This is a genomic window from Cryobacterium serini (assembly GCF_004404025.1).
Lineage (GTDB): Bacteria > Actinomycetota > Actinomycetes > Actinomycetales > Microbacteriaceae > Cryobacterium > Cryobacterium serini.
In genome coordinates this window covers 1-57274 of sequence record NZ_SOHN01000005.1, presented here as the reverse complement: position 1 = coordinate 57274, position 57274 = coordinate 1, and the positions used below count along the sequence as shown (strand labels likewise).

Below are 57274 nucleotides of genomic sequence, written 5' to 3'. Positions count from 1 at the left end.
AGCGAGCCCCGCGTACCGCGGGCTGTGCGGGCCTCGAGCACCTCGCGCACGATATCGCTCACGAGGGGAATGCAGCGGATGGTGAGCGCAACGAGCAATCCCACCCGGTCGGCGTCGATGAACCGGCGGAACGGGCGTAGCAGCTTCTGGAACGCTTCGAGCACGGCGGTGACCGTTGTTGTCATCGTGAACAGGGCCGCGAGAGCTACCGCCACGATCAGCCGGCCCGCCATGAGAGCGGCGATCATCCAGCCGGAAAGCAAGCCCTGGATCGGCACCGCGATCAGCAGAACCAGCACAATCGGGGCGATCTGGGCTGCGGCTGCCCGCACCGGAACGCGGGCAGCCAGAAACAGCAGCGTCACGCCGACCGCCGCGCCGCCAACGACCCACACATCGGGCGACGTTCCGATCAGAACGACGCAGAGCGAGAGTAGAAACAGCTTGAGCAGAGTGGGCGCACGGTGAATGAGCGAGGTGCCGGGGCTGTACAGGCCGATCATGTCCCGCTGCTCACTGCACTGCTCACTGCAGCAGGGCGCGGTAGGACGCCAGGGATTGCGCGGGCGCTCCGTCGGCAACGACCGCGCCCTCTTCGATCACGATCACCCGGTCGAATTCTTCGACCAGGTGCAGGTGGTGGGTGACGACGATGACCTGCTGGGGGAGTGTCTGCAACAGCTCGCCGATGCGTCGGGCATTGCGAGCGTCGAGCAGGGTGGTCGGCTCGTCGGCGACGATCGTGGCCGGCTCCGCCACGAGCACGGCGGCAAGGGCGAGCAGCTGCTTTTGCCCGCCGGAGAGGCGGTGCGCCGGGTGCTCGGCGTGCTCGCTCAGACCGAACTGGTCCAGGGCCGCTGCCGTGCGCTCAGCAATTTCGGCGGGAGATAAACCGCGCCGGCGCAGGGTGAACGCCACGTCTTCCTGCACGGTGGGCATCACGATCTGGTTGTCGGGATTCGTGAAAATAAACCCCACCTTGCGGCGCACCTCGCGGGCATGGCGGGCCACGTCGAGCCCGTCCACCGTCACGGTTCCGCTCGTCGGGGTGACGAGCCCATTGATCATGCGCACAAGCGTGGACTTGCCCGAACCGTTGGCGCCGACGATGCCGATGCGGTGCTCGGTCAGGCTGAGGTTCACGTCGCGCAGCACCCTGCGCTCACCGAACGACTGCCCGACCTGGTCGAAGCGGATGATGCTCACGCTAGCGGCCGGTGACCTTTCGCGATCAGACCAGGGTAAGCCTTGTGCACCTGGCGGGCGACGAGTACGGTCACGACGACCTTGATCAGGTCTCCGGGAATGAAGGCGACGTTCAGGCCGAGCGTGGTCCAGAGCGGCAGGCCGAGGTTCAAGGCCATGACCGGAATGCCGATCAGGTAGACCGCGACGATGCCGCCGAGGATCGTGGCGCCGAGGGCCAGCCAGAACGGATACTTCGGCAGCAGACGGGCGGTGAGATACCCGGTGACGAAGGCCCCGAGCAACCAACCGTAGAGGTAGCCGGCCGCCGGGCTCACCGTGAACACGCCGATCCCGCCGCGCGCTCCGGCGAGCAGGGGCAGACCGACCGCCGTCAGAACGAGAAACAACAGCACGGCGAGGGTTCCCTTGCGCGGGCCAAGAATCGCCCCGGCAATCATTACGCCGAGCGATTGCAGGGTGATCGGCACTGGCCCGATATTGAGCGGGCCGGCCAGTCCGAGCGCAGCAATAAGGGCGGCAAAAATGGCGATCTGGGCTAGGTCGCGGGCGGGCAGAAGGCGCTTGGGCGGGGCGCTCACACGGGTGGTATCGGTCATGGTTTCAAATCTAGAATTCGGTGCCCACCCGCCGCTGAAGAATACCTACAAGAAAACACCACGAACTGTAGAGGTCGTGATCGGGATCACGAACCGGCGGCCATAATTGCATCCGCTGCCCGAACCAGGGCCAGGTGTGAGAGGGCTTGCGGGGTGTTGCCCATCTGGTGTCCGTTGGTCACGTCGTACTCCTCCGACAGCAGCCCGACGTCGTTCACGAAGCCGAGCAGCCGGTTCATGAGCGCATTGGCATCGTCAAGTCGTCCCGACGTGGCGTATTGCTCAACCATCCAAAAGGAGCAGGCCAGAAACGGATGCTCGCCCGGCGGCAATCCGTCGACCGCGGCGTGGGTGCGGTACCGCAGCAGCAGCCCATCTCGCATGAGGTCGGCCTCGATCGCGGCCACGGTACCGAGCATGCGTGGATCGGTGGGTGCGCAGAACCCGACCTGTGGGAGTACGAGCAGCGAGGCATCCACTTCGGTGCTGCCGCAGTACTGCATATAGCTGTTTCGAGCCACGTCAAAAGCGCGGGTCTCGATGTCGGTACGCACCTCGTCGCGCAGGGTCTTCCAACGGTCGAGCGGACCATCGAGGCCGCACTCTTCAATGCCTCGCACCGCGCGGTCGAAGGCGGCCCAGACCATTACGCGCGAGTGGGTGAATTCCCGGGGCTGGCCGCGTACCTCCCAAATGCCCTGGTCTGCGCGGCGCCAGTTCTTCTCGAGAAAGCTCATCAGGGCCCGCTGCAGCGGCCAGGAGAACTCGTTCTCGCGCACGCCCGCAGCACGAGCGGCATGCAGGGCCACCATCACCTCGCCGATCACGTCGGATTGGAACTGGTCGACCGCGCCGTTTCCCACGCGCACGGGGGAGGAGCCCTTGTAGCCCGGCAGGCCGGTCAGTTCATGCTCGGGCAGGTAGCGCTCGCCGGAGAGGCCGTACATGATCTGCACGTCGCCCGGGTCGCCGGCAATGGCGCGCAGCAGCCAGGCTCGCCAGGCGTCGGCCTCCAACTCGTAACCGTGGCTGAGCAGAACCTCGAGTGTGAGCGAAGCGTCGCGGAGCCAGACGTAGCGGTAGTCCCAGTTGCGGGTGCCGCCGATCTGCTCGGGCAGTGAGGTCGTGGCAGCCGCCACAATGCCGCCGGTGCGCTCATGAGTCAGCGCACGCAGCACCAGCAGGGAACGCACCACCTGGGCGCGCAAGGGTCCCTGATGGCTGCAGCACGACGCCCATTTCTGCCACCAGGCGCAGGTCTCGGCGTGGGCAGCGTCGATGTCGATGGCGGGCGGAGTATCGCGGTGCGAGGGATACCAGGTCATGTGCGCGTCGATCGTGTCCCCGGTCGTGACGTCGAAATGGGACACGTGGCGGTGGTCGGCGGCGCGCAGCTCCGGGCCGCGCATCACGACGGCGTCGGGTCCGGCAATGGCAACGAGGCCCCACACCGCTTCGCCCTTGAGCTGGCGCACCCACGGCATGATCGTGGCATAGCCAAAGCGGATGCGCAGATCCTGCGTCATGTGCACCGTGCCGCTGATGCCGCGCACCCGGCGCACCAGATCGGCCCGGCCGTCACCGTGCGGCATGAAGTCGAGTACCTCGACCTGGCCGGTGGCCGTGGTCCACACCGTTGACAGCACGAAAGTATCGCCCTGATAGCTGCGGGTTGACGTGGCGGTTGAGTCGGCTGGGGCCAACAGCCACCGACCGTCATTCTCATGGCCGAGGAGCGCTGCGAACATCGAGGCGGAGTCGTAGCGCGGCAGGCACAGCCAGTCGATGCTGCCGTCCCGACCGACGAGCGCCGCCGAGTGACAATCACTGATGAGTGCGTAGTCCTCGATATTGAGTGCCATCAGGCCATACTGACAGCACCAGGGTGAGAATGGGCCGACGATCGAACGCCGAAATTGTCGCCGATTCGGTCAGGCGACGAGGCGGGCCGAGGCGAGCGTCGCGGAGGCTTTATCGATCCAGGCAGCGGATGCTGCAGTCAGGTCGTCATCGATGGTTTCGCTGCCCGTGGCTTCAAGGAGCGTGGCGTCGACGCGAGTTGCCGTGCGTGCCGGAGTCTCGCTCACGGCCGGGTCGCCCCAGGTCGTGATTGGCCTGGGGGACCAGGACAGGGCGGTCGGCTCACCACTGCTCTCGCCGCGCAGGGCGGCTTGTTCGGTGGTGATCGCCTCGGTCAGCTCGGTCGCGATCTCTCTGGCCTTCAACGCGTGAAAAATGACTTCGGTGTCGTCCGCGCTGCGGGCCACCAGCGTCCAGGTGCCGTGCTCACCGACCAACGCAGTGAGCTTGTCGTGCAGCAGCTCGAAAATTTGTTCGTCGCGCAGCACCGGGGCGGAGGCGACGCTCAGCGCCGCACTTGCGGCCAAACGTCGGCGTCGACGACCAAACATGACAAGCCCCTTTCCGGTGCGCGGGTGCAGCTGAAATGAGCCACTCTGTTTATTTTCGGTGACAAGTCGTCGACTGACCGGGGGACACGCCGCCGAACATGCCGATTGGGAGCTGAATTCAGCTCTCGACTTGACGTTTATTCGCGTCTTCGATGACCGTGCCGATGGCGACGGCGGCGCTCAGGCCCCAGCCGAGCCACAGCATTACGAGGCGCCAGTCGCGCGGACCGTGCCGCGTGGCCTGTACGGTGTTCCACCCACCGGCGATAACGCCGATCATTGCACTGCTGAACAAGAACTTTCGCATGTGTTCCTCCGGCATCAGGTTACCCGGGAATAGGCGTACCCCGACTGGTAACCTTGGAACCGCCACACAGGTGTGCACCTCGGGTGTGCCCGGAACGGATGATCCATTTCAACTTCAGCCGGACCCACACGGTCCGAGATCAACCCGCCACTCGTAGAGCCCGCGCCTGCCCCCGCCGGCACGTACACCTTCGTCGTCGTCTCGAACCGGCTGCCGGTCGATTACGAAGAAGCCGAGGACGGCGCCGTCACATGGCGCACGTCGCCCGGCGGGCTGGTCACCGCGCTCGAACCGCTGATGCGTTCCTCGCACGGAGCCTGGGTCGGCTGGCCGGGTGTCGCAGACCGCGATTTCGAACCGTTCGAAAATGACGGGATTTCGCTCGTGCCGGTGCGGCTCGATGAAGCCGATATCAAGGACTATTACGAGGGCTTCTCCAACGACACGCTCTGGCCGCTGTACCACGACGTTATCGCTCCGCCGAGCTTTCACCGCGAAACATGGGAAGCGTATATAGCCGTCAACCGCCGATTCGCCGCGGCGGCTGCCGCGGTCGCCGCCCCGGGGGCAACGGTCTGGGTGCACGATTACCAGCTGCAGCTCGTGCCGCGCATGCTGCGCGAAGCCCGCCCCGACCTCGTCATCGGGTTTTTCAACCACATCCCCTTTCCGCCCTATGGAATCTATGCGCAGCTGCCCTGGCGCAAACAAATTCTGCACGGGCTGCTCGGCGCTGACGTGATCGGCTTTCAGCGAAGTGCAGACGCCGGGAACTTCTCTCAAGCGGTACGTCGCCTCTACGGCTACCCCACCCGCGGCGTCGTCATCGACGTGCCGACCGGTGAGAACGAAGAGTCCCGCCGCGTCATCGCCAAACATTTTCCCATCTCGATCGACTCCGCCGGCTACGAAGAACTTGCTCGGCGACCCGACATTCAAGCCAGGGCTCGCCAAATTCGCGCAGACCTTGGCAACCCCAAAACACTGATGCTCGGCGTCGACCGGCTCGATTACACCAAGGGCATCGGCCACCGCATCAAGGCCTTTGGTGAGCTGCTGGCCGACGGTCGGTTGAGCGTCGAAGACGTTACCCTGGTGCAGGTCGCCAGCCCGTCCCGTGAACGAGTCAGTACTTATATGGCCCTGCGCGACGAGATCGAGCTCGCCGTCGGCCGGCTCAACGGGGATTTCTCCACGATCAGTCACACCGCCATCAGCTACCACCACCATAGCTATCCGCGCGAAGAGATGGTCGCGATGTACCTCGCCGCCGACGTTATGCTCGTCACCGCCCTGCGCGACGGCATGAACCTCGTCGCCAAAGAGTACGTGGCCGCGCGCTTCGACGTCGACGGAGTGCTCGTGTTGAGCGAGTTCGCCGGCGCCGCCGATGAACTGAAACAGGCAATTCTCATCAATCCGCACGACATTGACGGCACCAAGGACGCTATCGTGCGAGCGGTGGAGATGCCCAAGCGGGAGCGTTCGCGGCGCATGCGCTCGCTGCGACGCAAAGTCGCCGAAAACGATGTCGCCGTCTGGTCGGCGTCCTTCCTGAGAGCGCTCACCGGCGGAGCCGCCGTGCCAGCTGGAATCCCCGACGACCTCGACCTGGCCCTGCAAAGCATTGCTGGCGCCGAGAACCTGCTCATCGCCCTCGACTTCGACGGCACCCTGGCGCCCCACGTCGACCATCCCGAAGACGCCCGCGCCATCGCCGGCAGCCGGGAAGCGGTGCAGGCCCTGCTCGACCTGCCGGGCGTGCGAGTCGCCCTCGTTTCCGGACGCGCCCTGGTGAGCCTGCAACACGTCGCCCAGCCGCAGAGCTCGGTGCTGCTCACCGGTTCGCACGGCATCGAGGTGCAGCTGGATACCCCCGAGATTGAGCTCAACCTGCTTTCCACCGAACTCGAGCAGCTCGATACGCTCGCCCGGGTGCTCGAGAGCATTTCCGGCGAAATCGCCGGCACCACCATTGAGCGCAAGCCCGCGGGCCTGGCCCTGCACACTCGCCTCGCCACCGAGGAAGACGGCCAGAAGGCCGAGCGTCAAGCGCGTGAGCAACTCGGCGATCAGCTGCCCGCGTTGACCGTTCGAGAAGGTAAGAACGTACTCGAATTCTCGGTGCGCTCAAGCACCAAGGGTGACGCCGTCACTAAGTTGCGCGAATACACCGGTGCCGATCGCGTGTTTTACGCCGGTGACGACGTGACCGACGAGGATGCCTTCGGGGCTCTGCGCGACGACGACGTCGGGCTCAAAATCGGGCAGGGTGCCACCCTTGCCAGTCACCGGGTGCGCAGCCCGCACGAGGTCACCCAGGTTCTGGCGCGCATCGCCGAGCTGCGCTCGGCTCAGACGCGCTGACCCGGCTCGGCAAGGTTCTAGACTCAGAAGCATGTCTGAGATTGATGTGAAACCCCGTAGCCGCGACGTCACCGATGGGATCGAGGCCACGACATCCCGTGGCATGCTCCGTGCTGTCGGCATGGGCGACGCCGACTGGGACAAGCCACAGATCGGTATTGCGAGCTCGTGGAACGAGATCACACCGTGCAACTTGTCGCTCGACCGCCTGGCTCAGGCGGCCAAGGAGGGTGTGCACTCTGGCGGCGGCTATCCGCTGCAGTTCGGCACGATCTCCGTCTCCGATGGCATTTCGATGGGTCACGAGGGCATGCACTTCTCCCTCGTCTCCCGCGAGGTCATCGCTGACTCGGTCGAGGTCGTCATGCAGGCCGAGCGTCTCGACGGCAGCGTGCTGCTCGCCGGCTGCGACAAGTCCCTGCCGGGCATGCTCATGGCCGCCGCCCGCCTCGACCTCGCGAGCGTGTTCCTCTATGCCGGATCGATCGCGCCGGGCTGGGTCAAGCTCTCTGACGGCACCGAAAAAGACATCACTATCATCGACTCGTTTGAAGCCGTCGGCGCGGTCAAAGCCGGCCGCATGAGCGAAGCGGATGCCAAGCGTATCGAGTGCGCGTTTGCTCCCGGCGAGGGCGCCTGCGGCGGCATGTACACCGCAAACACCATGGCCAGCGTTGCGGAAGCCCTCGGAATGAGCCTGCCCGGCTCGGCGAGCCCGGCATCCGCTGATCGTCGCCGCGACTACTTCGCCCGCCGCTCGGGCGAAGCCGTCGTCAACATGCTGCGCCTCGGCATCACGGCCCGCGACATTCTCACCCGCAAGGCGTTCGAGAACGCCATTGCCGTGGCCATGGCCTTCGGCGGCTCGACCAACGTGGTGCTGCACCTGCTTGCCATCGCCCGTGAGGCCGAGGTCGAACTCACCCTCGACGACTTCAACCGCATCGGCGACCAGGTGCCGCATATCGGCGACCTCAAGCCCTTCGGCAAGTACGTCATGAACGACGTCGACCGTCAGGGCGGCGTTCCCGTCGTCATGCGCGCGCTGCTGGAAGCCGGCCTGATCCACGGCGACGCGCTCACCGTCACCGGCAAGACCGTGGCCGAGAACCTCGCCGAGATCGACCCGCCCGACCTCGACGGGGAGGTGCTTCGCACGCTCGACAATCCCATTCATAAAAGCGGTGGTATCACTATCCTCAAGGGCACCTTTGCCCCCGAGGGCGCCGTCGTGAAGACCGCGGGCTTCGACGCTGCCGTGTTTGAGGGACCGGCACGGGTGTTCGAGCGGGAACGCGCCGCGATGGACGCGCTGACCGAGGGCAAGATCTACAAGGGTGACGTTGTCATCATCCGCTATGAAGGCCCCAAGGGCGGGCCGGGTATGCGCGAGATGCTGTCGATCACCGCCGCCATCAAGGGCGCAGGCCTCGGCTCCGATGTACTACTGTTAACGGACGGTCGATTCTCAGGCGGCACAACCGGACTGTGTATCGGCCACATAGCACCCGAAGCGGTGGACGCAGGTCCAATCGCCTTCGTGCGCGATGGGGATCTGATACGGGTCGATATCGCAGCTCGCACGCTTGACCTACTGGTCGCACCTGCTGAGCTGGCCGTCCGCCGAGAAGGCTGGGCGCCGCTTCCCCCGCGCTATACCCGTGGCGTCCTCGCCAAGTACGCCAAGCTCGTGCACTCAGCCGCCGAAGGCGCCATCACCGGCTAACCGCACCGGGTGATCTCGCGAACGGGTAAGCCCCAACCGACCGATTCGAAGTAGGGATTCAACGACCATGACCACGGAAACCAGTCCCGTGCCTTCAGCTCCGGCGTCTGCAGAGCCGGAGATGCTTACCGGCTCGGGAGCAATCATTCGCACCCTCGAACTGCTCGGCGTCACTGACGTCTTCGGCATCCCCGGCGGCGCCGTCATTCCGCTGTACGACGAGCTCATGACGCAAACCAAGATTCGCCACATCCTGGTGCGGCACGAACAGGGAGCCGGCCACGCAGCCGAGGGCTACGCCTCCGCCACGGGTCGCGTTGGCGTTGCCATCGCCACGAGCGGCCCTGGCGCTACCAACCTTGTCACCGCCATAGCGGATGCCTACATGGACTCGGTTCCGTTGCTCGCGATCACCGGCCAGGTGTTTTCCACCTCGATGGGAACGGACGCCTTCCAGGAGGCCGACATCATCGGCATCACCATGCCGATCACCAAGCACTCCTTCCTCGCCCGTCGCGCCGAAGAGATTCCGGCCGCGATCGCTTCGGCGTACCACATCGCTTCCACCGGCCGCCCCGGCCCGGTGCTCGTGGACATCACCAAGGACGCGCAGCAGAACCTGGCGCCGTTCATCTGGCCGCCCAAGCTCGACCTGCCCGGCTACCGCCCGATCGTCAAGGCGCACGGCAAGCAGGTGCAGGCGGCAGCCCAGCTGCTGCTGGCCGCGAAGAAGCCCGTACTGTACGTGGGCGGAGGTGTTATCCGCGCCCAGGCATCCGCTGAGCTGCTCGCCCTGGCCGAAGCAACCGGTGCACCCGTCGTGACCACGCTCATGGCCCGCGGAGCGTTTCCCGACTCGCACCCGCAGCACCTCGGCATGCCGGGCATGCACGGTACGGTTCCGGCCGTTCTCGCATTGCAGGAAAGTGACCTGATTATTTCGCTTGGAGCACGCTTCGACGACCGGGTGACCGGAAAAATCAGTGAATTCGCGCCCAACGCGAAGATCGTGCACGTTGACGTTGACCCGGCCGAGATCTCCAAGATCCGCTTCGCCGATGTACCCATCGTCGGGGATGCCAAGGATGTCATCGCCGATCTGACCCTGGCCTGGGCCGACGCCGGACAGGGATCCGAACCTGATACGACCGAGTGGTGGACCTACCTGCACGGCCTGAAGGACGAGTTCCCGCTCGGCTTCACCGAACCGACCGATGGCCTGCTCGCCCCGCAATATGTGATCCAGCGCATCGGCGAGCTCACCGGTCCCGAGGCGGTCTACGCTGCCGGCGTCGGCCAGCACCAGATGTGGGCGGCGCAGTTCATCAAGTATGAGCGACCCAACTCATGGCTGAACTCCGGCGGCGCTGGCACCATGGGCTACTCCGTTCCCGCTGCCATGGGGGCCAAGGTCGCCGAACCGGACCGGGTGGTCTGGTCGATCGACGGAGATGGCTGCTTCCAGATGACCAACCAGGAGCTTGCCACCTGCACGATCAACAAGATTCCGATCAAGGTCGCGATCATCAACAACTCGTCGCTCGGCATGGTGCGCCAGTGGCAATCCCTGTTCTATGACGGACGCCACTCCTTCACCGACCTCAATACCGGTCATGGCACCGCGATGGTGCCCGATTTCGTCAAGATGGCGGATGCCTATGGTGCGCTCGGAATTCGGGTCACCAGCAAGGACCAGGTCGATGACGCCATCAAACTGGCCCTCGCCACCAACGACCGCCCGGTCGTGATCGACTTCATCGTGAGCCCCGGTGCCATGGTCTGGCCGATGGTTCCGCAGGGAGTCAGTAACAGTTTCGTTCAGTACGCCAAAGACCACGCACCGACCTGGGGAGACGAATAAGAGTGACGAGCCACGTTCTAAGTCTGCTCGTCGAAGACAAGCCCGGCCTGCTCACGCGTGTCGCCGGCCTGTTCGCGCGTCGAGGTTTCAACATTGAAAGCCTCGCTGTTGGCCACAGCGAGATCCCCGGCCTGTCCCGCATCACGATCCTCGTCGACGTCGAAGACGTGCCGCTCGAGCAGGTGACCAAGCAGCTCAATAAGCTGATCAATGTCATCAAAATCGTCGAGCTCGACGTGGCCCAGTCGGTGCAGCGCGAACACCTGCTGATCAAGGTCAAGGTCGACAACACGACGAGGTCGCAGGTGCTGGAAGCGGTCAATCTGTTCCGCGCCAGTGTCGTCGATGTGGCCACTGACGCCGTCGTGATCGAGGTCACCGGCGACAGCGGCAAGACGCAGGCGCTGTTGCGGGTGCTCGAACCGTTCGGCATTCGGGAACTGGCCCAGTCCGGCCTGCTCGCCATCGGCCGCGGCTCCAAGTCAATCACCGAGCGAGTTTTCAAAAACTAACGTTTTTTAGCTTTTCTAATCATCAATTCACGAGGAGAGATACACATTGTCTGAGATTTTCTACGACAAAGACGCCGACCTGTCGATCATTGCGGGCAAGAAGGTGGCCGTTATCGGCTACGGCTCGCAGGGTCACGCACACGCGCAGAACCTGCGCGACTCCGGCGTAGAGGTCAGGGTCGGCCTGAAGGATGGGTCCAAGAGCAAGTCCAAGGCCGAAGAAGCCGGCTTCACCGTGCTGTCCACAGCAGATGCCGCGGCCTGGGCTGACGTTATCGTCATCCTCGCTCCCGACCAGGTGCAGCGTCACCTCTACAAGGACGACGTTCTTCCGAACCTGACCGCTGGTAAGGCCCTCGTCTTTGGACACGGATTCAACATCCGCTTCGGTTACATCGAAGCTCCCGATGGCGTCGACGTCATCATGGTCGCCCCCAAGGGACCCGGCCACACCGTGCGCCGCGAATTCGAAGCTGGCCGCGGCGTTCCCGTGATCGTTGCCGTCGAGAAGGATGCCTCCGGCCAAGCCTGGCCCCTCACCCTCAGCTACGCGAAGGCGATCGGTGGCCTGCGCGCTGCCGGCATCAAGACCACCTTCACCGAAGAGACCGAAACCGACCTGTTCGGCGAGCAGGCCGTTCTCTGCGGTGGCACCTCGCAGCTGATCCAGTACGGCTTCGAGGTTCTCACCGAGGCTGGTTACCAGCCGCAGGTTGCCTACTTCGAGGTGCTGCACGAGCTCAAGCTCATCGTCGACCTCATGTGGGAGGGTGGCATTGCCAAGCAGCGTTGGAGCGTCTCCGACACCGCGGAGTACGGGGACTACGTCTCCGGCCCGCGCGTCATCGACCCGAGCGTCAAAGAGAACATGAAGGCCGTTCTCGCCGACATCCAGAGCGGCGCGTTTGCCGAGCGCTTCATCGCCGATCAGGATAACGGCGGAGTCGAGTTCCTCGCGCTGCGCAAGAAGGGCGAGGAACACCCGATCGAGGCTACCGGCCGCAGCCTGCGCAAGCTCTTCGCGTGGAACGCGTCGACCGACGACGACTACACCGACGGATCGGTCTCGCGCTAAGCATCCGCTGAATGCGATTCGCATGACAAAGGGGCCCTCGTTCGCGAGGGTCCCTTTGTGCGCTGCATTTGAAAGGCCCCGAGTATGGCTGTCACCAGCATGAGCCCACGCGCGTTAGGTGTGTGGCGACGCCGCAGCGCGACGGCCGCCATGGTCGGCGTGCTGCTCTACGTTCTCGTCGACGTCGTACTGCAGTTTCTGCCGCCGCACTACAGCCCGATCAGCGACGCCGAGAGCAATCTCGCCGTCGGTCCCTACGGCTGGGTGATGAATGTCAATTTCCTGGGCCGGGCGGTCACGTCGGGCGCCGCCGTCGGAGCACTCTACGCGACGGCCCGCACGCGCTATCTTGCCCGAGTGCCTTCGCCTCGTCTCCTGCAGGCTGGCCTGGCACTGTTTGCCCTTGGCGGTGTCTGCTCGGGTGTGCTCGCCTTCTTCCCGACCGATGTGGTGATTGCCTTGAACGGCGCGGCAGCAGCCACGGCCGGTCACGGTGTGGTTGCCGTGACAATGGCCGGTACTATTCACCTCGTCGTGGCCACTGTCGGCTTTGTCGCCGCTTTGGTCGCGATTATGCTGCTCACCGCCTGGCTTTATCGCAGCGGAGCGCTGCCCGCGGCCCGGAGCCTGGCCCTCGCCTTCACCACCCTCGCCGTGCTGGGCCTGCTCTTTCTCGGACTCACCCTCACCGTGCAGCCTGCGCTGTTCGGGCTCGCCGAACGGGTCTGCCTCCTCGGTATTTTGGGCTGGACGTATACGGTTGCCGCCGGCATCCGTCGTCTCGATTAGAACTTCGTGCAAGCCGGCGATCGCGCTGAACGACAACATTCCGCCTGCCTCGACCGTCAGCTCCTGACCTGCCCCTAGACTTGTACTACGTTGGGGGCGAGAACGTCGCTTTCATCGGGTCCTGTGCACGGATGCACAGCTGTGCCGCAGCGTAGCGGGCGTCTGAGACCAGATATGCCACGCGCTGGGGGGCCATTTGTTCCACTCGCGTTAGGCCGGCAGTACCATGACCTCAGGCAAGAACAGCAACGACGACAAACTGGTCGCACCGACAGTGCAAAGCGATGGCCCACTTCCCAAGTGGAAAATCGTCGGCCCCGGCCTCGTCGTGGCTGCCACCGGTGTGGGCGCGGCCGACATGGTCGCTACCCTCGTGGCCGGCTCGCGCTACGGCTACGCCCTGCTCTGGGCGGTCATTCTCGGCGTGATCCTCAAGATCGTGCTGGTCGAGGGCGCAGGCCGGTACACCCTCGCCACCGGCAGGACCATTTTTGAGGGCTGGCGGTCCCTCGGCACGTGGACCACCTGGTACTTCGGGCCGTACATCATGTTGTGGGGCTTCGTTTACGGGGCCACTGCCATGTCCTCGGCAGCCCTTCCCCTTGCTGCACTGTTCCCGGTCTTTCCGCTGCCGGTCTGGGCCGTTCTCATGGGTCTGGCCGGTCTCACCATGGTCTGGTTCGGCCGCTACGCCTTCTTTGAGAAGGTCACCGCCGTGCTCGTCGGCATCATGTTCATCACCGTCGTCGGTCTGGCCGTCATCGCCGCGCCCGACTTTCCGGCCATGCTTGCCGGCCTCGTGCCGATCATTCCCGAGGGTGGCGTGCTCTACACCCTCGCTCTGGCCGGCGGTGTCGGCGGCACCATCACCCTCGCCGCTTACGGTTACTGGCTGCGCGAAAAGGGCTGGTCCACCCCGCGCTGGATGAAAGTCATGCGCATCGACAACCGCATGGCCTACGTCATGACCGGCATCTTCGTCGTCGCTATGCTCATCGTCGGCGCCGAGGTGGTCGCCGCTGCCGGCGTCACCCTGAGCGCGGGAGACAAGGGACTACTCGACCTTTCCACGGTGCTTAACGAGAAGTACGGCGTCGTCGTCGGTACCGGATTTCTGGTGGGCTTCTGGGCGGCATCCTTCTCATCGATCATCGGTGTGTGGAACGGCGTGAGCCTCATGTTCGCCGACTTCTGGGGCAACATGCGCGGCAAGAAGTCTGGCCACCCCGACACCCTCGTCGGTGGCAAATACTTCAAGTTCTACCTGTTGTGGCTCACCTTTCCGCCCATGATCCTGTTCCTGCTCGGCTCACCGATCGGTCTCATTCTGGCCTACGGCGTGCTCGGCTCACTGTTCATGCCATTTCTCGCCGTCACCCTGCTGGGACTGTTGAACGGCAAGCGCATCCCACGGGAATGGCGCAATAAGTGGTTCACGAATGTGGCGCTCGGAATCTGCGCGCTGCTGTTCATCGTGCTCGGAGTGCAGCAACTGATCACGGCCCTTGCTCCACTGTTCGCCTAGGTGGCAACCGGATACTCTGTAGGAATGAACGCCACACGCGACGACGATGCGCTGAACTGGGCCGGCGACGATGATCCGACCTTGACTTCAGGGGGCACAGATCAGGCGGCGCCGGAACCGCGCGGTCTGCCCGAGGGATGGACCGTTCCGCAGCCGACCACTTCGGCGCAGCATCCGGCGAAGTCCGACCCGGAGACGGCTCACGCGGTCGCGACTGACGGCACCGCGACTGGAAGCGCCGCGCCTGACGGCACCGCAGCGAGCTCGGTCGCCCTGGTTGGCATGGGCATCCTCGCCGGCATGTACCTGCTGTACACGATCGGCTGGTTTATCGGTGTCGCGCGCATTGAAAAATCCGTCACCGACCCGGTCACCGAATTCATGTTCTCGCTCGGCGCCTGGCTGGCGGTAGCGGCGCCACTTGCCTGGTTCGGAGCAACCTATTGGCTCACGACCAGTCGACCGCGTGCCCGACTGATCTGGCTGTTGATCGGCGTCGTCGTGCTCGCCCCCTTGCCCTTCATTATCGGTTCGGGAGCCAGCTCATGAGCAATGCAGAGGGCAGTGTTCCAGGCGGCACCACCGCCACCCGTCGACGTCCACCCCGGTGGGCATTGCTCAGCATCGCGGTATTCTTCGGGCTGTTCTACGCCTACGACGTGTGGGAAGCCGTCGGCAACCTCGTCGGGCTGAACCTGCAGGCGCAGTCCCTCGATACCCAGCTGAGCGGCTTCGGTTGGGTCGTGCTCATTTTCGGGGTGCTCCTGCCGGTGCTGGTCTACGCGATGGCCTATTGGCTGGGACGCAACCGGGCCTTCGGAGTGCAGGCCCTGACCCTGCTCGTCGGGCTGTGCGCGGTGGCGGCGGTGTCGCTCGACATTGCCACTGTGTTCAGCCTCGGTCGGTTGATCGTCTAGCTAGAGCACCGCGACAATGATGAGGGCCATCAATACCAGCTGGGCGATGAGTCGCGGGACAAAGGGGATCGCTACCCGTCCAAATCGCTTCGGATGGCGCGCAGCGTAGGCGTTGGCCGGAAACACCGCTGCTAGAAAGATCACGAGTGCCCCGGCCGCGACGACCATGGTCGGTGGATAGAGCAATCCCAGCGCGCCAGCAATCTCGCACACCCCGGTGAACAACACGAGGTTGACGGGGCTGGCCAGACCGCTCCGCCGCAGCCGCGGTGGAATCATGGCCGCCATCGTGCGCTGCACCGCTGGCCGAAAATGAGTAATCCCGGCGCCAATGAAAACCAGCGCCAGAAGCACGCGCAGAACCAGTTGGAGACCGTCTATTACGTCGCTGCTCATTGGTCTATTGTGCAGCCGGTAGGGTGGAATCCGAGTAGCGCCGCTTGCCCTGCCATCAACAAATGCAATCTAAGGATCCGATTTTATTGTCGAAGCCCGTCGTCCTGATCGCCGAAGAACTTTCCCCCGCCACCGTCGACGCCCTCGGGCCCGACTTTGACATTCACCACGTCGACGGCACGGATCGCTCCGCGTTGTTCGCCGAGCTCGCCACGGCGCAGGCCGTTTTGGTGCGGTCCGCTACCAAGATGGATGCCGAAGCAATCAAGGCCGCGCCGCGGTTGAAGGTCATCGCCCGCGCGGGTGTCGGCCTCGACAACGTAGACATCAAGGCCGCCACCGCGGCCGGAGTCATGGTTGTAAACGCTCCGACCTCCAACATCATCTCTGCCGCGGAGCTGACCGTCGGGCATATCCTCAGCCTGGCCCGTCACATTCCGGCCGCCTCCGGCGCCCTCGCCGACGGCCAGTGGAAGCGTTCCAAGTACACCGGTGTCGAGCTCTACGAAAAGACCATCGGCATCATCGGCCTCGGCCGCATCGGCGCTCTCATCACTGCCCGCATGCAGGCCTTCGGCACCAACGTCATCGCCTACGACCCCTACATCACGTCGGCTCGCGCCCAGCAGCTCGGCGTTACGCCGGTCACCCTCGACGAACTGCTCGCGCAGTCTGACTTCGTCACGATCCACATGCCGAAGACCCCGGAGACCACCGGAATGATCGGTGCAGCGCAGCTCAAGCTGATGAAGCCGACCGCATTCGTCGTGAACGTCGCCCGCGGCGGACTCATCGACGAAGAGGCGCTGCACGAGGCCCTCCTCGCCGGCACCATCGCCGGCGCCGGCCTCGACGTGTTCGTCAGCGAACCGCCCACCGGCTCGCCGCTGCTTGGACTGGACAACATCATTACCACCCCGCACCTCGGCGCCTCAACCGACGAAGCCCAGGAGAAGGCCGGTGTCTCCGTCGCCAAGTCCGTGCGCCTCGCGCTCTCCGGCGAGCTCGTTCCCGATGCAGTCAACGTAGCGGGAGGTGTCATCGATTCCTACGTGCGCCCCGGCATCCCGCTGGTGGAAAAGCTCGGCCAGGTGTTTTCCGGATTGGCTGCCCACAGCCCGCTCACGAGCGTCGACGTCGAGGTGCGCGGCGAGCTCGTCGAGTTCGACGTCAGCGTGCTCAAGCTCGCCGCGCTCAAGGGCATCTTCACCAACGTGGTCAGCGAAACCGTCTCCTACGTCAACGCTCCGCTGCTTGCCGAGCAGCGCGGGGTCACCGTGCGCATGCTCACCGACGCCGAATCGCCCGAGTACCGCAACGTCATCACCCTGCGCGGCGCCCTCGCCGACGGTTCGCAGGTCTCCGTCTCGGGTACCCTCACCGGCACCAAGCAGATCGAGAAGATCGTCGAGATCAACGGCTACGACGTTGAGGTTCCGTTCGCCAAGAACCTCATCGTCATGCTCTACGCCGACCGTCCCGGGATCGTCGCCGTCTATGGTCGCGAATTTGGCGAGGCCAACATCAACATTGCGGGCATGCAGATCGCCCGCCACGAGGCTGGCGGCAAGGCGCTCAGCGTACTGACCGTCGACTCCGAGGTCCCGGCCGGGCTGCTCGCCTCGGTGCGTGCCGCGATCGACGCCGAGATCATGGTGGAGATCGACCTCACCGACTAGGTTCGATCAGAACGGATGCGAGTGGGGGCCTGCACTGCAGGCGCCCACTTCGTGCCGAAGTACGGCGAATCCGTGAGCTGGCGCAGCGACGGGTGCTCCGGTTTGGTTGACTACGAATCCTGAGGCAGCAGCCGGCCAATCAGGGCGATCAGCCGCGTCATCGATTCGTCGGTGTGACTGGATGGTGTGATGTCGTGCGCGGCGAGCGACGAGTTGACGTAGAGTCCGTCGCTGATCAGCATGATGGCCTGCGCCGTATCCGGGTCATGCACGTCGTCTTCGATGACCGAGAGCCAGCGTCGGCGAATGTCGCTGAGCACCTGAATAGCCCGAGGATCCCGGCCTTGGGCGAGCCGCGAACCGGCGATATAAGCGCGATCAAGCGGACTGCCGGTGTGCACCGAGGTGCGAATGAGGTAGTCGACCGGTCCGGCGGGAGCTGTGCGAATGTTGTCGGCGTCCTCGCGCGCGAGCGCGTCGAGACGGGCCAACAGGCCGTCGACCAGGGCGTCCTTCGAGGCGAAGTGATAGAGCAAGCCGCCCTTGGACACCGCGGCTGCCGCTGCCACAGAGTCGAGTGTGGCGGAGCGTTCGCCACCCTCGACCAGTAGCTCCTCAAAGGCGTCGAGCAGCCGATCCCGCGTGGGAGCGGATGGCGCGGGGGCAGGTTTCGACGTAGGGGCCATGGTAACGAACACGCAGACTGTCGGTTGGGCATAAGAAGCGGACTGGACAACTATACCGTCTAGCCGGTACAGTCAAGGTTGATGTTCCGCCGATGGTGGTCGAAAAAAGTACCCAGAAAGTGAACGAGATCGTGTCTGCCCCCGCTGGTCCCACCAATCCCACCGTGCTGCCCTCCGTGCTGCCCACCGAGTCCCGCGTCGCCGAGGACGAAGCTCTCACAGCCAGCGCAGGGACACCCGGGGGAGCGGCCTCCGCCCTGCCCGTGCAGCACGACCGTCGCCGCTGGTGGGCGATGGCCGTGCTGATGCTGCCGGTGCTGCTCGTATCGATCGACAACACCGTGCTCAATTTTGCGTTGCCGGCGATCTCCACGGCCACCCTGCCGACCGGTGTGCAGCTGTTGTGGATGGTGGACATCTACCCGCTCGTGCTCGCCGGGCTGCTCGTGGCCATGGGGAGCCTGGGCGACCGCATCGGGCGACGTCGTTTGCTGCTCATCGGCTCGGCCGGGTTCGGCGTGGTGTCGGTGTTTGCGGCATTCGCCCCGAGCATCGAAGGCCTGATCATTGCCCGGGCGGCGCTCGGATTCTTCGGCGCGATGCTCATGCCCTCAACCCTGTCGTTGCTGCGATCCACCTTCGTGGACCGTGACCAACGCCGCCTCGCCATCGCCATCTGGGCTACGGGCTTCGCGGCCGGCAGCGCGCTCGGGCCCGTGGTCGGTGGCATCCTGCTCGAGCATTTCGCCTGGGGCTCAGTGTTCTTGATCGCCGTTCCTGTACTGCTGCCGCTGCTCGTGCTGGCACCGATTTTGGTTACCGAGTCGCGCGACCCGCACCCAGGGCGCATCGATTTTCTCAGCATCACTCTGTCGCTCGGCACCATGTTTCCGATCGTCTTTGGCATCAAGAGCATCGCCGAGAACGGTGCGACCTGGCTCACGCTGGCCCCGATCGCGCTCGGTCTGGGCCTCGGCGTGTGGTTTGTGCGTCGCCAGTTGCGCCTGCCGAACCCGATGCTCGACATGGGCCTGTTTCGGCGCGGCGCGTTCAGCGGTGCCGTCGGTGTCAACCTGCTCAGCGTGACGGCCCTCGTCGGCTGTCTCTTCTTCATTTCGCAGCACCTGCAACTCGTGCTCGGCCTCTCACCGCTCTCGGCCGGCCTCGTGCTGGTGCCCGGCCTGGTGGCGATGATCGTGGCCGGTTTGCTGATCGTGCCGATCGCCCGCCGGGTACGCCCGTCTCGGGTGGTGCCATTGGCGCTGCTGATATCCGTCGCCGGGTTCGCGTCGATCGCGCTGCGCGGCGGACAGATCGATGCCTTCTCCATCGGCGTGGCCTTCGTGCTGCTCGGCATCGGAATCGGCGCTGCCGAGACCGTGTCAAACGAACTGATTGTGGCGACGGCACCGGGCGATAAGGCGGGAGCGGCATCCGCTGTGTCCGAAACTGCTTACGAACTGGGGGCGGTACTAGGCACGGCGGTGCTCGGCACCATCCTTACCGTGTCGTACCGCGCGGCGGTATTGCTGCCCGAAGGCCTGAACGCGGCTGAACGGCTTGCCGCAGCCGAAACGCTGGGCGGAGCCGTGGCCGTGGCCGAGCAGCTGCCACACGGGGCGGCGCAGCAGCTGCTCGTTTCCGCGCGGCAGGCTTTTGACAGCGGTGTGGGAATGACCGCGTGGATCGGTGTTGCACTCGTGCTCGGTGCGGCCGTCGTAGCGCTCGTCGCGCTGCGCCGGGCGCGCTGACTACAGGTCGTCGATCGAATTCTCGCGACGTGTGACCTGCTCGCCGTTCGCGGGGTCGGCGATGGTGCGGGTCGTGCTCACGCTGTTGCGGCGACGCGTCATCAGCACGATGCCGAGGATCGTCACGAGCGCGCCGGCCGCGAGCAAAATGTAACCGACGAGCTGCAGGTCCACCCCGGTGACGGTCACGTCGAGGGCCCACACCAGAATGGCGCCGACGACCAGTAGAAAGATTCCCAGTCCGATACTCATGATTGCCCACTTTCAGTTGGTAGTGCGCTTCGCTCCAGCCTAGGCACTTCGACGAGAAAGGTAAGGTTTGACTAGAAGCAATTCAGGTGATCGTTGACCGGTTCGGAGCCGCATGTCTCGTACTATCAAACTCGCTGTCATTCCGGGAGACGGGATTGGGCCGGAAGTTGTCGCAGAGGCCGTCAAGGTGCTCGGCGCTGTCACAGCCCGCGACGACGTCACGATCAGCACGAGCATGTTTCAGCTGGGCGCAGCGCGGTTCCTCGAAACCGGTGATGTGCTCACCGACGCCGACCTCGCATCAATCCAGCAGCACGACGCCATTCTCCTCGGCGCGGTCGGCGGCGTTCCCGGTGATCAGCGCCTGAAAGACGCCAATATCGAGCGGGGACTGCTGCTCGGCCTGCGCTTCGCCCTCGACCACTATGTGAACCTGCGGCCCTGCACGATCTACCCCGGCGTCACGAGCCCGCTCGCCGCCCCCGGCGTGGTCGATTTCGTTGTCGTGCGCGAGGGCACCGAGGGCCCCTATGTGGGCAACGGCGGCGCGATCCGCCGCGGCACTGCCCAGGAGATCGCCAACGAGGTATCCGTGAACACCGCCTACGGGGTGGAACGCGTCGTACGGTACGCCTTCGAGGTGGCCCAGAGCCGCGAGCGCAAACGCCTCACCCTCGTACACAAGACCAATGTGCTCGTCTTCGCCGGCAGCCTGTGGCAGCGCATCGTGAACGAGGTGGCCGCCGAGTACCCCCGGGTTGAAGTCGATTATCTGCACGTCGACGCGGCGACGATCTTCTTCGTCACGAACCCGAGTAGATTTGATGTACTCGTCACCGACAACCTCTTTGGCGACATTCTCACCGACCTGGCAGCGGCAATCAGCGGCGGCATCGGCCTGGCAGCCTCCGGCAATATCAACCCGACGGGCCGCTTCCCCAGCATGTTCGAGCCTGTGCACGGCTCGGCGCCCGATATCGCCGGCCAGCAACTCGCCGATCCGACCGCAGCCATCCTCTCGGTGGCACTGCTGCTCGACCACCTCGGGCTGACGGATGCCGCGGCTCGCGTCAACGAGGCGGTGGCCGACGACCTGCGGCGGCGCAGCAACCTGATGCGGCGCAGCACCGCTGAGGTGGGCGACGCCATCGTGACCCTTTTGACAGACAAGGTACTGAAATGACCGTGACTTTTCCCCTGACTTTTGCCCTCACGCCGTCGACAGGAGCGCGCGCCAAAGCCGACCGCGATGAGATTCTTGCTGACCCGAGTTTCGGTAAGCACTTCACCGACCACATGGTTACCATCGACTGGTCGATCGAAGCCGGTTGGCACGACGCCCGCGTCACCCCCTACGGCCCGTTGATGCTCGATCCCGCCTCGTCGGTGCTGCACTACGGGCAGGAGATCTTCGAGGGCCTCAAGGCCTACCGGCACGCCGACAACTCGATCTGGACCTTCCGGCCCGAGAAGAACGCCGAGCGGCTGCAACGCTCAGCCCACCGCCTCGCCCTTCCTGAGTTGCCGGTGGAGGACTTCATCGAGTCGGTCAGGCAGATGATCGCGATCGACGGAGACTGGGTGCCGTCCGCGCCCGAGACCAGCCTGTACCTCCGCCCGTTCATGATCGCCAACGAAAGCTTTCTCGGGGTGCGCGCCGCCCAGAAGGTGAGCTTCTACGTGATTGCGAGCCCGGCCGGTGCGTACTTCGCCGACGGTGTGGCCCCGGTGAAGATCTGGCTGTCGACCGATTACTCCCGCGCTGGCCGCGGAGGTACCGGGGCGGCCAAGTGCGGCGGCAACTATGCTGCGTCGCTGCTGCCCCAGATGGAGGCGTATGAGAACGGCTGCGCCCAGGTGCTCTTTCTCGACGGCGAGACCGGAACGAACGTCGACGAGCTCGGCGGCATGAACGTGTTCTTCGTGTACGGCACCGACACGATTGTCACGCCTCGCCTGACCGGATCCATTCTCGAGGGCGTCACCCGCGACAGCATCATGCAGCTCGCCCGCGACCGCGGTATGACCGTGGAAGAGCGCGCGGTGACGCTGGCAGAGTGGCGTGATGGCGTCGCATCCGGTGCCATCACCGAGGTTTTCGCCTGCGGAACCGCCGCTGTCGTCACCCCGATCGGCCAGCTCAAGGCCAGGGACTTCACGATCGGCGATGCGGATGCCCCGGCGGGTGCGGTCACCCTGTCGCTACGTCAGGAACTCACCGACATTCAGTACGGGCGCGTGCCTGACCGTCACGGCTGGCTCACCCGCCTAGACTGAAGCTTTTGGCCTTTACGGGCGGGAATGAGACACGTGAAGATCGCACGCTACAGCTACCAGGGCGCCATCGCATTCGGCATCGTTGACGACGACGAACTGGTCGTGCTCACGAGCGACCCGATGTTCGCCGGATTCGACACAACCGGCGACCGGGTGGCCCTGGCCGACGTGAAGTTGCTCGCGCCGGTGATTCCACGCTCGAAGATCATCGCGGTGGTGTCTTCTGAGGCGTTCCTGCTGCGGCCGAACACCACTGTCGTCGGCCCCGGCGACGCTATCGTGCTGCCGGCCGCCTCCGATCGGGTCGAGGTCGACGGCCAGCTTGCGATCATCATTGGCAAGATCGCCAAGAATGTCTCGGTAGCGGATGCCGCTGGTCGCGTCTTCGGCTACACCGTCGCGACGGTCGTCACCGCCGCCGACCTCGCTTCGGCAACCCGGGCCGGGGCCTTCGATACGTTTCTCCCGCTCGGCCCGATCATTGAGACGGAGTTCGACGAGGCAGCCACGTCGCTGCGCGGATTGATCAATGAGGAGGAGTTTCAGGCGGTCGACCTCGGCGACGACGACCGCACCACCGAGGACGTCGTTGCTGCGCTCGTGTCCTTTGCCTCAAGCGTTTTCACGCTGCTGCCGGGCGATGTGATTCTAGCCGGTCCGATGGACACGCCGGCAGACGTCGTCGACGGCGACACTGTCACGATGTCGATTGAGGGCATCGGAACACTCGTGAACCCCGTGGTGCGCCCGGCCTGATCCGAGCGGTGCTTGGCTCCGAGTCCACCTTACGGAATCGGGCCCCTGATCGATCATGGGCCCACGTTCGGGGCCCAGGCCCGGAAAGAACGAAAGCCGGGCGCGCGGATGTACGGCTCAGACCGTCTTGGTCCGGCGGGCCCACCCTATGCAACCGGGCCCATGCTTGATCATGGGCCCACGTTCCGGGCCTGGGCCCGGAAAGCAATAAGTCAGGGGCGCAGGGCGGCCAGGGCCAGCGCTACGTCTTCTTCGTCATTGAAGAGGTGAAAAGCTACGCGAGCGCGACCGGCCCGGCCCGAGGCGGTGAGGCCGGCGTTGGTGAGGCGCGCGAGGTCGCGGCCGTCGGCATCCGGCCAACTGATGATGGCCTGATCGAGCCGGGGCAGCCCCAGACCGTCACAGAGGGCGTTGCCGAGGCCGACATTGTGGGCGCGCACCTCGGCCAGCTCGAGGCTGCGGAACAGATCGATGGCCGGCTCTGCACCGACCCAGGCCGGCCAGGCCGGCGATACGTCGAATCGGCGGGCATCTTGGGCGAGCGTCATTGCCGGCCCGTAACAGGATGCCCACGGGTCGTCTCCGGCATACCAGCCGGCGTTGATGGGGTGCAGTTGCGCCGCGAAGGCTTCCAAGACCGTGAAGAAGGCTACGCCGCGCGGGGCACCGAGCCATTTGTAGCTGTGGCAGATTGTCGCGTCAAATGCCGCGGCGTCGACCGGCATCCACCCGGTTGCCTGGGTCGTGTCGCACAGGCTGAAGGTGCCCGTAGCCTGGGCTGCGGCTCGGATGGCGACGCTGTCGGCCACGGTGCCTGTGGCGGACTGCACGAGTGAAAACGCCACGAGCCAGGTGTTTGCAGTCAGGCTCGCAGCCAGGTCGGCCAGCGCTACCTGCCGCACGGTCACGCCGCGGTGGGCCTGCGCCAGAAAGGGAAACACCATCGAGCTGAAGTCGCCAATCGGCAGCACCACTTCGGCGCCGTCGGGAATGCTCGCGGCTACCAAGCCCGCCATAACCGAGGTCTGCGAGCCGATTGCCACCCGGTCGGGCGTGACGTCGACGAGGTCGGCGTAGCCGACGCGCACGCGCTCGACGACCTCGACGTAACGCGAGGCGCTGGCCTCTCTGCGGGCCCAGGCCTCACTGTCGGCGCGCATCGCGGCGATGGTGGCGTGCGTCGGCAGCCCGAGAGTGCAGGCGGCCAGATAGCCGCGACCGGACGTGTATTGCGCGCGTGCGTCGGTGAGGCTGAGGGTGCTCTTTTGGTTTGGTGCGCGGGTCATGATTCCAGTGTGACGAGGTGGCATCCATAGGACAACAGCCGTTCCTTCGTAATCCAGCAGGCAGGCTCCCGCAACTAGAATCATGAGTAATGTCTGACACCACTGCACACCCGTTTTCTACCGCCACCGGAACCGACGTTCGCGTGCGGTTCTGCCCCTCGCCGACCGGAACGCCCCACGTGGGCCTCGTTCGCACCGCCATGTTCAACTGGGCCTACGCCCGGCACACCGGCGGCAAAATGATCTTCCGCATCGAAGACACCGATGCCGCCCGCGACAGCGAAGAGAGCTTTCTGCAGCTCGTCGAGGCCATGCGCTGGCTGAAGCTGGACTGGGACGAAGGCGTCGACGTCGGCGGACCCCAGGCGCCGTACCGCCAGTCCGAGCGCTACGACATCTACCGCGGCGTCATCGAGCAGCTCAAGGCAAGCGGCCACATCTACGAGAGCTTCGTCACCGGCGAAGAGATCGAAACCCGTAACCGCGACCTCGGACGCGACCCGAAGATGGGCTACGACAACTTCGAGCGTGACCTCAGTGAGGAGCAGAAGGCCGCCTACCGGGCCGAGGGCCGGTCCCCGGCACTGCGCCTGCGGGTGCCGGACACCGAGCTCTCCTTCGACGACCTCGTGCGCGGCGAGATCACGTTCCCGGCCGGATCGTTCAGTGACTTTGTCGTGGTGCGCCCGAACGGGCATCCGCTTTACCCCTTCGTCAACCCGGTCGATGACGCGCTTATGGGCGTCACCCACGTGCTGCGCGGCGAAGATCTGCTCTCGTCGACCCCGCGCCAGATCGCGCTGTACCACGCGCTCATCGACATCGGCGTGACCACCTTCGTGCCCCGCTTCGGCCACCTGCCCTACGTCATGGGCGACAAAAACAAGAAGCTCTCCAAGCGCGACGCTGAGGCGAACCTGTTTCTGCACCGCGACCGCGGTTTCATTCCCGAAGGACTGCTCAACTACCTTGCGCTGCTCGGCTGGTCGCTCACCCACGACCGCGACGTGTTTTCGATCGACGAGTTTACGGCCGCGTTCGACGTCGTGAACGTCAACCCCAACCCGGCCAGGTTTGACTTGAAGAAGGCTGAGTCGATCAACGGCGACCACATTCGCCAGCTGGAGGCGTCAGACTTCGCCGCCCGGCTGGTGCCCTATCTGGTGACCGCCGGCGTGCTCGGCGACACCCCGAGCGCGGCCGACCTGGCCCTGCTCGCCCAGGGCGCACCGCTTATTCAGGAGCGCATCGCGCTGCTCGGCGAGGCCCCCGCTATGCTTGGCTTTTTGTTCGTAACCGGCGCCGACCTCATACTCGAAGCGGATGCCCTCGCCTCGCTCCCGCAGAACGCCGCCGACATTCTCGGCTCGTCTCGCACGGCGCTCGAAAGTATTCCTTCAGCGGAATGGACCACCGAGCGGGTGCATGAACTGCTCGCCGAGACGCTCGTCGTGGGGCTGGGCCTCAAGCCGCGCGTGGCCTTCGGTCCGCTGCGTGTCGCGCTGTCGGGCCGCAAGATTTCGCCGCCGCTGTTTGAGTCGATGGAAATTCTCGGTCGGGCCGAAACCCTCGGCCGCCTTGATCGGGCACTCACGGTGACGACGACTGCTTGACACTGAGCTGGTGGGGCTTCGACTCGCCGGGGGACACCTCGGTTTGGCCTCTCCAGCCCGAGTGGGCTAGGCTACTACTCGGCCCGATCTTCGGATTAGGCATTGGGGTATGGTGTAATTGGCAACACGGATGATTCTGGTTCATTTGTTCTTGGTTCGAGTCCAGGTACCCCAGCTTTAGCCCCTGAGTTTTCGCGGAAACCAGGGGATTTCTTGTTTCCAGACACACCGTTCACGGCCCAAAGTGCCACTTTGGGTGCCAAAAACGATTCCCAGACGCCAATTTGGGGACAGCCATGGCGGTTAGCCCGGCCAACTACGCGTTGCTGCGTACAAGGTCGGAATGCCGTGTCGCACCTCATTGTCATGACCGATGATGACGCACAAATCATGACCGGGCAGCAGGTCGCCGACCTGTTGCAGGTCTCGCCCCGCACGCTCAAGAAGTGGCGGCAGACTCGAACCGGGCCACCGTATCGACGCATGGGCCGCCACGTGAGACACCTGCGCCGCGAGGTTCTCGCTCTGTTCGAGGCTTTGGCCATGTATGCCTAGGCGGCGGATGCGCACGGGCGAAGTCGGCACCATCCGCGTTGTCGTTCTGGCGAACGGACAGACCCAGGCACATGCACGCATGCGGGACGAGTTCGGGACGCTCCATCGGCTAAAAGGAACGCGTGCCACCGAGGTGGAGGCCCGCCGTGCACTCGATGACCAGGCCGACCTGCTCCGAAATGGCATCGCGGGGCTGTCTTTGGCCGCGAACCTCGCCGGCCGGCGACACCGCCGCGCGGTGGCGCTCCCGCATCCATTCGTAGCGGCTCGATATTCCCTCAGTGCGGGCGTCAGGCAGCCTGTGCACGTGGCCTAGCGGTGTCGTGGGTTGCGTCCTCCCTTGCCCTGCAATTTACCGTGCCCCGCGAACATAGTGCGCACCTCTACACGGGCACGCAATGAACTTCCTCGTGTCGGTTGACAGCGTCCCTCGTGATAGGTATCGTCTACTTCACACGAAAACATCACAACATCACAAGTACGTAACATGAGAACTTGTGGGCTCCGGCAATGTTGGAGTGAATTTTCCATTCGGAACTGACAACGATGTCTGGCTCTCAGCCAGCATCAAGCGCCAGCGCCAGTTGCGGTACAGAGATCTACTCACCTCGGCAAATCTGCCGAACAGTCCGATAGGAGCGTCATCCACATGCGCGCAGTCGTTTTTGAATCAGCCGGAAACCTCACTCTTGCCGAGCGGCCGGAACCGACCGCAGGCCACAAAGAGGTCATCATCGAGGTTGCCGCTGTCGGCGTCTGCGGCACCGACACCCACGTGTTCGACGGTGAATTCGAAGGCACCATCTTTCCGCTGGTTCCAGGCCACGAGGCCTCGGGCATCGTCGTCGCCATCGGCGCCGGTGTGACCCACGTCGCAGTGGGTGATCAGGTTGCCGTCAACCCCAGCACGACCTGTGGGGAATGCGAATACTGCCTCACCGGCAAGTCGAACCTATGCCGAGCCTGGAACGGCCTCGGAGTCGTGGCTTCCGACGGCGCCTCACAGGAACGATTCACTGCTCCCGCCGCCAACGTCTTCAAGCTCAAGCCCGAGACGGATGTCTACCAGGCGGCGCTCATCGAGCCGCTCGCGTGCGCGATTCGCGCCTACGACATTTTGCCGCGCAAAATGAGCGAGCACTATCTGGTCTACGGTGCCGGCACGATGGGCCTTCTCATGGCTCAGCTGGCGCCGCGCGCCGGCGCAGCCAGCGTGACGATCGTGGACCTCAACGAGGGGCGCCTCGCCACTGCGCGTGAGGTCGGAATCGACAACGCCTACACGAGTGCCAACGATGCCGGCCGCGAGAAGTGGGACGTTGTCATCGATTGCACCGGCAACATCCGCGCCATTGAAGACGGTCTACCCCGCGTCAAAGCCGGTGGAACCTTCCAGCACTTCGGCGTGGCGCCGGCCGAAGCCATGGCAAACTACTCGCCGTTTCGCGTCTACCGCGATGAAATCTCGATCGTCGGAACGATGGCCGTGCTCAATTCCTTCGGACGCGCGGTCGAGATGTTCGAAGCCGGCGCGATCAAGAGCGAACCTATGATCAGCCACTCCTTCACACTTGAGGATTACCCGCAGGCGCTCGAGATGTTCCGTAAGGGGACAGGTCGCAAACTTCAGATCCGCCCGAACGACTCGTCCTCAAAGGTGTTTCACGCGTGAAGAATCAATCGGTGAAGAAGCGTCGCGCACTGTGGGTCGGAGGGATTGTCGTCGTGCTGGTCGCGATGGGGTTCGGCACGAAGGTCGTGACGGGTGAGGAATTAGCGGCGTCGACACCGGTCGAGTTCAGCGCCGCCGAATACGGTGCGACGGAATTTCCGATCGTGCAGGCGGCAGTGATGAAGAATGCCCACGACCTGGCTCTGGTCTCGACGGCTCTGGCGGATGACGCGGAAGCGGCAGCGGAGAAGTACGGCGTCGTCGAGGGGACATCTTTTCCGGTATTTTCCGTCTCCTTCACGGCGATAGCGGGTGCGGCGGACGTGCAAGGAATCGTTCCGTTCACCATTGATGGGGTGCCGGCCGAGGTGACGGTGCGTATGCAGACCGGGCCGGCGATCAGTGGGACAGACCTGCGGGACGCGACCGGGACCATCCACTTTCCTGACTTCACCAACCAAATCGAATATCAGGATGCCGGCGCGGCGCTGAACGAGGAGCTGAAGGCTGAGGTGCTGTCGAACATTGTCGCAGCGGACCTGGCGGGTAAGTCGGTCACGGTCACCGGGGCTTTCCAGCTCGTCAATCCCGCGTCGTATCTCATCACGCCCGTCGATGTCGTGGTGAACTAAATGTCGGTAGTTGACGTTCGTGTCGATTCCGACGATGTAGCGCTGAGCGCGCGTGCTGTCGTCAAACGCTATGGCGGAGTGCACGCTCTCAAGGGCGTCAACTTTGACATTGTGCGTGGCAAGGTCACGACCCTGTTCGGTGAGAACGGCGCCGGAAAATCGACGCTGATGAAAATTCTCTCCGGGGTGGAATCGCCCACCAGCGGAGAAATTCGCCTGAACGGCGAGGTAGTTCAGTTCGCGTCGTCGGTGCAGGCCCGCGATCTGGGGATTTCGATCATCCACCAGGAACTGAGCCTGTGCTCGAACCTGAGTGTGCGCGACAACATCTTCATGGGACGCGAGCTGACCACACCACTGGGTGGCGTTGACTTCGCCGCCGAGGATGCGGCGGTGCGGGTGGTTATGACGGGACTGCAGGAGGAGATCGCACCGGGCACGCTGTTGTCAGAACTGCGCCTGGGGCAGCAACAAATTGTGGAAATCGCCCGTGCCCTCTCGGTCAACTCCCGCATCCTCATCATGGATGAGCCCACCTCGGCGCTGAGCGCAACCGAGGTGGAGGTGCTGTTCAAAGTCATCAACGATCTCACCACCGCCGGTGTCTCAATCGTCTACATCTCGCACCACTTGGAAGAGGCCTTGCAGGTCACCGACTACGCCGTTGTGTTGCGAGACGGTGAAATCGTCGCGCAATCGCACGCCGAGCACATCAATCTCGACTGGATCGTCGAAAACATGGTCGGCCGCAATTTCGACCTCGGTAAACCGCCGACCGGGTACGAACTGGGACCGGTCGCCCTCTCCCTGGACGGCGTGAGTGTCGCCGATGCGACCGCTCCCGATCGTCTGCTCGTCAACCGGCTGTCCCTGGACGTGCGAGCGGGGGAGATCGTGTGCATTTACGGTCTCATGGGTGCCGGTCGCACCGAACTGCTCGAAGCGGTCGCCGGCCGAGTAGCCGTCGCGGAGGGAACCGTCAGCCTGTTGGGTGAGAACCTCGGTAATCTTCCGATCGCCGACCGTATTAAACGGGGTCTGGGGCTCGTTCCTGAAGATCGGCAGCGTGATGGCCTCGTGCAGTCGATGTCGGTGGGCCATAACCTGTCGCTGGCCAGCCTGACCACCCTGGTGAAGAAAATGTTCCTCTCCCGGACCCAGGAAGACGCACTGGTGCAGACCCAGATCAGCGATGTCCGGGTGAAAACCGACGGCGGCAATGCCCCGATCGGATCGCTCAGCGGCGGAAACCAACAAAAGGTCGTCATCGGTAAAATGTTGGCAACGAACCCTCAGGTGATCCTGCTCGATGAACCCAGCCGAGGAATCGACGTCGGTGCGAAGGCTGAGGTGTTTGGGCTCCTCGCCGGCCTCGCTACCCGCGGCCTCGCCGTAATCTATTCGACCTCCGAGGTAGGCGAGTGCCTGAGCATTGCCCACCGCATCATCGTGATGAACAAGGGACGCATCGTCGCGACCTTTGGACCCGATGCCAGCAAAGAACAGATCATGGCTGCGTCCGGTGAAGCCGTGATCGCCGAGTCCCCGAACGGAAACGACTAACTCATGAGCACCACAACAAAAACACCATCGAGGGGTTTGTCCTCCCTCTTCTCAGACGGCTTCGACATTCGCGCCGTGCTCCTGCGCGGGCGGGCATTCTTTGCCCTCATCGTCATTATCATCGTGTTCTCGGCGCTGTCACCCAACTACTTCACCGTCAACAACCTGCTGCAGATGTCGGCACACGTGGCCATCTTCGCCGTGCTTGGCCTCGGTATGCTCATGGTGATCTTGAACGGTGGCATCGACCTCTCGGTCGGGTCGACCGTGGGACTGTCGGGAATTGTTGCCGGCGCTCTCATGCAGGGAGTAGAGATTCCCGCCCTGGGGCTCAAACTCTTCCCCTCCGTGTGGGTCGTCGTTCTCCTCGCGCTGGCCACCGGCGCCTTCGTCGGGTTCATCAACGGAGTCCTCATCTCCCGGTTCAAGGTGGCGCCTTTCGTCGCCACCCTCGGCATGCTCTACGTCGTTCGCGGCGTCGCGCTCCTGATCACGGGCGGCCTCACCTACCCGGCACTACAAGGCCAGGAAGCCCTCGGCAACACCGGATTCAACATGCTCGGCTTCAACCGGATCCTCGGCGTGCCGACCGGCGTGGTGATCATGGTCGTCCTGGCTATCCTCGCAAGCGTTCTCCTGAATCGCACCGTGTTCGGCCGCTGGATTTACGCATCCGGCGGCAACGAACGTGCAGCGGAACTCTCCGGTATCCCGGTCAACCGCGTCAAGATCCGTGTGTACGTCCTCAGCGGTATCGCTGCAGCTGTCGCCGGTGTGATCATCGCCTCCGAACTCACCTCCGCCAACCCCACGGCCGGAGAAACGTTTGAACTCACCGCCATCGCAGCCGTCGTGATCGGTGGTGCCAGCCTCATGGGAGGCCGCGGCACCGTTCGCGGCACGCTCCTGGGCGCTTTCGTCATCGGGTTCCTCTCCGACGGTTTGGTCATCATCGGAGTCTCCGAGTATTGGCAGATGATTTTCAAGGGCGCCGTCATCGTGCTCGCCGTTCTCCTCAACGCCGTTCAGTACAAGGGACGAAAGACTCCTGCGGCAAACGCTTCACCCCTACCGACTTCCTCGCCTCGTGACACTCCGGCCACAGCCGAAATCGCGACCGAGAAGATCATCGGCTGACAGCTTCGTCATCCGATACCTAACCCAAGAAATGGACAGCAACATGTTTCGCAAAGCAGCAGCAGCGTTTGCCGTGGTGGTCTCGACCGTCGTCGTACTAGCCGGATGCTCGGCCACGCCCACCACAACGACAAGTGACGACACCGCGGCCGGCGGCCTGATCAGCATCATCGTCAACGACCTCGCCAACCCGTACTGGACCGCAGAGGGAGAAGCAGCGAAGGCGCAGGCAGAGAAGCTTGGCTACACCGCCAACGTCGCAGCCCACAAGGCCGATGCAAAGGCGGAGAGCGACCTGATCGATACCGCAATCACCAACAAGTCCGTCGCTATTGTGCTCGACCCGGCCGACGCCAGCGGTTCCATTGGTGCCGTGCAGAAGGCCACCGATGCCGGCATCCCCGTGTTCCTGGTCAACGCCGAGATCAACGAGGAAGGCATCGCCAAATCGCAGCTCGTCTCCAACAACGCTCAGGGAGCAGCTCTCGGTGCGGCCGAATTCGTCAAAGCAATGGGCAGCACCGGCATTTATGTTGAATTGAAGGGAAAGCCGTCGGACAACAACGCGGCGACACGATCCAACGGCTTCGCTACCGTTTTGTCGCAGTACCCCGACATGCAGCTCGTGGGCCAGGAAGTTGCCAACTGGGACCAGAAGGAGGGTCACGACAAGATGCAGACGCTGCTTGCCGCACACCCGGACATCACCGGCGTAATCGCCGGGAACGACCCCATGGCCCTCGGAGCGATCGCTGCGCTCAAGGAAGCCGGGAAGCTCGACTCCGTCGTCGTCGGTGGTTTCGACGGCTCACCCGACGCAGCCGTCGGCGTTGAAGATGGCAGCCTCGCGTACAGCGTTCTTCAGCCGGTCGTCACCTTCGCAACAGCCGCAGTCGACCAGGCAGACTCCTACCTCAAGACTGGAAAGACGGGCGCCGCCACCGAGAAGCAGTCCTTCGACTGCATTTTGATCACCACCGAAAACGTTGGCAAGTACACGTCGTTTGCCCTGAGCGAGTAACAGCACCACTGGCCCCGGGACGATACCGCCATTGTTGTCGGCGGTCGTCTCGGGGCCCAGCGCCCTCAAAAGCGTCGTCGCTACGGCGAAAGAGACATTCGTTCATTACCCCACTGATTTCAGCATCGCCCCGGAGGGCGCTTCACATGACCTACCTGTATAACGACCCGGTTCAGTTTGCGGATGAGTGCATCGACGGCTTTGTCGCCGCGAATTCCACGTTCGTGCGGAAAGTTCACGGTGGGGTGGTGCGGGCCTCCCGCACCCCGACGGGTCAGGTCGCTGTCGTTATCGGGGGCGGTTCCGGTCACTATCCGGCCTTCGCGGGCTTGGTCGGCCCCGGCCTCGCACACGGCGCCGCCATGGGCAACCTCTTCGCTTCGCCTTCGGCGCAGCAGATCTACAGGGTCGCAAAAGCAGCAGCAGGCGGAGCGGGTGTGTTGTTTACGTACGGAAACTATGCCGGCGACGTTCTTAATTTTGATCAGGCCCAGGCCCGGCTCATCGCGGAGGGTATTCCGTGCCGAACGGTCGTAGTTACCGACGATATCTCCAGCGCCTCTGAACCTGAGTCGCACAAGCGTCGCGGCGTCGCCGGCGATCTAGCTGTGTTTCGAGCTGCAGCGTATGCGGCCGAACGCGGCGACGACCTGAATGCGGTCTGGACCCTCGCGAACCGGGCCAACGAGCACACACGCTCATTCGGAGTGGCCTTCAGCGGATGCACCCTCCCCGGTGCGTCCGCACCGCTATTTACCGTTCCCGAAGGCCGAATGGCGGTGGGCATGGGCATCCACGGCGAGCCGGGTATCAGCGAACAGGACCTCCCGACCGCCCACGGCCTCGCCGAGCTGCTCGTGGAGGGTCTCGTGCACGCCCGCCCGGCGACTCTCGATTCCTCCGCCGGTGCGCGTGTCGGTGTCATCCTGAACGGCCTGGGCGCGGTGAAGTATGAAGAGCTGTTCGTGACCTACGGGAGTGTGTCAACACTGCTCACGGCGCAGGGAATGGAAATCGTTGACCCTGAGGTCGGCGAGCTGGTGACGAGCTTTCAGATGGCCGGCGTCTCCCTGACCCTCTTCTGGCTCGACGCAGAGTTGGAAGAGGCCTGGAAATCTCCCGCCTACACGCCGGCCTATCGCAAGGGGCTCGTGAATCGCCAGGATGTCGATCGGGACCTGATCACGATAGTGGACGTTGTCGAGGACGCCATCCTCCCCTCCAGCGCAGCGTCGCGCGCCTCCGGCGTCATTGTGCTGGACAGCATCCGTGCCATCAAGAACATGATCGACACCAACGTCGAGGAATTGGGGCGGTTGGATTCGGTGGCTGGAGACGGCGACCATGGAATCGGAATGCAGCGCGGTGCGAGCGCCGCCCTTCTCGCGGCAGAGGATGCGGCCGCCCACGAAGCCGGTGCTGGCAGCATCCTCTCGAAGGCCGGCGATGCCTGGGCGGATCGGGCTGGTGGAACCAGTGGTGCGCTTTGGGGCCTCGCTCTTAATGCCGTAGCCGCTGAAGTAGGGGACGTCGCAGCCCCTACCGCGACAGTACTTGCGTCCGGCGTCACCGCCGCATTGGCAGCGATCGCCCGCTTCGGCAAGGCGCAGTTGGGCGATAAGACCATGGTCGATGTGCTTTCACCCGTCGCCATAGCCCTCACCGAGTCGGCCGAACACGGTCTGACCGCCCGGGATTCGTGGAAGAGTGCAGCCCTGATCGCCGCCGAGGCTGCTGACGCCACATCGCAGCTACTGCCAAAAATTGGCCGTGCCCGTCCGCACATGGAAAAAAGTCTCGGAAGCCCCGACCCCGGAGCCGTATCTCTGGCACTGGCGATAGACGCCATTGCCGCGGTAATGAACAGCCAACAGAAAGTAAGTCAATGAGCCAGAAATTGCGCCTGATTATCGGATCCGACGATGCTGGATTCGCCTACAAAGAGATACTGAAGGCCGACCTCGAAGCTAGCGACCTGGTCGAGTCGGTTCTCGACGTCGGCGTTGACGCCAGCAACCACACTGCCTATCCGACGGTGGCAATCGCCGCCGCCGAACTGATCGCCTCGGGTCAGGCCGATCGTGCGCTGCTCCTGTGCGGCACCGGCCTGGGCGTCGCCATCGCGGCGAACAAGGTTCCTGGTATTCGTGCGGTGACGGCCCACGACAGCTACTCGGTGGAACGCGGAGTATTGAGCAACAACGCGCAAGTTCTCACCTTTGGACAGCGTGTCGTGGGGATTGAACTGGCTCGTCGTCTCGCCAAAGAATGGCTGACCTACACCTTCGACGAAACGTCCGGGTCGGCGGAAAAGGTCGCGATTTTATCGACGTACGAAGACAATGTCACCGTCTAGCGTGTTGCTGGGCGTCAGCCTCAAGATGTACTTCGACCACAATCGCACCCGCTCCTGGTGCACCGAAGTTGCTGAGCTGGCACGGCGCCACGAATCACTGGTGAGCGGTGCCGTCACCCTCGTGGTGCTCCCCGGATTCACCTCACTCGCGACGACCGTTGAGATCTTCACCGGAACCGGAGTCTTGGTGGGAGCACAGGACCTCTTCTGGGAGGACCGTGGAGCCTTTACCGGCGAGGTGAGTGGCGCAGACCTGACTGACGTCGGATGTACGTTCGTTGAAATCGGTCATGCGGAGCGGCGAGCACTCTTTGGTGAAGGCCCAGCCGTGATCGCCAAAAAGCTTGCTGCAGCTGCGCGAAATGGCCTCACGCCGATTCTGTGCGTTGGGGAAGCATCCCTCGGAACTCCACGCGAAGCTGCCCAGGCGTGCATCGAGCAGCTTAATGCTTCCCTGATCGAAATCAGTCCAACGGACCGCGGAATGCAAATTGTCGTGGCGTACGAACCGGAATGGGCGATCGGAGCAGCTGAACCAGCTCAAGCGGACTATGTGGCTGCGGTGGCAGTTCTCCTGCGCGACTGGCTGGCCACGCGACTGGGCGAGGGCAGTGCCCGGGTCATCTATGGAGGGAGCGCCAAACCGGGGCTCCTGAGCGAGTTGGGCGGATCGGTCGATGGACTCTTCCTGGGTCGTTTTGCGCACGACGCCACGGCCCTCAGGCAGATTCTCGACGAAGCGGCGGCGAGATCGCACCAGCACGCGAATCTAAAATAAGTACAAACAACGCTTTCCAAACGAAATCAATGCGGGAAAGAGTGACGTGAACGCAAACTCAGTCTCCGATGACAGCCGCCAGTCGCGCCAGCTAGCCCGACAGCGGGCGATCAGTGAAACGGTGATGGCCGAGGGCGCAGTGAGGATCGAGGACCTCGCCGAGCGATTTGATATCAGTGTGATGACCGTGCATCGCGACCTCGACGAGCTGGAAGCACGGGGACTTCTTCGAAAGACGCGGGGGCAGGCCACAGCGCTGTCGACGAGTCTCGTTGAGTCGAGCGACGTCTATCGTTCCAACCGACAGGTTGCCGAGAAGGAGTCCCTCGCCCTCGCTGCCCTGGAATTCATCGAACCCGGCCAGTCAATCTTTCTCGACGATTCAACAACCGTGCTGCAGCTGGCCAAGTACCTGCCGACCCGAGCACCGCTCACGGTCATCACCAACGTGTTGACCCTGATGAATGAACTAACCGGCATGCGTGGCATCAGCCTGGTCGCCCTCGGCGGCGACTACTACAACTGGTGCAGTGCATTTCTCGGACGCATGACCAACGAGGCGATCCAAAAACTTCGTGCCGATGTTTTCATCATGTCGACCTCGGCTATCACCGACGATGTCTGTTTTCATCAGACACTGGAAACAGTGGATACCAAGCGCGCAATGTTCGAGTCCGCGGCGACACGAATTCTTCTGGTGGACCACACCAAATTCGAAAAGCGCGCCCTACACGCTCTCGCCGAGCTGACCGAGTACGACATCGTCATCGTGGACGCCCAAACGGCGCCCGAGCACATTACGAGGATGCGTTCGAAAGGCATCCAGGTCGTCGTAGCCCCCAAACTTGCCCGTGCCGACGGCACATCGGCGGCTCGTCACTAGTAGAACTGAACTGCTTTAAGAAAGGCATCATGAATAGTCTCCCGTCAACCATGCGCGCGAGCGTTCTGCTCGGTCCGAAGTCACTCGCGGTCGAAGAGCGGGCACTTCCGGCGCTTGACGACGATCAGGTCTTGGTCGAAGTAACCGCGGTAGGCGTCTGCGGATCTGATGTTCACTTCTGGCACGATGGTCGTCTCGGTGACTGGATCGTTGATGAGCCGCTCGTTCTCGGACACGAATCCGGCGGTCGAATCGTTGCTGTCGGGCGCGCCGTCGACCCGGAACGGGTTGGTGAACGTGTGTCCATCGAGCCGCAGCGGCCGACGCCAACTTCCCGGGAGACCCTGACCGGTCGGTATAACCTCGACCCGGACATGCGCTTTTATGCCACCCCCGGAGTTGACGGTGCCTTCGCGCAGTATGTGGCCATTCAATCGCACTTCGCTTGGGCTGTGCCCAACACTGTCAGCGACGATGCGGCGGCACTTCTCGAGCCCCTGTCGGTGGCGATCGCCACCGCGCAAAAGGGCGGCATGACCATCGGCAGCCGTGTTCTCATTACCGGTGCCGGTCCGATCGGCATCATCACGGCGCAGGTTGCTCGAGCCTACGGGGCCAGCGAGATCATCATCTCGGACGTCAGCCCCGCCCGTCGGGCACAGGCGCTCGCCTTCGGCGCGACCCGGGCAATCGACCCGCAAGTCGAAGAAATCTCGATGCTCGGACTTGAGGTGGACGTTTTTGTAGATGCCTCGGGTGTAGCAAGCGCCGTGCAATCGGGCCTTCGAGCCGTTCGCGCCGGGGGAGTCGTCGTGCTCGTCGGAATGGGCGCGGGCGAGATCGCCCTGCCGATTTCCGTCATCCAGAACCGTGAACTCATCGTCACGGGAATCTTTCGGTACGCCAACACCTGGCCGACGGCCATCGAATTGGTGAGTCGCGGCCTGGTGGATCTAGATTCCCTTGTCACCGGTCACTTCGACCTCGACCAGGTTGACGCTGCCCTCCGGTCGACGACACAACCGGGTGTTCTAAAATCTATCGTGACCCCGAACACGAGCGCGCAATGACGACGGCACCTGAGCGACCGGTGCTCTTACCGAGCAACCAGCCAGCGAACAGGTTTTATGCGGGTGGGTCCAAAATTCGCGCCTTCCGGCACGAGGAGGGAAGCACCGATCATGTTCCCGAAGATTGGGTTGCATCGACCACGACGATTTTCGGTGAGGCGGACACTGGGCTGACCGAGTTGCCGACTGGGGAACGACTCCGAGACGCTATCCTCGGCGACCCGGTCGGTTGGTTGGGTCGCGACCACCACGCACAGTTCGGTGCCGACACCAAACTGCTCGTCAAGCTTTTGGACGCCGGCCAACGCCTCCCCGTACACATTCACCCCTCCCACGAGTTTGCCCAGGAGCATTTGGGGGCGGGGCACGGAAAGGCCGAGGCCTGGTACGTGGTGGACGGTGGCACCGTGCACCTGGGCTTCGCCCGTGACGTGTCAGCGACAGAGTTGAGCGATTGGGTGCGGGAGCAGAATGTGGACGCCCTGCTGGGCGCTATGCACCTGCTGACTGTGTGTGCAGGAGACTCTATCTACGTGCCACCCGGCCTGCCACACGCGATCGGTGCCGGTGTCTTTATCGTTGAGGTGCAGGAGCCCGAAGACATGTCCATTCTGCTGGAATGGAAGGGCTTTGCGATCGATGGACCGCGGCACGGCCACCTCGGGATCGGTGCCGAGAAAGCCTTGAAGGCGACCGATCGCCACGGGTGGTCGATGGCGGAGCTCGAAACGCTCCTTATCCATGATGGCACCGGCGTGCACACCTTGGCGGCGCAAGCAGGTTCCTACTTTCGTGCGGAGCACAGGTCTGTAGCGGGGGAGACCGTGCTTGACGCCGGCTTCAGCATTCTTGTGATCCTCTCCGGTGAAGGACAACTTACGGCGGCGAACGGCTCCCGCGCCGTTCTCGCGCCGGGTCTCACGATCCTGACGCCGCACAATATCGGTAACCTCACCATAACCGGTGAGCTGACGCTCCTCCGGTGTCGACCACCGCTGGGTCAGGTGCCAGACTCCATCTGAGCCTGCCGGGACGAGGGAAAACACTGATGTGACCAAAAACGCGCCAAGAAACCCGCGCTGTGATTGGAATCCGCTTGGAATGCCGCGTCGCACCTTACGAGCGATCGTTAGCGGTTCCGACTCCGAAGCGGTTCATTCGCCGCGCCGGAGTGGGAGGCTTTCGCGGCTGCCTGCTTGAGCGCGCCTGCGCAGGCCTCGGTATTTTGGCGTGCGGTTGAGGGATGAGGTGCACTGTTGACGCCGAACCCAGACAGGGGCAATAGCGCCGAAAGTTACTCGCGGTAAATGCAAGGGAGCAGAACGACCGACCGGCGGCGAGTCCGTATCGTCGAGGTTCGGCAGCGTATTCGTCGGCAAATATCATGGAGCAGTTCCGCCGCAGCTGTTCAAATATGACCTGTCGGCTAAAATTGGAGCGACGTTTGTCGACCGATTACCACTTAGGAATTCTGCCCATGAAAACTCGCAAAGTAGCCATCATCACTGGAGGCTCCCAAGGCATCGGAGCAGGTCTAGTGTCCGCCTTTCGCGGACTCGGCTACGCCGTCGTGGCCAATTCACGCTCCATCACAGCGTCCGAACATTCGGACGTCATAACGGTACCCGGAGATATTTCGGACCCCGCAGTAGCCGGTAAGGTCATCAGCACCGCGATGGAGAAGTTCGGCCGAATCGACACGCTCGTGAACAACGCCGGAATCTTCATCGGCAAACCATTCACCGAGTACACCCAGGAGGACTACAACAACATTCTTCGGGTGAACCTCGGGGGCTTCTTCCACATTACGCAGAAGACCATCGCGCAGATGGTTGAACAGGGGGCGGGCCACGTGGTGAACGTGACAACGACGCTTGTTGAATACGCCAATTCCAGCGCTCCGTCGGCTCTCGCCTCGTTGACCAAGGGTGGGCTGTCTTCCGTCACGAAGTCCCTGGCGATCGAGTACGCTAGCCGCGGTATCCGCGTGAACGCCGTTTCTCTCGGAGTCATCCACACCCCCATGCACCCGGAAGAAACGCACGGAGCCCTCGCGGGTTGGCACCCGGTCGGACGGATTGGCACGGTCGATGATGTCACCCATGGCGTCCTCTACCTGGAACAGGCCCCGTTCGTCACGGGAGAGATCCTGCACATCGACGGCGGACAAAGCGCCGGAAGCTGAGGCATGATTCGACGAGCAGGCTGAGCTGGCCGTCTCGTCTTCGACGATAGAAGAACGCACGGGAGAGGAACCGATGATCGCGCTTGATAGCATCGCCCAGGTTCGCATCTTGACGGAAGTCTTGAATGGGTGGGCGAACGGAATCCGTGAACATGAGCCGGAACGTGTCGCGTCCTACTTCACCGAAAACGCTCTATTTCAGGGCGTCGCGCCGACGCATTCGATTGGCAGGCTCGGTGTGATCACCTATTACGACAGGCAGCCTGTAGGGCTCAGCCCCGCATTTCGCATTCTGGAACACCGCCAACTCTCTGACGCAACATTGATCTCGTATCTCGATGTCGACTTTACCCATCCTGATGGTGACGTCATTCCCGTTCACCTGACGGCTGTTCTGCAACACGTCGATGATTCGTGGCTCATCAGTCACTACCACGTTTCACAAGTCGAGTCATAGCGGGAACCCGGCCGGGCAGAAACTAACGTCAGCTTTCGACCGGATTGGAGCCCCTCGGCTAATTAGTCAACGAGGCACGGCTCAGGTCCGGACGAGCGGGATGAAAAGCTTGGTGGCTGGACCGGCATCGCCATGACCTCATCCCAGGGATGTGAAGCCGAGCTGTCGGCCTAACCGCTGGATTGGACACCGCAGTCGCGTGATGCCTGTGTCGTCGCGATAGTGGAGCGGCCGCAAGCCAGACTCTGACAAACAGCTTCAGGCAAGGGTTGTAGTCGACCAGGGCCGAAATAGAGCAGGTCTTGCAGAGGCTTTGCGCAAACTGGAGGACCGTGAAATGGTGGACCGCACAGTGTTCACCGTCGTGTCCGTGCCTGCTTAGGGAAAAACGCGAACAAAGCGCTCGTTTATGTCTGTGGTTGGCCAAGGCAAGACCGGTCGGTTCACAGCAGCTGGTACATTGACCAATCTTGAGGAGTCCACCATGAACGCAGCCATGCCGGTGATAGTTTTTGATGTCAATGAAACCCTCTCGGACATGTCTCCGATGGAGAATCGTTTCGTAGAGGTCGGTGCCCCGGGCTACCTGGCTCGCATCTGGTTCGCAGCCTTGCTGCGGGATGGGTTCGCCCTCGCGGCGTCTGGGGGCAGCGAGAGATTCTCCGTGGTGGGCGCGGAAATCCTGCGTGCTTTGTTCCGCGACGTCACCTTGACCAGCACTGTCGACGAGGCGATAAGCCACGTCTTGGACGGCCTCGGGGCATTGAAGCTGCACCCGGACGTTGCAGACGGGGTGCGGGCGCTCAAGGATGCGGGATGTCGCCTCGCCACCCTCTCCAACGGGTCCGCGCAGCTGGCCCAGAACATGCTGACCGCGGCGGCGATCCGGACTGACTTTGACGCCCTCCTCACTGTCGAGGATGCGCCGCAATGGAAACCAGTCGGTTCCGCCTACCGCTACGCGGCGGAAGCTCTCGGAGTTCGACCAGCCGACATGCTCCTGGTCGCCGTGCACCCGTGGGACATCCACGGGGCAGCTCAGGCGGGCTTGCGCACTGCCTGGCTGAACCGAAACGATGCACTCTACCCGAGCTATTTTGCGACACCGGATTACACCGTTCCGAAGCTCAGCGAGCTCGCCGAGCGCCTTTTGGCTTAGGAGGTCTGTGCTCGGTGGGTGAATTTACGTGTGTATGGATGCGACGCCGCAACTCACCCCACGATTCTCATCTATTGGGAGCGTCGTCGTACGCGCCCTCGACGCAGTCATCGCGCTCGTCTGAGGATAGTGAATCTGGTAACAAACAGCACGGAATGCAGGCACAATGAATTATGGACTCAAAGCAGGAAAAGAATGCTGTCGACGATATGGTTCGACGGCTTGAGATCAGATACGCCGATTTGCCTGCGGATCGGGTGAAAGCAGTCGTGACGGAGTGTCACGCTTCCCTCTCTGACAAACCCATCCGGGACTTCATACCGGTACTGGTTGAACACGCAGCGCGGTCGCAGCTGCGCGCGGAGCGGAACGCACCTCCCCGCGCGGCCTAGCGTCGATTCGCTGCAGCGAAACGTCCTACTCGGGCTGTGAGCCGGGCTTGACCTTGGCCGAGGAGCGAACGTGTTTCCAGAGCTCGGCAAATACCCGCGCCGGCTCAGTGCTCGGTGCGTACGTTCCTATCGGGGCGCGTTCGGCGCCCATCCGTTCGATCACGACGGTCGCCGGAACGACGAGGTCGATCACTTCGGGGTGCTCGCGCGGCAGCGCCTCTGCGGCGGATCGGTGCACAAGCTTGCGGCGATCCACCATCGAAAGGAATGCAAACACTTTGGGCGGCCGGTTTGATGTCGCGATGATCTCGTTGACTTGAGCCAGTGAACGGAGCGAAAGCGGCGACGGTACCAGGGGGACAAGGGCAACGTCGGCCGCGTGGAGTGCGTTTTCAGCCACGAGGGACGCGCCGGGAGGGCAATCGAGGATCACGACATCGTATTGGTTCGAGACCGATTCCAGTACCCTGGCGATTCGCTGCGTCGACTTCTTGGCTGAGTCAAGGAGCAGGTCGAGATTTCGGTAAGTGTCATCCGCTGGCAGCACATCGAGGTTTTTATACGCGGTCGGCCGGATGACAGCATCCGCGTGGCTTTTGCCCCGAATGAGGGAATCCACGCCGCCCTTGACTTTCGCTTTGACGTTGAGGAGATACGTCGCGGCGCCCTGCGGATCCAAGTCCCACAGCAGCACCCGGCACTCGTGAGATGCCTCCCAGGCGAGATTGACCGCCGTCGTTGTTTTGCCGACCCCACCCTTGGTGCTGTACACCGCGACCGTCTTCATGAGCCAATCATAGGAGTCAACCTGGTGGCGCCGGAGACAGTGTCAACTCAAGACCGTGTCGTGTTGGAAGCGCCCTCAGTGGCCACGTGCGGTGGGTCCCAGCAGGGTACGAGTCCAGGACTCTCCGCATTCTCCGTCTGGAGCTTTGAAGGAGCCGGTGAGAGGCGACTTCGGTGTGCAATAGGCTGCTAATTGCCATTAATTTCTCATCGAATACACAGGTGATGTTCACCCTGTGTTGGCACAAACCAATCTTGGGGAGATCACGACATTTATGTCGCTTGAAAACACGCCGTCGACCACGCCACCAAATCCATTTCAGGCCGGATCGATACCGCCGACTCCGCCTACGCCGAACCAACCTGTAGTGAATTCAGCGCCTGCTCAGCCCGTGCTCACGCAGGCCAACCCTTATTCTGATGCGGCCGGGCAGCCGCTCGCTCAGGGGCCGAGTGGGCCGAACGCGTTTTCCGTGATCGCGCCGCGCGCGTGGCGGGGAGCCCTCGCATCCGCTGGAATCGGGTATGGGGCAGCGTTTGTTGTCGCGCTCCTGACCGTTGCCCTGACCGGGCTTCTTACCGGCTGGGAGATGTTCTCGGCTGGCTGGCTTGTCTCCGGTCCTGTGCAGTTGGTCGCAATGGCAACATTTGGCCAGCTTGGCGCCTCGGCAGAAGTCGAGTACATCATCTCCTTCGCCGGAAGTGTCACTGTGGGAGTGCTTCCGCTGCTGGTACTAGCCGCTCTGCTGGCTGGCAGCTATCTTTCCAGTCGGTTCGTGGGACGCGGCGTCTGGCAGGGCTCATCGGCCCTCATCCTGTCGGCCGTGTCCGGGCTCACACTCGCAATCGGGGCGACAGTGCTGGCCGCCGTGCTCCCGGTGCAGTTCCCCGATCTGCAGTTGGGCATTCCTGTCGGCTCAACCTCCGCGGCATCTGTCGGTTCGTTCCTCGGCGCGCTCGTCATCGGATTCGTGGTCTCCTACGTGGCCCGGCTGCAAGCCACGGACGGATGGTCGCGTCTTCTCGTCCGCGCAACCTGGCTACCGTTGGGCACCGTGCGTATTGCCGGCCTGCACCTCGGCGCATTTATCGCCGTGCTGGCGGTCGTGCTCGCTATTATTACCCCGCTGTCCGCGGCCGACGAATACGTCGGAGTGCTTCCCGTGTTCTTGCTTACCTTCGCCATCAACGCCGTCGTGATCGGCATGTTGGGCGCGTTTTCCGCCGATCTGAGTGATTTGGACCGCGTGCTGGCCACTCTGGGCGGGGCGTCCAACGAGCAGACGCAGCAAAACCTCTCCGTTTTCAGTGACGGAGTCTCCGGCTATATCTGGCTTATCGTGCTGCTCGCCTTGATTCTGGCAGTCGTCGCCTCGCTGCTGCTCGCCGTTCGTCGCAATCGAGTGCGCCCGGCACCCCAGTCGTGGCTGGCCACCATCGCCACGTACATGGTCTTCGGTTTGGCGTTGCAGCTTCTTGGCAGCGCTCTAGTCACGGCGTCGATGACCGCACCCGAGAATGCCTCGGCGTCGGGAACAATGGGGCCCGCTGCGTGGACCTTTCTTATCTTCGCCATCTGGGGTGCTGGTATCGAGGCCCTGACGCGCTTCGTCGCACCGGTTATCTTGGCCTACGCGACGCCAAGAGCAATCGGTGCCCTCGTCAAGTTATCTGGTCAGGAACGCTTGTTGCCCGTTGCGCCGACGGCACCGCTCGTGCCGGTTGGAACCGTTACAGCTGGCGCGGCCTTGCCTGCGGCAGGGACGGGGTACGGCATCGATCCCGCCACTGGCTATCCCGTCCCTGTGGTCACCGCGGCCGGCCAGCCGGGTGCGGTACCGCCCGCGTTCGCGACCAGCACCATGTCTCCGGCCACGGCCAAACGAGTGAAGATCGGCGCCATCATCGTCGGTGCTGCTGCACTGCTCATCATCGCGGCAAGTGTGGCTGGCGGAATTGTGCGTTCCTCGGTCTTTGGCCCGCAGAATGTTGCGACCGCTTATCTCGACGCGCTAGAAAAGGGCAACGCCTCGACGGCTCTGAAACTGCTCGAGTCTTCAGCGGATGCCGGTGACGGCATGCTCTCCAACGACATTTTCGGGCTGGCGACAGATCGCATCGAAGACGCCGCCATTTCGGAGGTCACCATCACCGAAGATGTAGCCCAGATCGAAGTGCACTTCAAACAGGGCGGAGTTTCTGACTCTGCCGTGCTGACGCTCACCCGCACGAGCACCGACTGGTTGATTGCCGATAACTGGTCCATTCTGAACGCCGAGCCTGGTCGGATCGACGTCTACATACCGACCAGACTGGGCGACGTGGAGCTCGAGGTGAACGGTATGTCGGTCGGTACAACGAAGGACGACGGGCTGACCCTGCCGGCTTTTCCCGGCACCTATGAAGTGGCCATTCCAGCCACGGACTACTTCGAAGAATCATCGGTGACCTATGTCGTGAGCGGGCTGCTCGGGGGGTACGGGGAGTTCGAGTCGAGCGACGACGCGTTCACGGCCACCCCAACGGCCGAGTATGAAACCGCCGCCCTGGACGCCGTTAACGCGCTGATCACGACCTGCCTGGCTGCGGGAGACGCCGCGTCTGACGACTGCCCGAACATGGGGTACATCTCCTCCTATTATTCCAACGTCGCATACACCCTCGTTACAGCGCCCGACCTTACCGTGGATCCGTCGTACGAGGACGGCGGCTTGACGGTCTCCACCGACACCTACGGTGTCGTGAGTATGGAGTACGACGTCAACTATGGTTTCTCTTCCGAGATCCGTCATGAGACCACTGAGAACTACCTCACGATTAGCGCTGAGGTCAACGTCGTCGACGGCGAGGTCGTGGTGACCTCAATCTACTAACCGAGCGGCGGGGCAGTTGAGGTTCGGGTTCGGCTTACGCCGAACCCGAACTTCTCAAACCCGTGTGGGCATTCTTGCCACCCCCAATCAGGGGGCGTCTGAGGATGTTTCATGATATAGATTAACGCGAGGGAAATTCTCCGGTCGACTCGCGGCAATCAAGTCCGGCGAACCTACCAACTGCGTGTCTCTCAACCTAACTGCAAAACGTTCCACATTATTAATCGCCGTTAGCGTAGTGATAGGTCACGGAGGGCGTGATGGACATGACACAACCCCGAGGTGAGGACGACGCCCGGTTGTCAAGTCACGACGGAATGAGTGCTGAAGAGCCGACTTTGAGCAACGACAGTTATTCGAATGCGCAAAAGTATGTCGCTGACAAGAACATGTTGGAACAGACGGTGAGCTTGCAGCATGCCATCTTCAACAGTGCCAACTTTGCGTGCGTCGCTACCGATGCCAAGGGCGTCATACAAATCTTCAACGTCGGCGCGCAGCGCATGCTCGGCTACAAGCCCGAGGATGTCGTGAATACGGGCGTGCCAGGGGATATGCACGACCCGGACGAAATCATCGCCCGAGCGGCGCGGTTGAGCGCCGAGTTTGGTAGCAAAATTCAACCCGGCTTTGAAGCCCTGGCCTACAAGGCGAGCCGGGGAATCGAGGATATCTACGAACTGACGACGATTCGAAAGGACGGGAGTCGCTTTCCGACCACGGTGTCGGTCACGGCCTTACGTGACGTCGATACGGAGATAATCGGTTATCTGTTGATCAGCACCGACGACACGGCGCGAAATCAAGCATCGATCGCCCAATCCCTACTCGATCAGCGGCTGCGCGACCAGCAGTTTTACACCCGGTCGCTGATTGAATCGAACATTGATGCGCTGATGATGACCGACACCAGGGGGGTTATCTCCGACGTGAACCAGCAGATGATAAAACTCACTGGGCGCACCAGGGACGAACTCATCGGCGCCCCGTGCCGCAATTTCTTCACCGATCCGGTAAGGGCGGACACGGCCATCCAGCGTGCTCTGACCGAGAGCAAGGTAAGCGACTATGAACTGACGGTGTGCTCCATAGATGGCGTCGAAACTGATGTGTCGTACAACGCTGCGACTTTCTACGATCGAGATCGGGTTGTGCAGGGTGTATTTGCATCGGCCCGTGATGTGACAGAACGCAAGCGGTTCGAACAAGCACTCCAGAAGACGAACATCGAGTTGGAACACGCCAGCCGCATGAAGACGGAGTTTCTGGCAACAATGTCCCACGAACTACGCACTCCCTTGAACGCCGTCATCGGCTTTTCAGAGGCTCTCAAGGATGGACTCATCGGGGAACTCACGGCGACGCAGCGCGAGTATATCGGGGACATTTATTCCAGTGGCCACCACCTTTTATCGCTGATCAATGACATTCTCGATCTGTCCAAAGTCGAGGCGGGGATGATGGACATCGAGCTGGAATCGGTCGATGTGCGGCGGTTGTTGGATCAAAGTTTGTTAATCGTGCGAGAAGACGCTCTGATCCGTGGGCTGCACCTCGTATTCGACGGAGCGGACGATCTGGGGACGCCGATGCTTGACCGACGCAAAACCAAACAAATCGTTTACAACCTCCTGTCAAATGCCGTCAAGTTCACACCAGACCTCGGTGCGGTCACACTCACGGCCAGAAGGGTTCCCCGCAGCGCGGTGGGCAAGATCGTCGGCTCCCGTCCGGTGCATGATTTTCCGTTGCCCAAGAGCGACGTCGATCATTTTCTGGAAATTCGCGTCGATGATACGGGAATGGGCATCTCGCGTGAAAATATGTCGAAGCTTTTTCTCGCTTTCAGCCAGATCGACGGCACCTTGGCGCGCAGGTTCGAAGGCACCGGACTCGGTCTCGCCACGGTCAAGCAGATGGTGGAGTTGCAGGGAGGCACCGTTGCTGTTGCCAGCGAGACCGGCGAAGGATCCAGCTTTGCCATCTGGCTTCCACTGGGTGCAACCGACGACCAGGCGCCAGCTTGGCCGGTTGAAACAAAAGCATCGAGCTCCGACGGACTGCCAGAAGCATCGAAAACGTTGGAACCGGCTTCCGGCCCGGTCGGCCAGCCCAAAGCTTCGGCGCGCCGCGACCCCGTTGGCGCGGTCAGTGTGGTGGGAACTGGAAGACTGCCCACTGTCGCCAACTTGGCGGAAGCGGCGCCGGAAGCGGCGAAGGAACGGGCCCTCACTAGTGGAGACGAAAGCAACGCGGTTGCGTCCGCGAAGCAGGTCAAAACTGACTCTGGGATCGAATCATTGGACACGACGACAGAGACTCTTTCCGATGTGGCCGAGAGTATTCAGCAAGCGCCCGCAGGTGAGGGGGAAACCGACAAGCACGTTGTTCTTGTAATTGAGGACGACGCCAAAGGGGCCGAGGTTCTTCGGCTTTTACTGGAGGCTGAAGAGTTTCGGGTCATCATCGCGCGCAGCGGTGAGGACGGTTTGGACCTTGCCCCGAAACAGCGTCTCAGCCTCATAACTCTCGACATCCGTCTGCCGGGAATGGACGGTTGGGGTTTTCTGATTCGCCTGCACGAGTTCTCAGATCTTGCAGCCGTTCCGATTGTGATCATTGCGGGGGAGACCGATGTGAGCCTGGCCTTGACGCACGGTGCGGCCGCCGTACTGGAGAAGCCGATCAGTCGACAGGCGCTGCAGCAGTCCTTGAAAGCGCTCGGCCTCAGCCCTGACGCCCGGCGCACCCGACGCATTCTGGTCGCCGACGATGACCCCGAAACTGTTGACGTGATCGCACGCTTTCTGACTCGTCCGGAGTATGCAGTCGAGCGCGCTTTCACAAAAGACGAGGCCATCGAGATGGCGCAACGTTTGCATCCGGATCTGGTGTTGCTCAATCTCATGATGGAAGGGTTCAGCGGCTACGAGGTTGTGTTGGCGTTGCAGAGCGATGAGGCCACCGAACATATCCCGGTGTTGATCGTGTCTGGCAAGCCACTCACGAAGCAAGAATCGGCGGCGGTTGACAGTGACCCAACCCAGCCGGTGCGCGTACTCGGTACAGAAAAGTTTAACCGAGCGTCTTTTATCGCCGAGGTCAAGCGCGCTTTAAAGTCTGGTGAACTTTGCGACGACCTGAAAGGTGGGTAGCGATGTGGCCAGAATTCTCATCATTGAAGACAATCCCATCAATATGAAGCTCGCCACGCTGCTCGTGAACCGGGCGGGCCACACGACGTCGGAGGCCGTCGATGCTGAGAGCGGTCTATTGCTCGCTCGAAATGAACTGCCAGATTTGATTCTGATGGATATCCAACTGCCGGGAATGGACGGGTACGCCGCCACGGCCTTGCTGAAGAGCGACCCCGCCACCGCCGAGATTCCGGTGATCGCCCTGACAGCGATGGCCATGTCTCGGGATCAGGACCGGGCGCGCCAGGCTGCTTGTGACGCCTACATCACTAGGCCGCTGCACTATCAGGAGCTTCAAGACGCAATCAACTGGCTTCTGCCGCGGGCTGACGATGAGGACGCGTCGGAAGGAACGTCTTCAATAATAAGCAACGGTTCGAGCCCGATGGAGTCGTCTTCTGGCTTCTCGGTGCGAGACCGGTTAACGGTCGAGGATTTCCCCACAGGAAAAAGGGCGATGACACTTCGCGCCCCGGATGCCACTCGTATTCTCGTAGCCGGTGGTAATCCGACCCAACAAAAACTCATTTTATGGCAGCTGAACCTGCTCGGCTACGAGGCCGACCTGGCGGATAACGGTGCTCTAGCCCTCGAGTTGTGGACAACGGGCGACTATCATCTGTTGATAACTGACCTCCAAATGCCTCAGATGAACGCCTTTGAATTGGCTGCAGCCATTCGAGCGACGGAGGGGCCAGGTGTACATATGCCGATCCTGGCCATGACGGTTAGCGCGGTTCACGGCGATGCCGACTATGCCCGCAGGGTCGGTATGAACGATTACCTCATACGTCCCCTGCATCTGGCCAAGCTGCGCGCGGCCTTACTAAAGTGGCTGCCTCTGGAATCCGACCACCCGCATTGACGCCGTGCATCGACCACGTCTATGGGCCTGGGAAGATCAGGGTGCGGCGAAGCAGCTCGATCGTTCGGTTTAGCGACTCGGCCAAGGTGGTATCGGATTGTTGGTCAGTCGCATTCGGGTCGGCGTCGGCGTCGGACTCAGCTTCCGCGCCGGCGACAGGCTTGGTCGGGCAGGCACGAGCGGGCATCCATTGCATGGCCATAAAACGCGCGACGCCCATCATGGCGTGAGTGAGCAATTCGGCCTGCCCGTGTCGAAAAGCCCGGGCAGCATCATTTTCGGTGTCGACGGCGGCTCCGCGACCGAGGCGCAGGTAAACCAGCTCGGTGACCTCGGAGGTGACCCGGGCCATCCGCTCCATCTGCTCCTGCATGAGCTCTGGGTTTAGCCCAAAGATTCGCAGTCGGTCGGTGAAAAGACCGTCGTCGATGCCATCACGCGGGCCGATCGCGCTCATCAGGATCAGCACATCGGGCAGCAGATCATCTCCGGGGGCGGCGATAAATTCCCGGGCCCGACTTTCATCGATGGTGGGCGGTGCGGCGCCGATGATGGCTGCGTTCTTGGTCTTGAAATAGTTGAAGAAGGTGCGCTGGGAAATGCCGCTCCGGCTGCAGATCATACCCACGGTGACGTTGTCGAAACCGTGTTCCAGAACGAGGCTGACCGCACTTCTTTCCACGCGCAGCCTCGTCTCATGATGCTTGTCTTCACGACTTTGCGGGCGCACGGGTACCTGGGTGCGTGGCGTCGGGGTGTCGGTCATGCCTCGTCCAATCAATGGGTACAGGGCTACTCGTACCGCAGCGACTCGATCGGGTTCTGCTTGGCCGCGCGCTGAGCCGGCAGGGTGCCGGAAAGGAACGCGATCAGCATGACCAGCAGAATGACGAAGGCCACAGATGCCGGTTCAAACAAGAGGATGTTCAATCCCGGTAGCCCAGAGAGCAACCCCTGCGACAGGACGGCGCTCAACGCGGAGCCGAGCCCGATCGCCACACCGGCGCCGATGGCGCTGCCGAGGAATCCGATGACGATGGCTTCGAGGCTGAACAGGGTGTAAACCTTGCCGCCGCTCATGCCCATGGCCTTCATCAGGCCGATCTCGCGAGTGCGTTCCTGCACGCTCATCAGCAGGGTGTTGATAATGCCGAATGCAGCCGCGATCAGGGCAATGACGGCGAAGGCGTTGAGTACCCCCACGATGCCGTTGATCACCGTCTGCACGGCGCCCAGCTGGTCTTCGATGGTGCTCGCGGTGTAATTCTGCGTGGCGAGTTCAGCCTTGAGCGCGGTCACGGCATCCGCTGACAGCGCTGGGTCGAAGTGAGCCACGGCCACGCCGTAACTCGTGACGGCGGTGTCGATGCCGCCCGACTGCGCGTCGGCCAGCTCGGCTATCAGCGCGTCGTTGGCCCCGGCGCCCGCAGCAAGCAGGCTCTCGAGCGAGACGCCGACGACGGTGGCGTTCACGGTGTGCTTCGCGCCGAGAATGTCGGTGATGCCGATCGACACGGATGCCCCCACCGCGTCGTCCGCCGACGCGAACCCAAGCGGGGTCACGAAGGTGTCGGGCAGCACGAGTTGCGCTTCACTGGCGCTGCCGTCGAGTTGCGCGCCCGCGGTGAGGTTGGCCGTGGTGACGGCGGAGGTGGCGTTGATGCTGAACTCGTACTGCGAACCGGCGTACTCGATGTAGTCGGGCTGAACAGCGCGAATCGGATCGACCGACGTGATACCTGGGATCTCGCCAATTGTGGTGAGGTCGGAATCTGTCAGTGCTTTGGTTGTGGTGCCGGGCGGACCCTGTTGGCTGGAGACAGACGCTGAACTATTCGAGTCGTACTTGACCGGGCCGTCGCCGGCTGTCGTGGCGTCACTCGCCTGCGTGACGATGAACACGTCGGGGGAGCCGAGGGCGCCTACCTGAGCGTCGACGTACTGGGTGACGCCGGCGCCGACGGCGTTGGTGAGGGTGAGAGTGAAGGCGCCGACGAAGATGGCCAGAACGGTCAGCGTGGTGCGAAGCTTGCTGCGAAAAGTGTTGGAGATCGCGGTGGCGACAAGGTCTTTGGCTCTCATGCTGCGCCTCCGGCGGTGGTCGGTGCTGCTGCAGTCACCAGCGCGTGCGCCCCGGTATGCGTCGAACCGGCGTGCGCCACGATTAGTCCGTCGCGAATGTAGATCTGGCGGTCACAGCGGGCGGCGAGTTCCTCGTCGTGGGTGACGATGACGAGCGTGATGCCCTGGCTGCGATTGAGCTCGAACAGGATGTCTTCCACCACGGCACCGGTGGCGGTGTCGAGGTTTCCGGTCGGTTCGTCGGCGAAGATTACCCGCGGCGCATTGACCAGGGCGCGACCGATCACGACGCGCTGCTTCTGCCCGCCCGAGAGGGTCGTGGCTTTGTTGCCGGCTTTGTCGGCCAGTTCGAGCTGTTCGAGAACTTCCATGCCGCGGCGGCGACGCTCCTTGGAGCCCATGCCGGCGATCTTCAGCGGCAGGATGACGTTGTCGAGCACGCTCACGTTGGGGGTGAGAAAGAACTGCTGAAAGACGAAGCCGAACTCCTTATTGCGCAGTTCGTTGACCGCGCGCTTGGACAGCGACTTGGCCTCCCTGCCGGCAACCTGAAGACTGCCTTGGTCGGGCTCGTCGAGCAGCGCAAGCAGGTGCATGAGGGTCGATTTGCCCGAACCGCTCTTTCCGACGATCGCCACGGTCTCTCCGGGCGCGACCTGAACGGATACCCCCTTTAGTGCGTCGAACCGGCTCGCACCCGACCCATAGGATTTCTCCAGGCCCCGTGCATCAATTACCCACTCGGAGTCCATCGCGCTTCCCTCGCTTCTGGTGGCCGCATAGGCCACATTTTGCAGTAACTGCACTCTAAGTTGCAGTTGCTGCACGTTGACTGAAGGTGGGCCGTTTCCGAGTGGATACTTCGGTCTGAGTGGGTCTAGAGGTCGAGACTGTCGCCCGGTTCGAGGGGGAAGAACTCACCACCATTGAGCTGGGTGACATTCTGGAATCTCGCATTGGACAAATCTTTCCCGGCGCGGGAGAGCAGCATTTCATGGGTGGGAAAGCTGCGCTTGGGCTTGATCGCATCGATGAAGTCCATCGCTTCGCTGATTTTCATCCAGGGTGCTGCGGCCGGAACGGCGAGCGTGCCGACCTCGACCCCTTCGGGGATGGTGAAGGCATCGCCAGCGTAGTAGAGCTCGTCATTGACGAAAACTCCGACGTTGTCGATCACTGGGATCGATTCATGGATGACCGCGTGGGTAGCGCCAAAGAAGCGCAGGGTGAACGGGGCGACTTCCATCACGTCACCCGCCTGCACCGTCGTCACGTCGAGATCAGTGTCGACGGCGGCAATGGCCCGTGCAACGCCGGCCGGCGCGAAGATGCGCAGATTTGAGTTCATCTCGACGATGCGGCCCAGTTGTTCCGGAGTCCAGTGATCGGCGTGTTCGTGGGTGATGACTACGGCCACGGTGCCCGCCGTGCCCGTGAGCGCAGTGGTAAACGAACCCGGGTCCACGTAGAGCTTCTTGCCGGAGACTTCGATGATCAGGGCAGCATGCTCCAGCTTGGTCAGTTTCATGCCCTGAGCTAACTCCGATTCGAGTCGTGGCGCAACAGCATCCACTTTCTTGAATGATGTCAACAGTCGCAACGGCGCGCCGCGTGCGCTCAGTTTGGAAGAGCGCTCCGGTGTGTGGCATACTCGGTAAGTTGCAAAAACGGCCCCATCGTTTAGCGGCCTAGGACATCGCCCTCTCACGGCGGTAACGCGGGTTCGAATCCCGCTGGGGTCACAACTGCCCGGCAGCCTACTCTTTTGAAGGCGCCGGGCCTTCTTGGTTCACGGCGTCGGTGTGCCTGTATAGGCTCGTAGACATGGCCACAGTCATTCTTGTGCGGCACGGTCGCACCACAGCCAACGCTACCGGCGTGTTAGCCGGACGAACCCCCGGCGTCGGGCTCGACCAAGTGGGTCGTGACCAAGCTGCACGCACCGGGGAGCGGCTTGCTGGGGTTCCACTGGTTGGTCTGGTCTTGAGCCCGCTGGAGCGGTGTCAGCAGACCGCGGCCCTGATTCTGCAGCACCAGGCCGGTTCCCCGGCGACCTCCGAGAATGCGGACATCACGGAGTGCGATTACGGAGATTGGCAGGGCCGATCGCTCAGTGAGCTGGCCCTGGAGAAACTGTGGCCGGTCGTGCAAACGCAGCCGTCGGCCGTTGTCTTTCCCGGCGGAGAGTCGATGGCGACCATGCAGGCCCGGTCGGTTGCCGCCATCCGGCGCCAGGACGCGCTCTTTGAGGCGCAATTTGGGCCGGACGCCGTGTGGGTGGCAGTCAGCCACGGTGACATCATCAAGTCGATCCTGGCCGACGCGCTCGGTATGCACCTCGACCTGTTCCAGCGCATCTCCGTCGGTCCAGCCTCGGTGTCGATCGTGCGTTATGGGCCCAGCCGTCCGAACGTCATTGCCATCAACACCGATGCCGGGGACTTGTCCTGGCTGCGCTCGACTGCCGGCGGGGCCGACGCGCCGGTCGGCGGCGGGGCCGGTCACGCTGCGCCACAGACTGTGCGCTCATAAAATATACCCATGCCCACAATCGTCGAGGCCGGTCGACCCGCTTTGCAGGCGGTAGTGCAGAGCGCACTGCAATCGCAGTCCAGAGTGTTGAGCGCGGGAGTCAGCTGGCGCAGAGGCGCCAGAGCGAGGTGACCTCGCTTTGGCGCACCGCGTGCAGTGGGTCATTCGTGTCGGTCGCGCGAGTGTGCACGGCGGGCGCCTCGAGAGCACCGATCACCCGCAGGCCGGCCGCATCGATGACCTTCAGAAGGTCGTTGCGGGAGCGCAGCCCCACCAATTCGGCGAAATCGGAGAGCACGAGCCACACCTCACCCCCGGGCATCAGATGGCCCAGCACGCCGGCCAGAAATCCCTTGAGCATCCGAGAGCCAGGGTCATAGACGGCCGCGTCGAGCAGTGAGTGCGCGGTCGCCGGAATCCACGGCGGGTTGCAGACGACGAGATCGGCGCGCCCCTCGGGAAACAGGTCGCCCAGCTGCACCTCTATGCGCCCGGAGAGCCCGAGTTGCGACACCGTTTCTCGAGCGGATGCGACAGCTCGCGGCTCGATGTCTGTTGCGATGACTCGCGGCACGCCCCGGGTCGCCAGCACTGCCGCGAGCACCCCGGTGCCGGTGCCAATGTCGAAGGCTACCTCGGGTGCGGCCAGCGGCGCGTTCGCCACGAGGTCGACGTATTCACTGCGCACCGGAAAGAACGTGCCGTAATGGGGATAGATCGACGCAGTGAGCGCGGCGACGGGAATGCCCTTGGTGCGCCACTGGTGCGCTCCGATCGTGCCGAGTACCTCGTGCAGTGACACGACAGATGCCTCCGCGATGCTCCCATAGGCGTCGACGGTGGCCGCGACAACGTCGGGAGCCCGGCGCAATCCGATGATGTTGCCGGCCTGCAGGGGAACGAGCAGCAGACCAAGGATCCGGGCCCGATGCGAACGATTCTGCCGATACCGATAGAACAACTCGCCGGTCGTACGCTCAGTTTTGTCGGGACGTGGCCGCGTGCGGTGTTCCAGGGCCGTCAGAATCTGGCGGGCGTTTTGAAAGTCCCCGTTCCAGAGCATAGCGACGCCCTGCGAGGCCAGCCTGTAGGCGGCATCCGCTGTGATGGTGTCGTCAACGGACACGACGTTCCGGGGGGGCCGGAGCGCCATTGGCTGAACGCCAGAGTGCTGAGGCCGTGCTGCCTTCCTGGGCCCAGCGAACGTATGCGCGGTCGTTGGCTGCGGAAGTCATCGAACCCGGTGCATAGTCATAGCCTTCAACTATAGATCGCCAACGAGGGGTGCCCGCTGAATTCCGTACTACCGTGCGCCGCCGGCGGGGACGCACCGAGGGCTAACTTGTATATGTGGTGAGTCACCCATCTGCGGTGTAGACGGACGGTCTCCCCTCTTAGTGGGTGATTTCGATTTTGGGGTAATACCCATTGCATGCGCCAGTCTGGGAGTTCGGTAGTTCGACGACTCGTTGCTCTCCGTGAAACTCCATTGGGGGAATGGCGTACCTTGACGAAAGCACGATCCATGACATTTCGCACTTCACCGACCGGCAGGCCACCAGTTCGTCGTGCCAGGCACTCCGCCCCAACGCGACGGACGACGATTGCGATCCGATGGACCGGTGCTGTCGGGGTGGCCGTCCTGATCGGTTCAATGCTGGTCGGCGGCGTTGCTGCCGCCACTACCGTCACCGCGCGCCCCAACCTTGGTTTTGCGAACTCGTATGTCGTTCTAGGCAACTCGGCCGTCACGATCGGCCCGAGCGCCGTTGTCACGGGTACGTTCGGCTCCGACCTCGGAATGTCCAGTGAAACCGGCGCGTACACCAATGGTGGAACACTCGCCGGCGTGGGCGCCATCAACCTTGGCAATGCAGCGGCACACCGGGCCGAAGCAGATCTGACTGCCGCGCACACCGCGGCCCTGGCTCTCACCGGAGACTTCATCCTGCCCGGTGAGATCAATGCCAAGACCTTGCGGCCTGGTATCCACACTGCTGACAGCAACGTCACCCTGACCGGAACCGTGACTCTGGACGCCGAGGGCGATGCTGACGCCATTTTCATCATGGTGCCGCACGGTGCGTTCGACACTTCGGCGAACGCACGTGTTCGCTTGATCAACGGTGCGCAGGCAGGCAACGCGTATTGGTTCATCGGTGCTGCTTTCACTATTGCGGCCGATGCCGACTTCAGCGGGCGCGTTATTGGTGGCACCGCTGGCACTCTGTCGGCGAACTCCACACTGCACGGCCAGCTGCTCACGACGGGAACAGCGATTACCCTCAGTGAGGGTGCACGAATCATCAATGATGCCCCGTCGGGGACGGCCACCACAGACTGGGTGGATCAAAACCTCGGCGCCATGACCAACGGAGTGTCCTATTCCGACGGTCTCTCGGTCGCGTCGTCCGACACTAGATCCGTCGGCGCTGAAGACGTGGCCTGGGCCGTGACGGCGGGACAATTACCGCCCGGGATCACGCTGGATCCCGTTACCGGAACGGTGGCGGGCACGCGAACCGATTCGGCCCGCTACTCCTGGTCGATCACTGCCACGATCGTTGGCAATATGCGTATTACAAAGTTGTTTTCGACCGAGGACGTGAACGTCCCGACCGTGATGATCACCGGCGGGGCCACGCTCCTCACTAACGACCGGACACCGACGATCTCCGGTACGACCGACGCGCCAGAGGGAAGCGTCGTATCGGTGCTGATCGACGGCATTACCGTCACGTCGGTCGTTGCACAGGGTGCATTTTCGGTTTCCATGGCCGACCTCGGTNGGTTTCCATGGCCGACCTCGGTGCCGATGGAACCCACCTGGCCACGGTTACCATTACCGTCACTGGCGTGGCCGGAACGGCGGACCAGACCATCACGCTTGACACGACGGCGCCGACGGTGGCTATCGCCGGCGGTTCATCGTTGACGACGGCTGATGGCACGCCGACTATCTCGGGTACGACGGATGCTCCCGTTGGCACGGCGGTCGCTGTGACCGTGGCTGGTCAGATGTTGGCGACCACTGTTGTTGACGGTGGTACCTGGTCGGTGACGGCCGCGGCACTGGGCGAGGGCGAGC

53 protein-coding genes and 2 tRNA genes (1 of these 55 cut by a window edge) are annotated in these 57274 nt (G+C 62.9%); 39 read left to right on the top strand and 16 right to left on the bottom strand.

All coding sequences use genetic code 11. The annotated features are described in order from the left end of the window. The 6 genes from E3T51_RS02280 to E3T51_RS02255 form a co-directional block, all read right to left on the bottom strand. Positions 1-503, bottom strand: partial view of an energy-coupling factor transporter transmembrane component T family protein gene (locus tag E3T51_RS02280; protein WP_134527014.1) — the 5' portion only. Its footprint begins 91 nt before the window's first position; 503 of the gene's 594 nt are visible here — the first part of the coding sequence; its start codon is at positions 501-503; its stop codon lies off the left edge, out of view. Between the two features lie 22 nt (positions 504-525). Further along, positions 526-1206, bottom strand: a complete 681-nt coding sequence (locus tag E3T51_RS02275) for an energy-coupling factor ABC transporter ATP-binding protein (protein ID WP_134527011.1) — start codon at positions 1204-1206, stop codon at positions 526-528. Beyond that, a complete protein-coding gene (locus tag E3T51_RS02270; protein ID WP_134527008.1) occupies positions 1203-1805 on the bottom strand; it encodes a biotin transporter BioY in 603 nt (200 codons plus the stop codon). Before E3T51_RS02270 ends, E3T51_RS02275 begins: the two co-directional genes overlap by 4 nt. 86 nt (positions 1806-1891) lie before the next feature. Further along, on the bottom strand, positions 1892-3667 hold the full coding sequence (locus E3T51_RS02265; protein WP_134527005.1) for a glycoside hydrolase family 15 protein: 1776 nt from the start codon (positions 3665-3667) through the stop codon (positions 1892-1894). A gap of 69 nt (positions 3668-3736) precedes the next feature. Then, entirely contained in the window at positions 3737-4216 is a 480-nt protein-coding gene (locus tag E3T51_RS02260; RefSeq protein ID WP_134527002.1) for a hypothetical protein, read from the bottom strand. A gap of 118 nt (positions 4217-4334) precedes the next feature. Further along, positions 4335-4523: a hypothetical protein gene (locus E3T51_RS02255; protein WP_104128266.1), complete on the bottom strand. Its 189-nt coding sequence runs from the start codon at positions 4521-4523 to the stop codon at positions 4335-4337. 138 nt (positions 4524-4661) lie between these two features. On the opposite strand from E3T51_RS02255, the gene E3T51_RS02250 reads away from it, so the two are divergent. The 9 genes from E3T51_RS02250 to E3T51_RS02210 all read left to right on the top strand — a co-directional run bounded on the left by E3T51_RS02250 (position 4662) and on the right by E3T51_RS02210 (position 15295). After that, complete coding sequence (locus E3T51_RS02250) at positions 4662-6890, top strand: bifunctional alpha,alpha-trehalose-phosphate synthase (UDP-forming)/trehalose-phosphatase (RefSeq protein WP_241989130.1); 2229 nt, start codon at positions 4662-4664, stop codon at positions 6888-6890. A 31-nt stretch (positions 6891-6921) separates the two neighbouring features. Further along, positions 6922-8616, top strand: coding sequence for a dihydroxy-acid dehydratase (ilvD, locus tag E3T51_RS02245; RefSeq protein WP_134526997.1), 1695 nt, complete (start codon positions 6922-6924; stop codon positions 8614-8616). A gap of 67 nt (positions 8617-8683) precedes the next feature. Next, positions 8684-10477: an acetolactate synthase large subunit gene (locus E3T51_RS02240; RefSeq protein ID WP_134526994.1), complete on the top strand. Its 1794-nt coding sequence runs from the start codon at positions 8684-8686 to the stop codon at positions 10475-10477. Between the two features lie 2 nt (positions 10478-10479). Then, the gene (ilvN, locus tag E3T51_RS02235; protein WP_134526991.1) at positions 10480-10989 is read left to right on the top strand and encodes an acetolactate synthase small subunit; all 510 of its coding nucleotides are present in this window, start codon (positions 10480-10482) and stop codon (positions 10987-10989) included. A gap of 46 nt (positions 10990-11035) precedes the next feature. Next, positions 11036-12064: a ketol-acid reductoisomerase gene (gene ilvC / locus E3T51_RS02230; protein ID WP_104190522.1), complete on the top strand. Its 1029-nt coding sequence runs from the start codon at positions 11036-11038 to the stop codon at positions 12062-12064. Positions 12065-12148: 84 nt separating this feature from the next. Beyond that, positions 12149-12853, top strand: coding sequence for a DUF998 domain-containing protein (locus E3T51_RS02225; protein WP_134526988.1), 705 nt, complete (start codon positions 12149-12151; stop codon positions 12851-12853). A 226-nt stretch (positions 12854-13079) separates the two neighbouring features. After that, positions 13080-14378: an Nramp family divalent metal transporter gene (locus tag E3T51_RS02220; RefSeq protein ID WP_134526985.1), complete on the top strand. Its 1299-nt coding sequence runs from the start codon at positions 13080-13082 to the stop codon at positions 14376-14378. 24 nt (positions 14379-14402) lie between these two features. Next, complete coding sequence (locus E3T51_RS02215; protein WP_134526982.1) at positions 14403-14927, top strand: DNA polymerase III subunit gamma/tau; 525 nt, start codon at positions 14403-14405, stop codon at positions 14925-14927. Then, positions 14924-15295 (top strand): hypothetical protein, encoded by a 372-nt coding sequence (locus E3T51_RS02210; protein ID WP_134526979.1) that lies wholly within the window; start codon positions 14924-14926, stop codon positions 15293-15295. The genes E3T51_RS02215 and E3T51_RS02210 overlap by 4 nt, the downstream gene beginning before the upstream one ends. Here E3T51_RS02210 and E3T51_RS02205 read toward each other — a convergent pair whose 3' ends face one another. Then, the gene (locus E3T51_RS02205; RefSeq protein WP_134526976.1) at positions 15296-15691 is read right to left on the bottom strand and encodes a DoxX family protein; all 396 of its coding nucleotides are present in this window, start codon (positions 15689-15691) and stop codon (positions 15296-15298) included. It lies immediately after the preceding gene. Between the two features lie 86 nt (positions 15692-15777). Between E3T51_RS02205 and serA the strand changes: the two genes are divergently transcribed. Further along, the gene (gene serA, locus E3T51_RS02200) at positions 15778-17370 is read left to right on the top strand and encodes a phosphoglycerate dehydrogenase (protein WP_134526974.1); all 1593 of its coding nucleotides are present in this window, start codon (positions 15778-15780) and stop codon (positions 17368-17370) included. A 110-nt stretch (positions 17371-17480) separates the two neighbouring features. On the opposite strand, the gene E3T51_RS17305 is transcribed toward serA, so the two are convergent. Continuing rightward, positions 17481-18056 carry a TetR/AcrR family transcriptional regulator gene (locus tag E3T51_RS17305; RefSeq protein WP_134526971.1) on the bottom strand — a complete coding sequence of 192 codons (576 nt, stop codon included), beginning with the start codon at positions 18054-18056 and terminating at the stop codon, positions 17481-17483. A 293-nt stretch (positions 18057-18349) separates the two neighbouring features. On the opposite strand from E3T51_RS17305, the gene E3T51_RS02190 reads away from it, so the two are divergent. Beyond that, a complete protein-coding gene (locus E3T51_RS02190; RefSeq protein ID WP_134527050.1) occupies positions 18350-19807 on the top strand; it encodes an MFS transporter in 1458 nt (485 codons plus the stop codon). On the opposite strand, the gene E3T51_RS02185 is transcribed toward E3T51_RS02190, so the two are convergent. Next, entirely contained in the window at positions 19808-20059 is a 252-nt protein-coding gene (locus tag E3T51_RS02185) for a DUF6458 family protein (protein ID WP_104190529.1), read from the bottom strand. Between the two features lie 112 nt (positions 20060-20171). On the opposite strand from E3T51_RS02185, the gene E3T51_RS02180 reads away from it, so the two are divergent. From E3T51_RS02180 to E3T51_RS02170, 3 genes are read left to right on the top strand one after another with little or no spacing between them, the layout of a single operon-like run. After that, on the top strand, positions 20172-21242 hold the full coding sequence (locus E3T51_RS02180; protein WP_134526968.1) for a 3-isopropylmalate dehydrogenase: 1071 nt from the start codon (positions 20172-20174) through the stop codon (positions 21240-21242). Further along, entirely contained in the window at positions 21239-22336 is a 1098-nt protein-coding gene (locus tag E3T51_RS02175) for a branched-chain amino acid aminotransferase (RefSeq protein ID WP_134526965.1), read from the top strand. The genes E3T51_RS02180 and E3T51_RS02175 overlap by 4 nt, the downstream gene beginning before the upstream one ends. Before the next feature lie 33 nt (positions 22337-22369). Further along, positions 22370-23092 carry a fumarylacetoacetate hydrolase family protein gene (locus tag E3T51_RS02170; RefSeq protein ID WP_134526962.1) on the top strand — a complete coding sequence of 241 codons (723 nt, stop codon included), beginning with the start codon at positions 22370-22372 and terminating at the stop codon, positions 23090-23092. Between the two features lie 212 nt (positions 23093-23304). Here the strand turns inward: E3T51_RS02170 and E3T51_RS02165 are convergent, their stop codons facing one another. Next, complete coding sequence (locus tag E3T51_RS02165) at positions 23305-24378, bottom strand: aminotransferase class V-fold PLP-dependent enzyme (protein ID WP_134526959.1); 1074 nt, start codon at positions 24376-24378, stop codon at positions 23305-23307. A gap of 89 nt (positions 24379-24467) precedes the next feature. On the opposite strand from E3T51_RS02165, the gene gltX reads away from it, so the two are divergent. The 19 genes from gltX to E3T51_RS17475 all read left to right on the top strand — a co-directional run bounded on the left by gltX (position 24468) and on the right by E3T51_RS17475 (position 41851). Continuing rightward, a complete protein-coding gene (gene gltX / locus E3T51_RS02160) occupies positions 24468-25991 on the top strand; it encodes a glutamate--tRNA ligase (RefSeq protein ID WP_134526957.1) in 1524 nt (507 codons plus the stop codon). Positions 25992-26094: 103 nt separating this feature from the next. Further along, positions 26095-26166 (top strand) — tRNA-Gln (locus E3T51_RS02155). 173 nt (positions 26167-26339) lie between these two features. Then, complete coding sequence (locus E3T51_RS02150) at positions 26340-26546, top strand: helix-turn-helix transcriptional regulator (protein WP_241989127.1); 207 nt, start codon at positions 26340-26342, stop codon at positions 26544-26546. A 7-nt stretch (positions 26547-26553) separates the two neighbouring features. After that, positions 26554-26862 (top strand): hypothetical protein, encoded by a 309-nt coding sequence (locus tag E3T51_RS02145; RefSeq protein WP_134526954.1) that lies wholly within the window; start codon positions 26554-26556, stop codon positions 26860-26862. A 333-nt stretch (positions 26863-27195) separates the two neighbouring features. Further along, on the top strand, positions 27196-28218 hold the full coding sequence (locus E3T51_RS02140; protein WP_134526951.1) for a zinc-dependent alcohol dehydrogenase family protein: 1023 nt from the start codon (positions 27196-27198) through the stop codon (positions 28216-28218). Beyond that, positions 28215-28850, top strand: a complete 636-nt coding sequence (locus E3T51_RS02135; RefSeq protein ID WP_198417830.1) for a DUF2291 family protein — start codon at positions 28215-28217, stop codon at positions 28848-28850. The genes E3T51_RS02140 and E3T51_RS02135 overlap by 4 nt, the downstream gene beginning before the upstream one ends. Then, on the top strand, positions 28851-30413 hold the full coding sequence (locus E3T51_RS02130; protein WP_134526948.1) for a sugar ABC transporter ATP-binding protein: 1563 nt from the start codon (positions 28851-28853) through the stop codon (positions 30411-30413). Between the two features lie 3 nt (positions 30414-30416). Further along, a complete protein-coding gene (locus E3T51_RS02125) occupies positions 30417-31550 on the top strand; it encodes an ABC transporter permease (protein ID WP_134526945.1) in 1134 nt (377 codons plus the stop codon). 43 nt (positions 31551-31593) lie between these two features. Beyond that, positions 31594-32571, top strand: coding sequence for a D-ribose ABC transporter substrate-binding protein (locus tag E3T51_RS02120; protein WP_134527041.1), 978 nt, complete (start codon positions 31594-31596; stop codon positions 32569-32571). A gap of 146 nt (positions 32572-32717) precedes the next feature. After that, positions 32718-34460: a dihydroxyacetone kinase family protein gene (locus E3T51_RS02115; RefSeq protein WP_134526942.1), complete on the top strand. Its 1743-nt coding sequence runs from the start codon at positions 32718-32720 to the stop codon at positions 34458-34460. Beyond that, on the top strand, positions 34457-34927 hold the full coding sequence (locus E3T51_RS02110) for a ribose-5-phosphate isomerase (RefSeq protein WP_134526939.1): 471 nt from the start codon (positions 34457-34459) through the stop codon (positions 34925-34927). The genes E3T51_RS02115 and E3T51_RS02110 overlap by 4 nt, the downstream gene beginning before the upstream one ends. After that, the gene (locus tag E3T51_RS02105; RefSeq protein WP_134526936.1) at positions 34914-35705 is read left to right on the top strand and encodes a triose-phosphate isomerase family protein; all 792 of its coding nucleotides are present in this window, start codon (positions 34914-34916) and stop codon (positions 35703-35705) included. The genes E3T51_RS02110 and E3T51_RS02105 overlap by 14 nt, the downstream gene beginning before the upstream one ends. Positions 35706-35751: 46 nt before the next feature. Then, positions 35752-36588 carry a DeoR/GlpR family DNA-binding transcription regulator gene (locus E3T51_RS02100; RefSeq protein ID WP_241989126.1) on the top strand — a complete coding sequence of 279 codons (837 nt, stop codon included), beginning with the start codon at positions 35752-35754 and terminating at the stop codon, positions 36586-36588. Between the two features lie 29 nt (positions 36589-36617). Further along, positions 36618-37658, top strand: a complete 1041-nt coding sequence (locus E3T51_RS02095; RefSeq protein ID WP_134526934.1) for an NAD(P)-dependent alcohol dehydrogenase — start codon at positions 36618-36620, stop codon at positions 37656-37658. After that, entirely contained in the window at positions 37655-38680 is a 1026-nt protein-coding gene (locus E3T51_RS02090) for a class I mannose-6-phosphate isomerase (RefSeq protein ID WP_134526931.1), read from the top strand. Before E3T51_RS02095 ends, E3T51_RS02090 begins: the two co-directional genes overlap by 4 nt. A gap of 455 nt (positions 38681-39135) precedes the next feature. Next, positions 39136-39843 (top strand): SDR family NAD(P)-dependent oxidoreductase, encoded by a 708-nt coding sequence (locus E3T51_RS02085; protein WP_134526928.1) that lies wholly within the window; start codon positions 39136-39138, stop codon positions 39841-39843. 73 nt (positions 39844-39916) lie between these two features. Then, positions 39917-40300 (top strand): YybH family protein, encoded by a 384-nt coding sequence (locus E3T51_RS02080; RefSeq protein WP_134526925.1) that lies wholly within the window; start codon positions 39917-39919, stop codon positions 40298-40300. A 484-nt stretch (positions 40301-40784) separates the two neighbouring features. Beyond that, the gene (locus E3T51_RS02075) at positions 40785-41459 is read left to right on the top strand and encodes a haloacid dehalogenase type II (protein ID WP_134526922.1); all 675 of its coding nucleotides are present in this window, start codon (positions 40785-40787) and stop codon (positions 41457-41459) included. Between the two features lie 173 nt (positions 41460-41632). Then, positions 41633-41851 (top strand): three-helix bundle dimerization domain-containing protein, encoded by a 219-nt coding sequence (locus E3T51_RS17475; protein WP_420898399.1) that lies wholly within the window; start codon positions 41633-41635, stop codon positions 41849-41851. Between the two features lie 25 nt (positions 41852-41876). On the opposite strand, the gene E3T51_RS02070 is transcribed toward E3T51_RS17475, so the two are convergent. After that, a complete protein-coding gene (locus tag E3T51_RS02070) occupies positions 41877-42638 on the bottom strand; it encodes a ParA family protein (protein WP_134526919.1) in 762 nt (253 codons plus the stop codon). A gap of 367 nt (positions 42639-43005) precedes the next feature. Between E3T51_RS02070 and E3T51_RS02065 the strand changes: the two genes are divergently transcribed. The 3 genes from E3T51_RS02065 to E3T51_RS02055 all read left to right on the top strand — a co-directional run bounded on the left by E3T51_RS02065 (position 43006) and on the right by E3T51_RS02055 (position 49572). Further along, entirely contained in the window at positions 43006-45510 is a 2505-nt protein-coding gene (locus tag E3T51_RS02065) for a hypothetical protein (RefSeq protein WP_134526916.1), read from the top strand. Positions 45511-45827: 317 nt separating this feature from the next. Next, positions 45828-48665, top strand: a complete 2838-nt coding sequence (locus E3T51_RS17375) for a hybrid sensor histidine kinase/response regulator (protein WP_134526913.1) — start codon at positions 45828-45830, stop codon at positions 48663-48665. A gap of 4 nt (positions 48666-48669) precedes the next feature. Beyond that, positions 48670-49572 carry a response regulator gene (locus E3T51_RS02055; RefSeq protein WP_134526911.1) on the top strand — a complete coding sequence of 301 codons (903 nt, stop codon included), beginning with the start codon at positions 48670-48672 and terminating at the stop codon, positions 49570-49572. A 19-nt stretch (positions 49573-49591) separates the two neighbouring features. Here E3T51_RS02055 and E3T51_RS02050 read toward each other — a convergent pair whose 3' ends face one another. The 4 genes from E3T51_RS02050 to E3T51_RS02035 form a co-directional block, all read right to left on the bottom strand. Beyond that, positions 49592-50338, bottom strand: coding sequence for a TetR/AcrR family transcriptional regulator (locus E3T51_RS02050; RefSeq protein WP_134526908.1), 747 nt, complete (start codon positions 50336-50338; stop codon positions 49592-49594). Positions 50339-50364: 26 nt separating this feature from the next. Continuing rightward, the gene (locus tag E3T51_RS02045) at positions 50365-51654 is read right to left on the bottom strand and encodes an ABC transporter permease (RefSeq protein WP_134526905.1); all 1290 of its coding nucleotides are present in this window, start codon (positions 51652-51654) and stop codon (positions 50365-50367) included. Beyond that, the gene (locus E3T51_RS02040) at positions 51651-52406 is read right to left on the bottom strand and encodes an ABC transporter ATP-binding protein (RefSeq protein WP_134526902.1); all 756 of its coding nucleotides are present in this window, start codon (positions 52404-52406) and stop codon (positions 51651-51653) included. The genes E3T51_RS02045 and E3T51_RS02040 overlap by 4 nt, the downstream gene beginning before the upstream one ends. A 125-nt stretch (positions 52407-52531) precedes the next feature. Further along, entirely contained in the window at positions 52532-53182 is a 651-nt protein-coding gene (locus tag E3T51_RS02035; protein ID WP_134526899.1) for an MBL fold metallo-hydrolase, read from the bottom strand. 141 nt (positions 53183-53323) lie between these two features. Here E3T51_RS02035 and E3T51_RS02030 point away from each other — a divergent pair. Beyond that, positions 53324-53396, top strand: a tRNA-Glu gene (locus E3T51_RS02030). A gap of 82 nt (positions 53397-53478) precedes the next feature. Next, a complete protein-coding gene (locus tag E3T51_RS02025) occupies positions 53479-54186 on the top strand; it encodes a histidine phosphatase family protein (protein WP_134526895.1) in 708 nt (235 codons plus the stop codon). A gap of 100 nt (positions 54187-54286) precedes the next feature. On the opposite strand, the gene E3T51_RS02020 is transcribed toward E3T51_RS02025, so the two are convergent. After that, entirely contained in the window at positions 54287-55312 is a 1026-nt protein-coding gene (locus tag E3T51_RS02020) for a methyltransferase (RefSeq protein ID WP_241989125.1), read from the bottom strand. 306 nt (positions 55313-55618) lie between these two features. Here E3T51_RS02020 and E3T51_RS02015 point away from each other — a divergent pair, with 306 nt between their 5' ends. Then, on the top strand, positions 55619-57121 hold the full coding sequence (locus tag E3T51_RS02015) for an ice-binding family protein (protein WP_134526892.1): 1503 nt from the start codon (positions 55619-55621) through the stop codon (positions 57119-57121). Positions 57122-57274: the final 153 nt, after the last annotated feature.

What these genes read in the sequence shown, in the direction of transcription:
- E3T51_RS02270 (WP_134527008.1), bottom strand. Translation starts at nt 1,805, where the DNA reads ATGACCGATACCACCCGTGTGAGCGCCCCGCCCAAGCGCCTTCTGCCC.
- E3T51_RS02265 (WP_134527005.1), bottom strand. Translation starts at nt 3,667, where the DNA reads ATGGCACTCAATATCGAGGACTACGCACTCATCAGTGATTGTCACTCG.
- E3T51_RS02260 (WP_134527002.1), bottom strand. Translation starts at nt 4,216, where the DNA reads ATGTTTGGTCGTCGACGCCGACGTTTGGCCGCAAGTGCGGCGCTGAGC.
- E3T51_RS02255 (WP_104128266.1), bottom strand. Translation starts at nt 4,523, where the DNA reads ATGCGAAAGTTCTTGTTCAGCAGTGCAATGATCGGCGTTATCGCCGGT.
- ilvD (WP_134526997.1), top strand. Translation starts at nt 6,922, where the DNA reads ATGTCTGAGATTGATGTGAAACCCCGTAGCCGCGACGTCACCGATGGG.
- E3T51_RS02240 (WP_134526994.1), top strand. Translation starts at nt 8,684, where the DNA reads ATGACCACGGAAACCAGTCCCGTGCCTTCAGCTCCGGCGTCTGCAGAG.
- E3T51_RS02225 (WP_134526988.1), top strand. Translation starts at nt 12,149, where the DNA reads ATGGCTGTCACCAGCATGAGCCCACGCGCGTTAGGTGTGTGGCGACGC.
- E3T51_RS02220 (WP_134526985.1), top strand. Translation starts at nt 13,080, where the DNA reads ATGACCTCAGGCAAGAACAGCAACGACGACAAACTGGTCGCACCGACA.
- E3T51_RS02215 (WP_134526982.1), top strand. Translation starts at nt 14,403, where the DNA reads ATGAACGCCACACGCGACGACGATGCGCTGAACTGGGCCGGCGACGAT.
- E3T51_RS02210 (WP_134526979.1), top strand. Translation starts at nt 14,924, where the DNA reads ATGAGCAATGCAGAGGGCAGTGTTCCAGGCGGCACCACCGCCACCCGT.
- E3T51_RS02205 (WP_134526976.1), bottom strand. Translation starts at nt 15,691, where the DNA reads ATGAGCAGCGACGTAATAGACGGTCTCCAACTGGTTCTGCGCGTGCTT.
- E3T51_RS17305 (WP_134526971.1), bottom strand. Translation starts at nt 18,056, where the DNA reads ATGGCCCCTACGTCGAAACCTGCCCCCGCGCCATCCGCTCCCACGCGG.
- E3T51_RS02190 (WP_134527050.1), top strand. Translation starts at nt 18,350, where the DNA reads ATGGCCGTGCTGATGCTGCCGGTGCTGCTCGTATCGATCGACAACACC.
- E3T51_RS02185 (WP_104190529.1), bottom strand. Translation starts at nt 20,059, where the DNA reads ATGAGTATCGGACTGGGAATCTTTCTACTGGTCGTCGGCGCCATTCTG.
- E3T51_RS02180 (WP_134526968.1), top strand. Translation starts at nt 20,172, where the DNA reads ATGTCTCGTACTATCAAACTCGCTGTCATTCCGGGAGACGGGATTGGG.
- E3T51_RS02175 (WP_134526965.1), top strand. Translation starts at nt 21,239, where the DNA reads ATGACCGTGACTTTTCCCCTGACTTTTGCCCTCACGCCGTCGACAGGA.
- E3T51_RS02165 (WP_134526959.1), bottom strand. Translation starts at nt 24,378, where the DNA reads ATGACCCGCGCACCAAACCAAAAGAGCACCCTCAGCCTCACCGACGCA.
- gltX (WP_134526957.1), top strand. Translation starts at nt 24,468, where the DNA reads ATGTCTGACACCACTGCACACCCGTTTTCTACCGCCACCGGAACCGAC.
- E3T51_RS02145 (WP_134526954.1), top strand. Translation starts at nt 26,554, where the DNA reads ATGCGCACGGGCGAAGTCGGCACCATCCGCGTTGTCGTTCTGGCGAAC.
- E3T51_RS02140 (WP_134526951.1), top strand. Translation starts at nt 27,196, where the DNA reads ATGCGCGCAGTCGTTTTTGAATCAGCCGGAAACCTCACTCTTGCCGAG.
- E3T51_RS02130 (WP_134526948.1), top strand. Translation starts at nt 28,851, where the DNA reads ATGTCGGTAGTTGACGTTCGTGTCGATTCCGACGATGTAGCGCTGAGC.
- E3T51_RS02125 (WP_134526945.1), top strand. Translation starts at nt 30,417, where the DNA reads ATGAGCACCACAACAAAAACACCATCGAGGGGTTTGTCCTCCCTCTTC.
- E3T51_RS02120 (WP_134527041.1), top strand. Translation starts at nt 31,594, where the DNA reads ATGTTTCGCAAAGCAGCAGCAGCGTTTGCCGTGGTGGTCTCGACCGTC.
- E3T51_RS02115 (WP_134526942.1), top strand. Translation starts at nt 32,718, where the DNA reads ATGACCTACCTGTATAACGACCCGGTTCAGTTTGCGGATGAGTGCATC.
- E3T51_RS02110 (WP_134526939.1), top strand. Translation starts at nt 34,457, where the DNA reads ATGAGCCAGAAATTGCGCCTGATTATCGGATCCGACGATGCTGGATTC.
- E3T51_RS02105 (WP_134526936.1), top strand. Translation starts at nt 34,914, where the DNA reads ATGTCACCGTCTAGCGTGTTGCTGGGCGTCAGCCTCAAGATGTACTTC.
- E3T51_RS02095 (WP_134526934.1), top strand. Translation starts at nt 36,618, where the DNA reads ATGAATAGTCTCCCGTCAACCATGCGCGCGAGCGTTCTGCTCGGTCCG.
- E3T51_RS02090 (WP_134526931.1), top strand. Translation starts at nt 37,655, where the DNA reads ATGACGACGGCACCTGAGCGACCGGTGCTCTTACCGAGCAACCAGCCA.
- E3T51_RS02085 (WP_134526928.1), top strand. Translation starts at nt 39,136, where the DNA reads ATGAAAACTCGCAAAGTAGCCATCATCACTGGAGGCTCCCAAGGCATC.
- E3T51_RS02080 (WP_134526925.1), top strand. Translation starts at nt 39,917, where the DNA reads ATGATCGCGCTTGATAGCATCGCCCAGGTTCGCATCTTGACGGAAGTC.
- E3T51_RS02075 (WP_134526922.1), top strand. Translation starts at nt 40,785, where the DNA reads ATGAACGCAGCCATGCCGGTGATAGTTTTTGATGTCAATGAAACCCTC.
- E3T51_RS17475 (WP_420898399.1), top strand. Translation starts at nt 41,633, where the DNA reads ATGGACTCAAAGCAGGAAAAGAATGCTGTCGACGATATGGTTCGACGG.
- E3T51_RS02070 (WP_134526919.1), bottom strand. Translation starts at nt 42,638, where the DNA reads ATGAAGACGGTCGCGGTGTACAGCACCAAGGGTGGGGTCGGCAAAACA.
- E3T51_RS17375 (WP_134526913.1), top strand. Translation starts at nt 45,828, where the DNA reads ATGAGTGCTGAAGAGCCGACTTTGAGCAACGACAGTTATTCGAATGCG.
- E3T51_RS02050 (WP_134526908.1), bottom strand. Translation starts at nt 50,338, where the DNA reads ATGACCGACACCCCGACGCCACGCACCCAGGTACCCGTGCGCCCGCAA.
- E3T51_RS02045 (WP_134526905.1), bottom strand. Translation starts at nt 51,654, where the DNA reads ATGAGAGCCAAAGACCTTGTCGCCACCGCGATCTCCAACACTTTTCGC.
- E3T51_RS02040 (WP_134526902.1), bottom strand. Translation starts at nt 52,406, where the DNA reads ATGGACTCCGAGTGGGTAATTGATGCACGGGGCCTGGAGAAATCCTAT.
- E3T51_RS02035 (WP_134526899.1), bottom strand. Translation starts at nt 53,182, where the DNA reads ATGAAACTGACCAAGCTGGAGCATGCTGCCCTGATCATCGAAGTCTCC.
- E3T51_RS02025 (WP_134526895.1), top strand. Translation starts at nt 53,479, where the DNA reads ATGGCCACAGTCATTCTTGTGCGGCACGGTCGCACCACAGCCAACGCT.